This window comes from Acuticoccus kalidii (assembly GCF_021556395.1).
GTDB lineage: Bacteria > Pseudomonadota > Alphaproteobacteria > Rhizobiales > Amorphaceae > Acuticoccus > Acuticoccus kalidii.
In genome coordinates, this window is the sequence record NZ_JAKGCS010000024.1 from 285,149 (window position 1) to 342,819 (window position 57,671).

Annotated in this window: 48 protein-coding genes and 1 pseudogene (2 of these 49 running past the window's edge); 33 read left to right on the forward strand and 16 right to left on the reverse strand. The window is 67.0% G+C overall.

From position 1 onward, the window contains the following. On the forward strand, nt 1-542 hold the 3' portion of the coding sequence (locus L1787_RS14860; protein WP_235709613.1) for an NAD(P)-dependent oxidoreductase. The gene continues 328 nt to the left of window position 1, outside the view; the window shows 542 of its 870 coding nt (coding positions 329-870); its start codon lies off the left edge, out of view; it ends in the stop codon at nt 540-542. A 52-nt stretch (nt 543-594) separates the two neighbouring features. Here L1787_RS14860 and L1787_RS14865 read toward each other — a convergent pair whose 3' ends face one another. The 6 genes from L1787_RS14865 to L1787_RS14890 form a co-directional block, all read right to left on the reverse strand. Beyond that, nucleotides 595-1,338, reverse strand: a complete 744-nt coding sequence (locus L1787_RS14865) for a GntR family transcriptional regulator (protein ID WP_235709614.1) — start codon at nt 1,336-1,338, stop codon at nt 595-597. A gap of 275 nt (nt 1,339-1,613) precedes the next feature. Continuing rightward, nucleotides 1,614-2,630, reverse strand: a complete 1,017-nt coding sequence (locus L1787_RS14870; RefSeq protein ID WP_235709615.1) for a DctP family TRAP transporter solute-binding subunit — start codon at nt 2,628-2,630, stop codon at nt 1,614-1,616. A gap of 19 nt (nt 2,631-2,649) precedes the next feature. After that, nucleotides 2,650-3,936 (reverse strand): TRAP transporter large permease, encoded by a 1,287-nt coding sequence (locus L1787_RS14875; RefSeq protein ID WP_235709616.1) that lies wholly within the window; start codon nt 3,934-3,936, stop codon nt 2,650-2,652. Between the two features lie 2 nt (nt 3,937-3,938). Continuing rightward, the gene (locus tag L1787_RS14880; protein WP_235709617.1) at nt 3,939-4,475 is read right to left on the reverse strand and encodes a TRAP transporter small permease; all 537 of its coding nucleotides are present in this window, start codon (nt 4,473-4,475) and stop codon (nt 3,939-3,941) included. Further along, nucleotides 4,462-5,253 (reverse strand): SDR family NAD(P)-dependent oxidoreductase, encoded by a 792-nt coding sequence (locus L1787_RS14885; protein ID WP_235709618.1) that lies wholly within the window; start codon nt 5,251-5,253, stop codon nt 4,462-4,464. Before L1787_RS14885 ends, L1787_RS14880 begins: the two co-directional genes overlap by 14 nt. A 4-nt stretch (nt 5,254-5,257) precedes the next feature. Then, the gene (locus L1787_RS14890) at nt 5,258-5,743 is read right to left on the reverse strand and encodes a 2,4'-dihydroxyacetophenone dioxygenase family protein (protein ID WP_235710051.1); all 486 of its coding nucleotides are present in this window, start codon (nt 5,741-5,743) and stop codon (nt 5,258-5,260) included. A 399-nt stretch (nt 5,744-6,142) separates the two neighbouring features. Between L1787_RS14890 and L1787_RS14895 the strand changes: the two genes are divergently transcribed. From L1787_RS14895 to L1787_RS25770, 6 genes are all read left to right on the forward strand, one after another. After that, nucleotides 6,143-7,129 carry a tripartite tricarboxylate transporter substrate binding protein gene (locus L1787_RS14895; protein ID WP_235709619.1) on the forward strand — a complete coding sequence of 329 codons (987 nt, stop codon included), beginning with the start codon at nt 6,143-6,145 and terminating at the stop codon, nt 7,127-7,129. An 87-nt stretch (nt 7,130-7,216) separates the two neighbouring features. Then, a complete protein-coding gene (locus L1787_RS14900) occupies nt 7,217-7,690 on the forward strand; it encodes a tripartite tricarboxylate transporter TctB family protein (protein ID WP_235709620.1) in 474 nt (157 codons plus the stop codon). Between the two features lie 7 nt (nt 7,691-7,697). Next, the gene (locus tag L1787_RS14905) at nt 7,698-9,209 is read left to right on the forward strand and encodes a tripartite tricarboxylate transporter permease (RefSeq protein ID WP_235709621.1); all 1,512 of its coding nucleotides are present in this window, start codon (nt 7,698-7,700) and stop codon (nt 9,207-9,209) included. A 137-nt stretch (nt 9,210-9,346) separates the two neighbouring features. Further along, nucleotides 9,347-9,793, forward strand: a complete 447-nt coding sequence (locus L1787_RS14910) for a PaaI family thioesterase (RefSeq protein ID WP_235709622.1) — start codon at nt 9,347-9,349, stop codon at nt 9,791-9,793. A 119-nt stretch (nt 9,794-9,912) separates the two neighbouring features. Next, a complete protein-coding gene (locus L1787_RS14915; RefSeq protein WP_235709623.1) occupies nt 9,913-10,866 on the forward strand; it encodes an isoaspartyl peptidase/L-asparaginase family protein in 954 nt (317 codons plus the stop codon). A gap of 325 nt (nt 10,867-11,191) precedes the next feature. Then, a complete protein-coding gene (locus tag L1787_RS25770; RefSeq protein ID WP_304523968.1) occupies nt 11,192-11,920 on the forward strand; it encodes a calcium-binding protein in 729 nt (242 codons plus the stop codon). A gap of 60 nt (nt 11,921-11,980) precedes the next feature. Here L1787_RS25770 and L1787_RS14925 read toward each other — a convergent pair whose 3' ends face one another. Continuing rightward, on the reverse strand, nt 11,981-14,293 hold the full coding sequence (locus L1787_RS14925; RefSeq protein WP_235709624.1) for a S8 family peptidase: 2,313 nt from the start codon (nt 14,291-14,293) through the stop codon (nt 11,981-11,983). A gap of 572 nt (nt 14,294-14,865) precedes the next feature. On the opposite strand from L1787_RS14925, the gene L1787_RS14930 reads away from it, so the two are divergent. The 7 genes from L1787_RS14930 to L1787_RS14960 all read left to right on the forward strand — a co-directional run bounded on the left by L1787_RS14930 (nt 14,866) and on the right by L1787_RS14960 (nt 20,914). Then, nucleotides 14,866-15,117, forward strand: a complete 252-nt coding sequence (locus L1787_RS14930; RefSeq protein WP_235709625.1) for a hypothetical protein — start codon at nt 14,866-14,868, stop codon at nt 15,115-15,117. 100 nt (nt 15,118-15,217) lie between these two features. Next, a complete protein-coding gene (locus tag L1787_RS14935; RefSeq protein ID WP_235709626.1) occupies nt 15,218-16,534 on the forward strand; it encodes an ABC transporter substrate-binding protein in 1,317 nt (438 codons plus the stop codon). A gap of 144 nt (nt 16,535-16,678) precedes the next feature. Then, complete coding sequence (locus L1787_RS14940) at nt 16,679-17,575, forward strand: branched-chain amino acid ABC transporter permease (RefSeq protein ID WP_235709627.1); 897 nt, start codon at nt 16,679-16,681, stop codon at nt 17,573-17,575. Beyond that, nucleotides 17,572-18,567 carry a branched-chain amino acid ABC transporter permease gene (locus L1787_RS14945; RefSeq protein WP_235709628.1) on the forward strand — a complete coding sequence of 332 codons (996 nt, stop codon included), beginning with the start codon at nt 17,572-17,574 and terminating at the stop codon, nt 18,565-18,567. The genes L1787_RS14940 and L1787_RS14945 overlap by 4 nt, the downstream gene beginning before the upstream one ends. Continuing rightward, nucleotides 18,564-19,334: an ABC transporter ATP-binding protein gene (locus tag L1787_RS14950; protein WP_235709629.1), complete on the forward strand. Its 771-nt coding sequence runs from the start codon at nt 18,564-18,566 to the stop codon at nt 19,332-19,334. The genes L1787_RS14945 and L1787_RS14950 overlap by 4 nt, the downstream gene beginning before the upstream one ends. Beyond that, nucleotides 19,334-19,987, forward strand: a complete 654-nt coding sequence (locus L1787_RS14955; RefSeq protein WP_235709630.1) for an ABC transporter ATP-binding protein — start codon at nt 19,334-19,336, stop codon at nt 19,985-19,987. The genes L1787_RS14950 and L1787_RS14955 overlap by 1 nt, the downstream gene beginning before the upstream one ends. Nucleotides 19,988-20,260: 273 nt before the next feature. Next, complete coding sequence (locus L1787_RS14960; RefSeq protein WP_235709631.1) at nt 20,261-20,914, forward strand: LysE family translocator; 654 nt, start codon at nt 20,261-20,263, stop codon at nt 20,912-20,914. Nucleotides 20,915-20,930: 16 nt separating this feature from the next. On the opposite strand, the gene L1787_RS14965 is transcribed toward L1787_RS14960, so the two are convergent. Both L1787_RS14965 and L1787_RS14970 read right to left on the reverse strand, forming a co-directional pair. Further along, the gene (locus L1787_RS14965; protein ID WP_235709632.1) at nt 20,931-21,410 is read right to left on the reverse strand and encodes an NUDIX hydrolase; all 480 of its coding nucleotides are present in this window, start codon (nt 21,408-21,410) and stop codon (nt 20,931-20,933) included. Nucleotides 21,411-21,468: 58 nt separating this feature from the next. Next, complete coding sequence (locus tag L1787_RS14970) at nt 21,469-22,341, reverse strand: LysR substrate-binding domain-containing protein (protein ID WP_235709633.1); 873 nt, start codon at nt 22,339-22,341, stop codon at nt 21,469-21,471. Nucleotides 22,342-22,437: 96 nt separating this feature from the next. Between L1787_RS14970 and L1787_RS14975 the strand changes: the two genes are divergently transcribed. The 11 genes from L1787_RS14975 (at nt 22,438) to L1787_RS15025 (ending at nt 36,181) form a co-directional block, all read left to right on the forward strand. After that, nucleotides 22,438-23,703: an MFS transporter gene (locus tag L1787_RS14975; protein ID WP_235709634.1), complete on the forward strand. Its 1,266-nt coding sequence runs from the start codon at nt 22,438-22,440 to the stop codon at nt 23,701-23,703. Further along, nucleotides 23,693-24,295, forward strand: a complete 603-nt coding sequence (locus L1787_RS14980) for a LysE family translocator (RefSeq protein WP_235709635.1) — start codon at nt 23,693-23,695, stop codon at nt 24,293-24,295. The genes L1787_RS14975 and L1787_RS14980 overlap by 11 nt, the downstream gene beginning before the upstream one ends. Before the next feature lie 443 nt (nt 24,296-24,738). Then, the gene (locus L1787_RS14985; protein ID WP_235710053.1) at nt 24,739-26,691 is read left to right on the forward strand and encodes a TRAP transporter permease; all 1,953 of its coding nucleotides are present in this window, start codon (nt 24,739-24,741) and stop codon (nt 26,689-26,691) included. Further along, nucleotides 26,688-27,668, forward strand: a complete 981-nt coding sequence (locus tag L1787_RS14990) for a TAXI family TRAP transporter solute-binding subunit (protein ID WP_235709636.1) — start codon at nt 26,688-26,690, stop codon at nt 27,666-27,668. The genes L1787_RS14985 and L1787_RS14990 overlap by 4 nt, the downstream gene beginning before the upstream one ends. A gap of 69 nt (nt 27,669-27,737) precedes the next feature. Then, nucleotides 27,738-29,816 (forward strand): hydantoinase/oxoprolinase family protein, encoded by a 2,079-nt coding sequence (locus L1787_RS14995; protein WP_235709637.1) that lies wholly within the window; start codon nt 27,738-27,740, stop codon nt 29,814-29,816. After that, complete coding sequence (locus tag L1787_RS15000) at nt 29,816-31,363, forward strand: hydantoinase B/oxoprolinase family protein (RefSeq protein WP_235709638.1); 1,548 nt, start codon at nt 29,816-29,818, stop codon at nt 31,361-31,363. Before L1787_RS14995 ends, L1787_RS15000 begins: the two co-directional genes overlap by 1 nt. A 14-nt stretch (nt 31,364-31,377) precedes the next feature. Beyond that, entirely contained in the window at nt 31,378-32,616 is a 1,239-nt protein-coding gene (locus L1787_RS15005; protein ID WP_235709639.1) for a pyridoxal phosphate-dependent aminotransferase, read from the forward strand. After that, nucleotides 32,613-32,783: a hypothetical protein gene (locus L1787_RS15010; protein ID WP_235709640.1), complete on the forward strand. Its 171-nt coding sequence runs from the start codon at nt 32,613-32,615 to the stop codon at nt 32,781-32,783. The genes L1787_RS15005 and L1787_RS15010 overlap by 4 nt, the downstream gene beginning before the upstream one ends. 79 nt (nt 32,784-32,862) lie before the next feature. Then, on the forward strand, nt 32,863-33,570 hold the full coding sequence (locus L1787_RS15015; protein ID WP_235709641.1) for a GntR family transcriptional regulator: 708 nt from the start codon (nt 32,863-32,865) through the stop codon (nt 33,568-33,570). A gap of 8 nt (nt 33,571-33,578) precedes the next feature. Then, nucleotides 33,579-34,589, forward strand: a complete 1,011-nt coding sequence (locus tag L1787_RS15020) for an aminopeptidase (protein WP_235709642.1) — start codon at nt 33,579-33,581, stop codon at nt 34,587-34,589. Nucleotides 34,590-34,735: 146 nt separating this feature from the next. After that, complete coding sequence (locus tag L1787_RS15025) at nt 34,736-36,181, forward strand: hypothetical protein (protein WP_235709643.1); 1,446 nt, start codon at nt 34,736-34,738, stop codon at nt 36,179-36,181. 6 nt (nt 36,182-36,187) lie between these two features. On the opposite strand, the gene guaA is transcribed toward L1787_RS15025, so the two are convergent. The 3 genes from guaA to guaB all read right to left on the reverse strand — a co-directional run bounded on the left by guaA (nt 36,188) and on the right by guaB (nt 40,974). Then, nucleotides 36,188-37,735, reverse strand: coding sequence for a glutamine-hydrolyzing GMP synthase (guaA, locus tag L1787_RS15030; RefSeq protein ID WP_235709644.1), 1,548 nt, complete (start codon nt 37,733-37,735; stop codon nt 36,188-36,190). Between the two features lie 374 nt (nt 37,736-38,109). Next, complete coding sequence (locus L1787_RS15035) at nt 38,110-39,399, reverse strand: RsmB/NOP family class I SAM-dependent RNA methyltransferase (RefSeq protein ID WP_235709645.1); 1,290 nt, start codon at nt 39,397-39,399, stop codon at nt 38,110-38,112. 75 nt (nt 39,400-39,474) lie between these two features. Further along, a complete protein-coding gene (gene guaB, locus L1787_RS15040) occupies nt 39,475-40,974 on the reverse strand; it encodes an IMP dehydrogenase (RefSeq protein WP_235709646.1) in 1,500 nt (499 codons plus the stop codon). A gap of 285 nt (nt 40,975-41,259) precedes the next feature. Here guaB and L1787_RS15045 point away from each other — a divergent pair, with 285 nt between their 5' ends. Then, nucleotides 41,260-42,684: an MFS transporter gene (locus L1787_RS15045; protein ID WP_235709647.1), complete on the forward strand. Its 1,425-nt coding sequence runs from the start codon at nt 41,260-41,262 to the stop codon at nt 42,682-42,684. Here the strand turns inward: L1787_RS15045 and L1787_RS15050 are convergent. From L1787_RS15050 to L1787_RS15065, 4 genes and pseudogenes are all read right to left on the reverse strand, one after another. After that, nucleotides 42,639-43,403: an RlmE family RNA methyltransferase gene (locus L1787_RS15050; RefSeq protein ID WP_235709648.1), complete on the reverse strand. Its 765-nt coding sequence runs from the start codon at nt 43,401-43,403 to the stop codon at nt 42,639-42,641. The two genes, L1787_RS15045 and L1787_RS15050, sit on opposite strands and share 46 nt — an antisense overlap. A 3-nt stretch (nt 43,404-43,406) precedes the next feature. Next, a pseudogene (locus tag L1787_RS15055) lies at nt 43,407-44,480 on the reverse strand (Ppx/GppA phosphatase family protein); the annotation flags it as partial. 400 nt (nt 44,481-44,880) lie between these two features. Continuing rightward, the gene (locus L1787_RS15060) at nt 44,881-48,303 is read right to left on the reverse strand and encodes an AAA family ATPase (RefSeq protein ID WP_235709650.1); all 3,423 of its coding nucleotides are present in this window, start codon (nt 48,301-48,303) and stop codon (nt 44,881-44,883) included. Continuing rightward, a complete protein-coding gene (locus L1787_RS15065) occupies nt 48,303-49,571 on the reverse strand; it encodes a metallophosphoesterase family protein (RefSeq protein WP_235709651.1) in 1,269 nt (422 codons plus the stop codon). The genes L1787_RS15060 and L1787_RS15065 overlap by 1 nt, the downstream gene beginning before the upstream one ends. Nucleotides 49,572-49,828: 257 nt before the next feature. On the opposite strand from L1787_RS15065, the gene urtA reads away from it, so the two are divergent. The 7 genes from urtA to L1787_RS15100 all read left to right on the forward strand — a co-directional run. Then, nucleotides 49,829-51,124, forward strand: coding sequence for an urea ABC transporter substrate-binding protein (urtA, locus tag L1787_RS15070; protein WP_235709652.1), 1,296 nt, complete (start codon nt 49,829-49,831; stop codon nt 51,122-51,124). Nucleotides 51,125-51,176: 52 nt separating this feature from the next. Further along, the gene (gene urtB, locus L1787_RS15075) at nt 51,177-53,141 is read left to right on the forward strand and encodes an urea ABC transporter permease subunit UrtB (protein WP_235709653.1); all 1,965 of its coding nucleotides are present in this window, start codon (nt 51,177-51,179) and stop codon (nt 53,139-53,141) included. Then, a complete protein-coding gene (gene urtC / locus L1787_RS15080; RefSeq protein WP_235709654.1) occupies nt 53,138-54,349 on the forward strand; it encodes an urea ABC transporter permease subunit UrtC in 1,212 nt (403 codons plus the stop codon). Before urtB ends, urtC begins: the two co-directional genes overlap by 4 nt. Further along, the gene (gene urtD, locus L1787_RS15085; protein WP_235709655.1) at nt 54,346-55,086 is read left to right on the forward strand and encodes an urea ABC transporter ATP-binding protein UrtD; all 741 of its coding nucleotides are present in this window, start codon (nt 54,346-54,348) and stop codon (nt 55,084-55,086) included. The genes urtC and urtD overlap by 4 nt, the downstream gene beginning before the upstream one ends. Nucleotide 55,087: 1 nt before the next feature. Then, entirely contained in the window at nt 55,088-55,783 is a 696-nt protein-coding gene (gene urtE / locus L1787_RS15090; RefSeq protein WP_235709656.1) for an urea ABC transporter ATP-binding subunit UrtE, read from the forward strand. Nucleotides 55,784-55,880: 97 nt separating this feature from the next. Next, nucleotides 55,881-56,585 carry an SDR family oxidoreductase gene (locus L1787_RS15095; RefSeq protein ID WP_235709657.1) on the forward strand — a complete coding sequence of 235 codons (705 nt, stop codon included), beginning with the start codon at nt 55,881-55,883 and terminating at the stop codon, nt 56,583-56,585. A gap of 193 nt (nt 56,586-56,778) precedes the next feature. Next, nucleotides 56,779-57,671, forward strand: the 5' portion of a protein-coding gene (locus L1787_RS15100; protein WP_235709658.1) for an ATP-dependent DNA helicase. Its footprint extends 214 nt past the window's final position; 893 of the gene's 1,107 nt are visible here — the first part of the coding sequence; its start codon is at nt 56,779-56,781; its stop codon lies off the right edge, out of view.

Here is a 57,671-nt window from a genome sequence, read left to right on the forward strand (position 1 = left end):
TCGTCGAGGCGGGCGGAACCTTCATCGATGCGCCGGTCTCCGGCGGTCCCGGCCAGGCCGAGCTCGGCACCCTCGCGATCATGGCCGGCGGCAGCGATGCGGCCCTCTCCACCGCCCGCCCGGTGCTCGAGAATCTCGGCAAGGTGACGCACATGGGCGATGTCGGCGCCGGCCAGGCGACGAAGCTCGTCAACCAGGCGCTCTGCCTCACCAATTATTGCGTGGTCGCCGAGGGTCTGCGCATCGCCGAGGCATTCGGTGTGGACGCCTCGAAGATCCCCGAGGCGCTGGAGCCGGGGCTCGGCAATTCCGCCGTGCTTCAGGCCGTCTATCCCCGCATGGTGGCCGAGGATTTCGCCCCGCGTGGCTATGCCCGGCAGATCCTCAAGGACTTCGAAATGCTGATCGAGGCGACGCGCGAGAAGCACATTTCGCTGCCGATGGCCTTCCAGGCGGCGACGCTCTACCGGATGCTGTGCGCCGGCGGCGATGCCGAGCTCGACGGCAGCGCGGTCGTCAAGCTGATCCCGAAGCCCGAATAACGGGCCGCGAGCCGCGTCCCGGCGCCCGGTCGGCGCCGGGACGCGGGCGGCGTTAGCCTTTCGCCCCAGCCTTGCTCGCTTCGCCCTTGCGCGCCTCGCCCTTGCCCGCCTCGGCTTCACGCGCCTCGGCCTGTCGTTGCATCTGGTCGAAGGCCTTGAGGACATGGTCCTCCAAAACAGGCCGAATCGCGTCGGCCTCCCTGCGCTCCAGGAGATCGAGGATCAGCTCGTGCTCCTTGATGGCGCTCTCCCAACGCTCGGTCTTGAGGTTGGTGACGTAGCGCAGGCGATAGACCTGCGCATTCAGCCGCCGATGATGCTCGATCAGGACGCGATTCTTGGTGATCGCCACGAGGCTCGTGTGGATATCCTGATTGCGGTGGAAATAGGCCAGCCGATCGCCGCGCATATAAGCGGCGAGCATCTCGTAATGGAGGGCGCGGAGCTGGCGGATGTCCTCCGGCGTCGCCAGCGTGCAGGCGAGCGCGCCGGCAAAGCCCTCCAGCGCGCCGAGGAGCTGGAGGAGTTCGCGCTGCTCGCGGACGGAGGGCGCGGCGACCGTCGCCGCGCGCCGCGGCGCGAGTTCCACGAGGCCCTCCGTAGCGAGGATCTTCAACGCCTCGCGTAGCGGTGTGCGGGAGACGCCAAGCTCGGTCGCGAGGGTGCGCTCGCGGATCGCCGTGCCGGGGCTCAGCTCGTCTTCCAGGATGCGCTCCCGGATGAGCTGGGCGACACGCTCCGGCTTCAGCGTCGATTCGGACGGCGTTTCTTCGGTGATGTTGGCGGCAAGATCCACAGAGCGACCATTGAGCGGTGTCCGACACGGAACCGGCCGGCTCCTCGCACGCGCAGCGCCGACAAGGCGACCATCAGGCCGAGGCGGAGACGCCCGCCCCGCAAACGCGCGCGCCGTGAACCAACCGGCGACAGTATGGTATACCATATTTGCTGCGCATGCGAAGGAAAAAGCACCGCAGCCGCCGCCTCGCCGGAGCGTCGACGCCCGACATGAAAACGGGCGAGCGGAAGGCCCCGCTCGCCCGTTCATCCGCCAAAGCGGCCGATGCGCCGTTATTCGGCGTTGTTATAAGCCTCGACCGCGGCGTCGAGGCGATCCGGCCACTCCTCGCCGATCTCGCCGACGATCCATTCCCGCACCGGCCCCTGCGCCGCATCACGGAACGCGGCCGTCTCGTCCGGCGACAGCGCGGTCACGGTCAGGCCGAGATCGGACAGGATCGTCGAGGCGTTCGCGTCCTGCGCGGCGGTCATCCCGCGATGGATCGTCTTTGCGATCTGAGCGCACTCGTCGACCGCCTTCTGCTCGTCCGCCGACAGCGAGCCATAGAATTGGTCGGAGATCAGATAGACGTGCCAGGAGAAGACGTGCCCATCGAGGGTCACGTATTTCTGGTGCTGGTAGAGCGAGGCGTCGACGATGTTCGTGACACCGTTCTCCTGCCCGTCGACGACGCCCTGTTGCAGCGCCGTCGGCAGCTCCGGCCACGGCACCGGGGTCGCCGATGCGCCGAGCGCCTCGACGAGCTTGACGTAGACCGGGCTCGGCTGAACGCGGATCTTCAGGCCTTCCATATCGGCCGGGCTCTTCACCTCACGCTGGGAATTGGTGAAGTTGCGCACGCCATTGTCGGCGTAGCCGAGGACGCGGATGCCGGTCTGATCGAGCATGTCTTCGGCCATCGCGTCGCCGAACTCGCCATCCATGATCGCCCATGCCATCGCCTGATCGGTGAAGACATAGGGCAGTGCGAGCACCGAGAAGGGCTCGTAGGTGGACGAGACCGGGCCATCGTGGACGACGCCCATCTGGATCGACCCGAGCTCGAGGCCTTCGAGGACTTGGTTGCCGTCGCCGAGCTGGCTCGCGGGGAAAATCTGCACGTCGATCGACCCGGCGGTCTTGCTTTCGACGCACCCCTCGAAGGCGAGCGCGGCGGCGTGCTTGGGGGCCGAGAGGTTCGCGGCCTGGAAGTGAGCGTAGCGCAGCACCTTGGGGCTCTGCGCGAGCGCCGGGGCGGCGACCGCCATCGCGAGCGCGGACACCGCGAGGGTCTTCAATGTCTTCATGATGTTCCTCCCAATTTTCTTAATGCGTGTAGCCGAAGAGGCCCGGCACGAACGTGCTGAGCCCCGGAATGAGAATAACGAGCGCGAGGACGACGAGCTCGGCCGCCAGGAGCGGCAGCACCGCCTTCGACAGCGCCTCGAGCCGCAACCGGCCGACCGTCGAGACCACGAAGAGGACGGGGCCGACCGGCGGTGTCACCATACCGATCGCCAGATTGAGGACCAGCATCATCGCGAACTGGAGCGGGTCGATACCGAAGGAGGCGGCGATCGGCGCGAGCACCGGCGTCAGGATGATCAGCGCCGGCAGCGTGTCGATGAAGAGGCCGCAGATCAGCGCGAAGATCGACAGGAGGATGAGGACGACGAGCGGATCATCCGTCATCCCGGCGATCGTCGCCGCGAGCGTTTGCGGGATCTGCAGGTAGGTGAGAAGCCATGAGAAGATCGAGGCCATCGCCACGATCAAAAGCACCGACGAGGTCGTGAGGGCGGCGCGTGCGAAAACGCCGACGAGGACGCCCCAATTGAGCGTGCGCATCAGGAGCCCGAGAAGGAGTGCGTAGGCACAGGCGACCGCCCCCGCCTCCGTCGGGGTGAAAATCCCCCCGAGGATGCCGCCCAGAATGATGATGGGCATCACCATCGCCGGCACGGCGAAGACGGCGCTCTTGCCGAGTTCGCCCGCCGTCGCCCGGTGTTCACGCCCCCGATAGCCGCGGCGCACCGAAATGATGTGGTTCGCGGTCGCGAGCGCGACGCCGAGAAGGATCCCCGGCACGATCCCCGCGAGGAAGAGACCCGAGACGGTGACGCTCGTCTCGGAGATCGCATAGACCACCATCAGGATCGACGGCGGAATGATCGGTCCGATCGTCGCCGTTGCCGCGGAGAGCGCGCCGGCATAATTGGCGTCGTACCCCGCCCGGCGCATCATCCGCATGACGATCGCCGACGGGCCCGCCGCATCGGCGAGCGCCGAGCCCGAGATACCGGCGAACAGCATCGAGACGACGACGTTGGCGTGGCCGAGCCCGCCGCGCACATGGCCGACGAGATCGTTGGCGAGACGCAGGAGCGTCCCGGTGAGGCCCGCCGCCGTCATGAGATCGGCGGCGAGGATGAAGAAGGGCACCGCCATCAGCGGGAACGAATCGACCCCGCCGAACAAACGCTGCGTCACCATCAGCGGCGACAGCGCGCCATCCCAGAGGACGGCCGCGAGCCCCGCCATCCCCATCGTGAAGGCGACCGGCACGCCGAGAAGCAGCGTCACCACGAAGACCGTGAGAAGGATCGGCGCCATCGTCAGACGCCCTCCGCCTCGACCGGCCCGTCATCATGCGCGAAATCGCGCTCGACATAGCCGCGCAGGAAAAACAGGAGGTGGATGACGAAGAGCGCCGCCCCGATCGGGATCGCGAGATAGGGAATGCCGCGCGGAATATCGGTCGCGACGGTGCTGCGCCGCCAGCCGAAGACGACGAATTCGGACCCGAACCAGACGAGCGCGGCCATGAAGAGGAGCATCATCACCGCGATGGTGATGCGCACGACGCGCCGCCCCTGGAGCGGCAGCAGATCCTGCAGGAACTCGATCGCGACGAGCCGTCCCTCGCGCAGCGCGAGCCCCGCGCCGAAAAAGGCGCCCGCCACCATCAGATAGCGCGCGACCTCCTCCGCCCAGGTAAGCGACCAGCCGAAGAGATAGCGCAGGACGACATTCGCGAAGACGATCCCGAAGGTCGCCGCGAGCATGGCCGCGACGAGCCACCGGTTGAGCCTCGAGACCCAATCGTCCACCCGCGAGAGCATCGGCCGCGCGGGCCCGTCAGACGATTGCATAGCCGCCATCGATCGGAAGAACCGTGCCGGTCACGAAGGCGGCGGCGGGCGACGAGAGGAAGAGCACCGCCCCCGCGAGGTCTTCCGGCTGCCCCCACCGGCCGAGCGCGGTGCGCGACAGGATCGCCGCGGCGCGCGCCTCGTCCTTTTGCAGCGCCTCGGTGAGCGGGGTCGCGATCCAGCCGGGCGCGATCGCGTTCACGCGGATACCGTCGGCGGCGTAAGCGATGGCGAGCGACTTCGTCATCTGCGCGATGCCGCCTTTGCTCGCCGAATAGGCCGGCACGAGGCCACCGCCGAAGAAGGACAGCATCGAGGCGGTATTGACGATCGAGCCGATCTCGGAGCGGGCGAGGAGCGGCCGCGCCGCCGCGCACACGCGCATACTGCCATTGAGGTTGATGTCGACGACGGAGGCGAACACCTCCGGGTCGTGCTCCTCCTGGCGGCGGATGACGCCGGCGCAATTGACGACGATATCGAGCCGGTCGTGTCCCGCGACGAGGGCGGCCACGCTGTCGCCGTCCCGCACGTCGAGAACGCGCACATCGGCGCGGGCGAGGACGGGATCGGCCTTCGCCGCCTCGACCTCGCGCGGCGTCGCCCCGGTCGCCGTGACGGCGGCGCCGGCCGCGAGGAAGGCCCGCGCGATCCCCGCGCCGATGCCCGAGGTCGCGCCGGTGACGAGGACCTGCGATCCGGTATACCAGCGCTCGGCCCAGTGTTCCCCCTCCCCGGCGCCTTGGGCGGCGCCGGCGGTCTTGTCGGTCACGCTCATAGGGTCAGCGGATGAACTGATCGACGAAGTCCGCCCCGAGGCCGACTTCGATATAGTGCTTGCGGCACATGTCGATCTTCGTAAAGACGTCCTCGAATCCGATATGGTTGTTGTTCTCGTCGAGGTAGTACATGCAGCCGGTGATGTTGAAGAAGGTGATCATTTCTTCCGTGTCATCCGGCACGACGAGGGTGTGGATCTCCCCCGGCGGCTCGAACACGTAAGAGCCGGTCTCGGCGATCCAGTTGTGCTCCAGATAGTGCCACTTGCCGCGAATCACGTAGCCGTGCACGGGCGCCGGGTGCAGATGCTTCGACAGAACGCCGGATTTGCGCACCCGCAGGAGGTTGCACCACTGCCCCTGCATCGTGTTCAGCATCAGCGGACGGAACCACACGTCCTTGGCTTGCGGAACCCAGACGCGTTCATCGTCGGGCACCGCCTGGACCGCGATCTCCGCCGCGGCGAGCGGATGGGCGGAATGCGTCATATTCTCGTACACGAGGTCTCTCCTTGGATACCGCGGGGCGGCGGACCGCGCGCCTGGTCGCATCCCCCGCCTGGCATGGGGCCGCGCCGCACGAGACGCGGCGAATCCCAAGGCAAGCGGTATACCGCCCATCATTCCGCAAATACTCGTTCGCTTTGCGGCCAATGGCAACAGGTGGACCATTCGCATTTCGGCAACGCCTCGCCACCGGCCCGTCGCTCCTCCCCGGCCTCGGAGCGTCTACAACCGTGGGGCGTTTTGTCCGCATGGCCAACACGCAACCCTTCGCAGCGTTGACAATTGCACTCTACCGCTGATTAGTCTCAGCTTGAGGAAACGTCCGCGTTAAGCGGCACTCACCGCAAAAACTGCGGAAAGATACAAACGCTGGAGGAGCAGATGAAGAAGCGGACCTTTTTGACGGCTGCGAGCGCCTTGGTGGCCGCGAGCCTGGTCGCGCCAATGGCCATGGCGCAATCGGACTATCCGACCCGCCCCATTCAGATGATCGTGCCGTGGGGCGCGGGCGGCGGCACCGACGCGGTCGGCCGCATCTATGCTTCGATCCTTCAGGAAGAACTCGGCAAGCCCATCAATGTGGTGAACCGCACCGGCGGCTCCGGCGTCGTCGGCCACAGCGCCATCGCGACCGCCCCGGCGGACGGCTACACGCTCGGCGTCATGACGATCGAAATCGACATGATGCATTGGCAGGGCCTCACCGATCTCACCTACAAGGATTATGACATCCTCGCGCTCGTGAACGCCGATCCCGCCGGCGTGATGGTGTCCTCCGATTCGCCCTACAACACCGTCGAAGAGCTCCTCGAGGCGATCAAGACCGAGCCCAAGGGCACGTTCAAAGCCTCCGGCACCGGCCAGGGCGGCATCTGGCACCTCGCGCTTGCCGGCTGGATGCTCTCCGAAGGCCTGCCGCCCGATCAGGTGACGTGGGTGCCGAGCCAGGGCGCTGCGCCGGGCCTTACCGACATGGTCGCCGGCGGCGTCGACATCGTACCCTCCTCGCTCGCCGAGGGACGCTCGCTGATCGAAGCCGGCCGCGTGAAGGCCCTCGCCTCCATGTCCGACGAGCGCCAGGAGATCTTCCCCGACGTTCCGACCCTCAAGGAAGCGACGGGCTCGGATTGGACGATGGCGGCCTGGCGCGCGATCGTCGCGCCCGCCGGCCTCGACCAGGCGGTGAAGGACACGCTCGTTCCCGCCGTCGAGAAGGCCTATAACAGCGATCAATATAAGACCTTCATGACCGATCGCGGCTTCGGCATGCGCTGGGCCGGCCCCGAAGAGGCCACCAAAATGATCGGCGACGACGATCAGGCCCTCGGCGACGTCATGAAGAAAGCGGGCCTCGCCAACGCCGACTGATCGACCTGTGCGGACCGGTGGGCGCCCCGATGGAGCGCCCACCCCTTCCATCGCAGTCTGCGTCAGCGGCACAGAGCGACGACCTCTATGAAATTCAATGATCTGAGCCTCGGGCTCATTGTCCTTATCGGCGGGATCGCGGTCTTCCTATCGGCGCTCCAGTTCACGCCGATCCCCGGCCAAGCCTACGGGGCGGACACGATGCCCCGCGTGATCGGCGCCGGAACGATCATTCTCGGCCTCGTCCTCATCGTACGGGGCGTGATGACGGACGGAATGGTGCCGCGCCTCGCGCGCGCCGAATGGGCGCACTCGCCCCGCGCCATCCTCAACCTCTTGATCGCGATCGCGCTCGTCATTCTCTATATCGTCTTCTCGCCGAGCATCGGGTTCGTCATCTGCGCGCTCGCGCTTCAGCTCGCCTTGATGCTGATGCGCGGGGTCCGGCCGATCCCGGCGATCATCGTCTCGATCATCGCGACGGTGGTGATCCAGCAGGCGTTCGGCCGCCTCCTCCTCGTCCCCCTTCCGCGCAACGCCGCTTTCGGCTTCTTGTGGTGATCCGCCCATGACCGTTCTCGCGGAAGCCTTCGGCCTCGTCTTCCAGCCCTACGTTCTTCTCGTCATCCTGGGGGCGGGCTGTTTCGGCATGTTCGTCGGCGCCATTCCGGGCCTCACGGCCACGATGGCGACGGCGCTTCTCGTGCCCATCACCTTCTTCATGGACCCCGTCCCGGCGATCGCCGCCATCGTCACGGCAACCGCGATGGCGATCTTCGCGGGCGACATTCCGGGCGTTCTCCTGCGCATGCCCGGCACCCCGGCGAGCGCGGCCTATGTGGAGGACGCGTTCCGCATGACGCGCGCGGGGCGCTCGGAAGAGGCGCTCGGCGCGGTCCTCATCTTTTCGGTGATCGGCGGCCTCGTCGGGACCGTGGTCCTCGTCACCGCCTCGCCCATTCTCGCCGAGGTCGCGCTGAAATTCTCCTCCTTCGAGTATTTCTGGCTCGTCCTGCTCGGCCTCTCCTGCGCGATCTTCGTGTCGCCGGGCTCGGTCTCGCGCGGAGTCCTGTCGCTCATCATCGGCCTCTTCGCGGCGACGATCGGGATCGACAACCCGGCCGGCCAACCGCGCTACACCTTCGGCAATGTCGAGCTTCTCGCGGGCGTCCAGTTCATCCCCGCGATGATCGGCCTCTTCGCGGTGTCCGAGGTGTTCCGCTCACTGGTGCGGGGAAACGAGCGACCGACGACGATCCCGGTCGCGAAGAAGAGCATCTTCCAGGCGCAATGGTCGAACCTGAAGCGCTATCCGATCCAGGTCGTCCGCGGCAGCGCCCTCGGCACGGCGATCGGGGCGCTGCCTGGCGCGGGCGCGGACATCGCGGCGTGGATCTCCTACGCCGTCAGCAAGAAGATGTCGCGCCATCCGGAAAAGTTCGGCACCGGCCATGTCGAGGGCCTCGTCGAGGCCGGCTCGTCGAACAACGCCGCCGTCAGCGGGGCGTGGATCCCGGCGCTCGTCTTCGGCATTCCGGGTGATTCGATCACCGCGATCGTGATCGGCGTCCTATACATCAAGGGCATCAACCCCGGCCCGACGGTGTTCATCCACAATCCGCAGATGATCTACGCGGTCTTCATCGTCTTCTTCGTCGCCAACCTCTTCATGTTGCCGCTCGGGTGGCTCGCGATCAAAGCGGCGCGGCGGATCTTGTCGATCCCGGAAAAGATGTTGATGCCGATCATCCTGATGTTCTGCATCATCGGCTCGTTCGCGATCAACAACTCGCCCTTCGGCATCATCCTGATGCTGATCTTCGGCGTCCTCGGCTTCCTGATGGAGGAGAACGACATTCCGATCGCCCCGGCCATTCTCGGCCTCGTGCTGGGGCCGATGCTGGAGCAGAACTTCATCACCTCGATGATCAAGGCGAACGGCAGCTTCCTCGCCTTCTTCGAGCGGCCCATCGCGGCCGGGCTCGGCATCTTCACGATCGTCATCTGGATGATCCCGCTGATCGTTCTCCTGATGCACCGCCGGAAACGCTCCACCGCCGACGCCGCACGCAGCGCATGAGCGCAAGGCGGAGGGCTCGCGCCCTTCGCCGCCCACACCTCCGCCGCCCTCCCGCCGGAATCGACGCCGCGTCATTTGCCAGATCGCGAGCATTCGTGCGATGAGGCTCGCGCCTCATCATCCCGGACCGGAACGCTATGACGGATGCCCCCGCCGAAACGCTCGCCTTCGACCCCGCAGCGCACGGCTGGGATCCTTATTCGGACGACGGGTTCATCGGCCATGTCGGTCCGCTCTGGCAGCGTCCCGGTGAGGCCGCGCCGCATTATGCCTTCCTCGTCGAGCACAAACACCACAACCGCCGCGGCGTTCTCCAAGGCGGCATGATGATGACGTTCGCCGACCGCTCGATGGGCATGACCGCGTGGTACGCCAACGAGCAGCAACCGCAGGCGACCGTGCAGCTCGACGTTCATTTCATCGACGCCGTGCAGGTCGGCGAGTTCGTGGAGGCCGATTGCGAGGTCGTCCGCCGCACCCGCTCGCTGATCTTCGTGCGCGGCACCTTCCGCGTCGGCGCGCGCACGGTGGCGACGGCGAACGGCGTCTGGAAGACCGTCCGCCACCCGAAGCCGGCAGCGTGACGTTCGCCTAAGGCCCGCGCCGGGCCCCGGCCGGCCGCGCGAAGCACGCCCGCCCCGACACCCCGATTGCGAGCGACGGACGCGCGTGCGACACCGATCGTGTGGGGGAGCGTGACACGATGACGGCAGCGATAGCGATCCATGGCGGAGCGGGCGCGATCGAGCGCTCGAAACTCGGCGCCGACGGCTACGAGGCGACGCTGCGCAGCTTGGCGGAAGCGCTGCGCGCGGGCTGGTCGCATCTCGCGGCGGGTGCGTCGGCGGTCGACGCGGTCGAGGCCGCAGTCATCGCGCTGGAGGACGATCCGCTCTTCAATGCCGGCCGCGGGGCCTGTTTCAACGCCGACGGACTCCACGAGTTCGACGCGGCGATCATGGATGGGCGAACCTTGTCGGCGGGCGCCGTCGCGGCGTGCCGGACGGTCCGCAATCCGGTGCGCGCGGCGCGATCGGTGATGGACCACACGCGCCACGTCCTTCTCGTCGGCGAGGCGGCGGACGCCTTCGCGGCGGCGGAGGGCCTTCCGCAGGAGCCGCAATCCTATTTCCACACCGACCGTCAATGGTCGCACCTCGAACGCGCCCGCGCCCGGGCCGCGGGGCGCCAGTCGGGCACGGCGACCGACGCGGAGCGCCACGGCACGGTGGGCGCCGTCGCGCGCGATCGCGACGGGCACCTCGCCGCCGCGACCTCCACCGGCGGGATGACCAACAAACGCCCCGGCCGGGTCGGCGACACGCCGCTGATCGGCGCGGGCACCTATGCGCGCGACGGAATCTGCGCGGTCTCCTGCACCGGGTCGGGCGAGGATTTCATCCGCGCCTGTGCGAGCCACACCGTCGCCGCGCGGATCGCCTATGGCGGCGACACCCTCGCCGCGGCCGCCCACGCCACGCTCCATGACGATATCGTCGCCCATGGCGGTGGCGGCGGCCTCATCGCCGTCGGTGCGGACGGCGGCATCACGATGCCTTATTCGAGCGCCGGCATGTATCGCGGCGCCATCGACACGGCCGGCCGCATGACCGTCGCGATCTATGACGAGCGCCACGAGATCTCGCTCTCACAATGAGCGCGTGCCCGCCCGCATCACCGCGGCGGGCCGGACCATTCGGCCTCTGAGCCGCGCCAGACGGCGATAACTCGCCGACGAAAGCCCACATCCGAACGAGCGCCTCCATCGACGGCCGCGTGTTGCGGGCGACGCGCCATGGCGCGCGGCCGCTCGCCACGGCGCGTGCGGTAGAATTGCCCCGCGCGCACAATCATAACCTCTTCTTGATATAATCGATCCCTCAATTCGCACGCAACATGTATAGATTTTCATATTTCTAATGATAGATAATCATGTTAATGGTGAGAGTACGTTTAAAAAGCGACAGATAAGGTGATCAACTATGGCGTTCATGAAGCTGTTCCGCCCGCTGGATATGCTCAATTTTCGGACCTTGAATGAGGAAATTGTCCAATCCAACAGCAGTAAGATCATCACCGAATCGACGAATCCGAATTACCCGACCGACACGATCTTTCAAGGCAGCTTCACCTATGATCCGGACGGCACGCCGAACGGCACCGTTGAGTCGGTGTTCTATAAGGCGTTCGGAAATCGTCAGTACACCGTGAAAGATCTGGACGTCGACGCGACGGATCTCTTAGCGGCCACCACCAGCGCGACCACGTACCGGTTGATGTTCAACGATGCGGACAAGTTCAACGGATCGTATGGCCCCGATCACCTCCTCGGCTTCAGCGGCAACGACACGCTTCTCGGCAATGGCGGGGATGATTATCTGTCCGGCGGATTGGGCAAGGACACGCTCTTTGGCGGCAACGGCAACGACACGCTGAATGGTGGGCCTCAGGCCGACGTGCTCGTCGGCGGACGCGGTGCCGATCGGTTCTTCTTCGACGATCGGTCCGCGATCGACACGATCAACGACTTCGACCGTCGAGACAAAATCATCATCGACGCCTCCAACTTCGATAGCGGGTTTTTCGGCACGGGCCCGAGCGACGTGCGCATTGTCACCGGGAACGCATTCGACCGCGTCGTGGTGGACGGGGATGTCGTTGCCAAGGTCTTCGGTGAATCGGTCACGATCGACGATATCTCGTTCGCCTGAGTCCGGCCGCCCCGGCCCGTTCGATCGGGCCGGGATCTTCTGCAGGTCGGCGCGCGGCGGTCAGACCATCAGGTCGAACCCGCCCCCCTGGTTCGCGTTGGACATCATCCACGCCCCCGTGCCCATCGACGGCCCCTCGAAGAACCAATCGAAGCCCGGACGCGAGACGCTCGCCTCCGCGACATTACTCCTCACCACATCGTCACCGTCCGCAGCATAGGCCACGGCCTCGCTGGTGACGGTGTTGAACCAGCCGAGACGCACCTTCGGCACGGTTTGCTCGAAGAGCCACGTCTCGCCGACATCGAGCTTTCCATCCGCGTCGGTGTCGCCCGAGATGAGATCGTCCACGGTGAGCACGATATCGTCGCGGCGGAACCGCGTCCCGTTGTCGTCGACGATCGAGGTGAAATCGAGCTCCGCGTCACCGGGCAAAACGCTCTCATTGGTGAGGCTATAGGCGTAGGTGACGGCGAAATCGCGCTGTGACAGCGCCTGGAAGAGGTTGAAGACGCCGCCGAACAGACCCTTGACGGGTGTGTTCGGAACGAGCTCCGCCGACTTGTCGAGAACGATGAGTGGCCCATCCAGCGCGGCAAGGGCGCGATCGGCCTGGATGAGACCTGCACCGGACGCCGGATCGACGCCCGGATCGGCACCCGGACCGTTATAGGGATTGTTCATGTCGAGCGCGGTCGCGGACAGGACTTCGCCGATCTCCGCCGGCGACAGCGAGGGATCGCGCTCCAGCATCAGCGCGGCGATCGCCGCCGCGTTCGGCGCCGCCGCGGACGTGCCGAAGAAATTCGGAAACGCGTCGTCGTCCGACCCTTGTGCGCCGAAGAAGGTCGTGTTGCCGCCATCGGACGCGGTGAAGCTCACATTGTTGCGCATCTCGGGCGACGGAAGCGCGTTCCCGGCCGTGTCGTAGTAGATCGGAATCCCGCCGAGGGAGGAGAACGACTCCAAAATCGCCGGATCGGTGCCGTAGGCGGGTGTGTTGATCCATTCCGCGGCGCCCACGCTGAAGGCGCCCGGCGCCTGGGCATGACCGTAGGAGGTCGGCCCGCCCGAACTATACTCGGCGTTCACGAGCGGCAGACCCGGCCCGTAGATCGTCACGCTGATCGCCTCCGGCGCCACGCCTGAGACTTTCTCGATCACGAGACCCACATCGCCGGCGGTCGTGACGTCGACCTCAAACACCGCCACCGGGTCGCCGCCGATATCGGACTCCATCGCACCGAGACGCACACCGCCGGTGATGGCGGGAGCCGCGAGCGGATCAGTGCCCGCCGCCGCGAGATAGACGTCGAGATCGGTCTGCGCGCCGGGGCTGTCGGGGCCCGTGCTCGCATAGGCGTCGGACCATTGAACGACGATGGTATGACTGCCGACCGGAAGCGATAGATCGAGCACCGGGTCGATGCCGGGACCGGGATCCCAATCGTGCGTCGTCGTGACGGTGTCACTTTCGGAGCCGAAATAGCCCACGATCCCAGCGTCGACAAACGGGCCGAGATAGCCATTATTCGCCTGATTGCCGGCCGATGAGAAATACGGCACCCCGTCGGCGACGACTTCGGCGACGGCCTGGGCCACCGGACCATCGGCGAACGCCGGCTCCGTGAAATAAATGACGTCATCGACGATGACGGTCGAACCGGCGTCGCGGAGCGCGCGGATATTGTTGGCAAAGCTCGCGACGCCGTTGAAGGCCGACGCGAACTGAATGTCGGCGCCAGGCGCGATATCGTAGGCGAGCTGGGCCATGCCTCGCCCTTCGTCCGTCGCGATTGCGGTATTGACGATCTCCTCGAGCACGAGGACGTCGGCGGGAAGGTCGCCACTCGCCACGTCATCGGCATAATGGGTCGAGGCGGAGGTGTCGGCATCGAAGCTGTCGGACAGGATGCCGATGGTCTGCCCGGCGCCGGTCACGCCATAGGTGGTTTGGGCGACATCGACAGCGAGAGCCTCGACATCCTGCGACGTGACGGAACCGACGGAGGCTTGGAAGAGTGACGCGGCCGCCGATTGGAGCGAGCCGAGTGCGTTCAATTCGGCAAGCCCATCGACCGGAACATAGGCGGAAACAACGCGGCCGGCCTGCTCGACATGGAGCGCGCCGAGATCGAGGAGATCATCCGCGAGGGTGTCCGAGCCTCCGCTCGCGCTGATCATGTCGACGAGGACGTAGAACCGGCCTTCGATCTCGACGACATCCGGCGTGGTCGCCGTGATCCCCCGCGCGGCTGGCGCCATGGTGCGCGCCGCAGCCGCTCCCCCTTCGATGTTGCTTGAAAGGTTGAACAAGAGCGCGTCGAATTTCGACGATTTTTGTGCCTCCAGCGCGGCGAGATCGTCACCCATCTGCAATAGCCTCCTGATCGCTTCCAGTATTTGTTTTGAATCGTTGAGATGCTTTTTGCAGCCCCGTTTTATGATGATCAAAGCCTAAATCGCGTCGACCACACCCTATCGGCCGCGGCGCTTCGCCCGGACTTCGGGTGGACGCATCAATGTGTCTCATCGGTGATGTCTTTTTGCTCGCCAACGCCACGATGATCGCGCGCGGCGCAATCCCAGATCCAACGGCCCGTCATCGGGCGTGGCGCCGATAAAGGCAGACTGGCGAAACTGTATCCAATTGCCACCAGAGGGCGCAGGATCTGCGCACACCTTCGCCACCCAGCGTGGGGATAAGCGCCGAATTCCGGCACGTTTTCCGCGCTTGCCGCCGTGGTCGTTTCAAGCGGGTCTTTACCAAAGGATCCATTGGCGTTAAACACAGATTACGAATGCCCGCTCGGGCACTCTCGTGAGCAATTCGCTCAACCCGCCACAAATGCCGGAATAGACGTTGCGGCCCTGTCGCGACGTCGAAGCAGAGCAATGGTCCATCTGACGGCCGCACCCTCTCGCGGTGGACCGCAATGGAGCTGATGAAGGACACTGATCTCACCACCGCGAATGGACGACTTTGCGTGCTGATCGCGCGCTCTTCGTACATCGCCGATCATCGCATGCGTTCGTGTGGCGCCCTGTCGCCGCGTCGCCCGCGCCTGCGTGTGAGATGCCGTCCCGCCCGGCACACCGGCCGATCGAACGCCGCCGAACTGCACCGCGGCCATCACCGTCACGGCCACCGCAATGCGGTGCTTCGATCGCGTTTCGACGCGCAGAAGGTCGGCTGAGCGAACCCGCCCGATCATGGCCGCCGGATGCGCCGCATCCGGCAACCGCGCCGTGTTCCTTTCATCGATTCGATTTTCGCCACACGGAGACAAACGACGTATGACGACTTTTACCCGCCGCCACGCCCGGCGGCTGTGTTCCGCGACCTGCCTCGCGGCAGCGGCCCTTTTCGCGACCGCATCCGCCCAGGCGCAGGACAGCGTCAAGATTGGGTTCGTCTACTTTCTTTCCGGCGCCGGTGCCGCCTACGGCACCCCGGCCCGTGACAGCGCCGCTATGATGGTGGACGCGCTCAACGAAGGTTCGCTTCCCGCCCCCTACGACACGGTCGGGATCAACGGCGTCTCGATCGAGCCGATCTTCATCGACGAGGCCGGCGGCACGCGAAAGCAGATCGCCGAATATCGCCGCCTCGTCGAGCGCGAAGGCGTCGACATGGTGATCGGCTACAATTCGAGCGGCAACTGCAACGCCCTCGCCCCGATCATCGAAGAGCTCGAGACGCTGACGAACTTCTTCCATTGCGGCAATCCGGGCCTCTTCGAGGACGTCGACACCGACCCCTATTATGTCGTCCGCTCCGCGCCGATGGGCACGATGGACCAGGTCGCCCTCGCCCGCTATCTCGCGGCGAAATTCCCGGACGCCCTCTCCGTCTCCGGCGTCAATCAGGATTATTCCTGGGGCCAGGACAACTGGGTCGAGTTCAAGGCCGCGATGACCGCGCTGAAGCCCGACACGACCTATAAGAACGCCCTCTTCCCGGCGCTCGGCGCGGGTGATTATGGCAGCGAAATCTCCGCCCTCGCCTCCGATCCCGCCGACATCACTTTCGTCTCCTTCTGGGGCGGCGACGCCGATGCGCTGATGCTCCAGGCCGCCTCCCGCGGGCTCGGCGACGACACGACCTTCGCCTTCACCCTCGGCACCGGCGTGATCGACGGCCTCGGCGAGAACACGATCGAAGGCACCATCGTCGGCGCCCGTGGTCCGAACTCCTATCTCGCGAAATCGACCCCGCTCTCCGACTGGTTCGCCGCGAGCTACGAGGAGACCTATGGCCGCTATCCGCCGCTCGGCGCCTATGTCGCGGCACAGGGCATCCTCGCGATCAAGGCGGCGGCCGAGAAGGCCGCGTCCGAAACCGGCAACCTGCCCGAGACGGACGCGATCATCGAGGCGCTGCGCGGCCTCACCTTCGAGACCGTCGACGGCTACCCGATCACGATGGCCCTCCATAACGGCCATCAGGGCATCTCCGACACCGCCTATGGCGTCTATACGGGCTGGGATTCGGATGCCGGCATGCCGATCATCGAGGACGTCACGGTCTATCCGGCCGAATGCGTGAACCCGCCCGAGGGCGTCACCGCCGTCGAGTGGATCGAATCCGGCTTCGAGGGCGCGAACTGCTGAGCGCCTTGCGGGAGCGGCATTCGTGCCGCCTCCCCTGCCGCCCCGACCCGAGGCGACGCGCCGACGGCCGGGGTTCGCATTCGCCCGCCTTGACGGACGCGCTCCGGCGCACCGCCAAGGCAACCTGAACCCAGCAGAGTGTCCATGAACCTTGCTCTGATCGTCCTCGTCGACGGTATCTCGTATGCGGGCTGGCTGTTTCTCGTCGCGATCGGCCTGACGCTCGTCTTCGGCGTCCTGCGCCTTCTCAACATCGCCCATGGCGGGTTTTACGCGATCGGCGCCTATGTGGCCGCCTACGCGATCGGTGTCGCCGCCTCGAACGGCTTCGGGACCGCGCCCCAGCTCCTCCTCGCCTTCGCGGGCGCCGCGATCGTCGGGGGGCTTCTCGGCCTCCTCATCGAGCGCACCGTTCTCGTGCGGCTCTACGACCATCCGGAGGTCCTGACCCTTTTTGCGACCTACGCCCTCTTCCTCATTCTGGAGGACGTGACGAAGCTCGTCTTCGGCGGTGGCTCGCTCTACGCCTTCCAGCCGCGCAACGCGTTCGGCACGGTCGAGATCGGCACGCTCAATTATCCGGTCTATGACGTCCTCACCGTCGCCGTCGCCGTTCTCGTCGCGCTCGGGACCTGGTTCGTCCTCAACCGCACGCGCACCGGACGCTGTGTCACCGCGGTCGTCCACGATCGCGAGATGAGTGCCTCGATGGGCGTCAACGTCGCCGCGATCATGACCGGAACGTTCATCGTCGGCTCGATGCTCGGCGCGTTCGCCGGCGCGGTCACCGCCCCCAAGATCGCCGTCAATCCGGGGATCGGCGTCGAGGTGATCGTGCTCGCCTTCGCCGTCATCGTGATCGGCGGGCTCGGCTCGATCGGCGGCGCCGTGATCGGCGCGCTCGTCGTCGGGATCGCCCGCGCGGCCGCGACCCATCTCGCGCCGGACCTTGCCGTCTTCACCGTCTACGCCGTGATGGCCGCCGTCCTCGCAATCCGCCCGTACGGGCTCTTCGCTCGACCGATGGCCCGCAAGATATGAGACATCTTCTCGATCCCACCGTCCTCGTCGTTCTCGCGGGGGCGATCCTCCTGTCGTTCGCCCAGTCGATGATGCCGGGCTGGGTGACCTACCTCCTCCAGATCGCGATCGCCGCCTCCTTGCCGGCGCTCGGCTGCATGATCATGCTGCGTTCGGGCCTCCTCTCCTTCGGACAGGGCCTTTATTATTTCCTCGGCGCCTATGGCGTCGCGCTGGCGCACGAATATCTCGGCGTCTCGGATGCGGTCCTCGCCATCGTCATCGGGGCCGTCGCCTCGGCGATCGTCGCCGTCATCGTCGGCCCCTTCCTCGCGCGCTATCGCGGCATCTTCTTCGCGATGCTGACGCTCGCTCTGTCGATGGTCGTTTACGGGATGGCCGTGAAGATGGACCTTTTCGGCCGGAGCGACGGTCTCAATGTCGGCCGTCTCACCTATTTCGGCATCACGCCCTCGCGCGCCTGGTCGCAGACGTCCCTCTTCCTTCTGTGCGTCTGGGTGTGGGCCATCCTCGGGATCGCGACGCACATTTATCTGCGCTCGCGCTTCGGCAAGCTTCTCTCCGCGATCGAGGACAACGAGACGCGCGTCGAATATCTCGGCTGGTCGGTGAAACGGGCGGTCTATATCAACTATATCGTCGCCGCCATTCTCGGCAGCGCCGGCGGCTCCCTCGCCGCGGCCGCGGCCCGCTATGCCGACCCGAGCCTTGCCTATTGGACGACGTCGGGCGAGTTCGTCTTCATCGTGCTCATCAGCGGGCAGGCGAGCGTCCTCAGCCCCCTGTTCGGCTCGGTCTTCCTCGAAACGCTGCGCACCTACGCGTCGGCCTTCTTTCCCGACGAATGGCAACTCGTCCTCGGGGCGGTGATGCTCGTCATCATCCTCTTCCTGCCGCGCGGGCTCGGCCACCTCTTCGTCCTCGCCCGCCGCACGATCACCCGCGGGCGCACACCGCGCCCGTCACCTGAAACGGAGGGACGTCAGTCATGAGCACGCCGATCCTCGAATGCCATGAGATCGCGAAGTCCTTTGGCGGGTTCGCCGCCGCGAACGCCATCGACATGCGCGTCGACGAAGGCGAGTTCGTCGGCATCATCGGCTCGAACGGCGCGGGCAAGACGACGCTTCTCAACATCGTCTCCGGCCATCTGAAGCCGACGACCGGCCGCGTGATGTTCCGCGGCGAGGACGTGACCGGCGTGCCCGCCCGCGTTCTCGCCCGCAAGGGCATCGCCCGTTCCTTCCAGGTGCCGCAGCTCTTCGCCACCTCGACGGCGCGCGAGAACATGATGCTCGCGACGAGCCTTCTCGCCGAGCCGCGCCGCGCGATCGTCTCCCGCTTCGACGACCATCACCTCGCCGAGGCGGCGGACGAGGCGCTCGACCATTATGGCATCGCCGAGCACGGCGACAGTCTCGTCAGCGAGCTGCCCCAGGGGGTGCGCAAGCTCCTCGATATCGCGATGGCGACGTCCGCCGATCCGAGCCTCGTCCTCCTCGACGAGCCGACGAGCGGCGTCTCGAGCGACGAGAAGAACGACGTGATGCAACGCCTCGCCGACCGCTTCGGCGAGGATCGCACCACCGTCGTCTTCATCGAGCACGACATGGAGATCGTCCGCCGCTACGCGACCCGCGTCGTCGCGTTGACCGACGGGGCGGTGATCGCCGACGGCCCGCCCGATGTGGTCTTCGCCGATGCGACCGTCTCCAAGGTGATCGTCGGCGAGCCGGTGTCGGCGGCGGAGAGCGCCTAATGCTGCGCCTCGACAACATTTCCGTCTCGATCGGCGGCGCGTCGATCCTGCGCGATGTCTCGATGGATGTTGGCCCGAACGCCTTCGTCGGCCTCGTCGGCCGCAATGGCGCGGGCAAGACCACGCTGATGCGCTCGGTGATGAACCTCATCCCCATCGACAGCGGAACGATCGCGGTCGCCGGACGCGACACGACCCGTGCCGCCCCGCACACCCACGCCCGCGAAGGCGTCGGCTATATGCCGGAGGATCGCCGCCTCGTGCCGGATTGGACCGTGGAGGAGAACATCCTGCTACCGGTCTGGGCCGCCCACACCGACGATGCGGACGCCCGCCTAGCGCGGATCTACGGGCTGATCCCCGAGGTCGAGACGGTGTCCGATCGGCGGGCGATGCAGCTTTCCGGCGGACAGCAAAAGCTCGTGGCGCTCGCCCGCGCGTTCGTCGCCGGCACGCGCCTCATGATCCTCGACGAGCCGTTCGAGGGCGTCGCCCCCGCCCTCGTCCAGCGCCTCGTCGAAATCCTGTCGACGCTGCGCCAGGAGGGCGACCATAGCGTGCTGATCTCCGAATCGGACGCGCTTTATTCGACCGGCCTCGTCGACGCCGTCTATACGATCGAGCGCGGGCAAGTGGCACTCGGCGCGGCGTAATCCGCCTCGCCGGGCCGGCCACGGCGGCCGCCTGAACGCATCGCGCCCCAGCGTCTCCCCGCCGAGCGACGCCGCGCCCCGATCGGCGATCGCCGGAGGGCGAAATCCAGCCTGCGCCTTACGCCATCGGCGCACGCGCCGGTCGGCGAGACGCCTGGTCCAACGATCCCCGCGCAGCGCCCGGCGCCATCTCGACATCGCCCGGGCGGTCGGGCCATGCTCCACCAGCGGCGCCCCCGCCGCTCGGAGCGTTTCGTTCAGCGGAGATCGCACGTGCTGTCAGACATCGGCCCTGTGCTCCCCAGCCTTCTCCTGATCCTGTCCGTTTTCGTGGTCGGCGCCGCGAGCCCTGGTCCGGCAACGCTGATGATCGTGAACGTCGCGGCCGGCGAAGGCCGCAAGCCGGCGGTGATCCTCGCGCTCGGTATCGTCACCGGGTCTATTGTCTGGGCGATCGTCGCCGCGCTCGGCTTCGTGGCTGCGCTGAAAACGTCGGCGTTCGTATTCACCGCCATGAAGATCGCCGGGGGCGGCTATCTTCTCTATCTCGCCTTCAAGTCCATCCGGTCGGGCCTCAGGGGGCAGCACCGCCTGCAGCGGCCGGCGATGGCCGGCACGGCGCCGATGCGGCCCGCCAGGCAGTTCTGGCGCGGACTCCTCCTTCATCTCACCAACCCGAAGGCGCCGCTCGTCTGGATGGCGACGCTCTCCGTCGGCACCACCCCGCACGCCTCGCCGGCGCTGCTCTTCGCAGCGATCGCCCTTTGCGCGACGATGGCGGTCCTGATCTTCGTCGGCTACGCCCTCCTCTTCTCCACCCGCCGCGCGAGCGCGATCTATGCGGCGCTGCGCCGTCCGCTCGACGTTCTCGTCGGCACCCTGTTCGGCCTCGCGGGCATCAAGATCCTGACGCTGAAATCGGTGTGAGCAGAGCGGACGCCGCTCAGAACGGTTCCGTCGCCGCGCCGCGCGCGAGCCCCGCCGCCCGTCGCGCCACCTTGGCGACGTCGAGGCTGAGGGCGAGCGCCGCCTCATCGAGATCGTCGAGCTGGAACCAGCGCGCATCGAGCGCGTCGTCGCCGGCGACCGGCTCGCCGGACAGCCAGTCGCACAGCACCGCGATCAGGATGAAATGCCGGCGGATGTGGCCCGTCTCGTCCCGGTCGAACGCATCAACGGCGGTGAACACCTCCCGCGCCCGTCCCCGCACCCCGGTCTCCTCGAAGAGCTCCCGAACCGCGGCCGCCTCGATCGGCTCGCCGGGCTCGATCTTGCCGCCCGGAAAGCCCCAATGCCCCGCGTCCGGCGGATTGGCGCGGCGCACCAGGAGAACCTTGTCCTCGCGGAACACGGCCGCGATCGTTGCCGCGATCGGCGGTGTGGCAGGCCCTGCGCCGTGCCCGTCGCTGGTCGTTCCGCTCATGGCGTCTCCTTCGTGATCGCATGCGCCGACGCTGATGATGACACGCGGCGAACCCGTCTCAACCGACGGGTGCGACCCGTGCGAGCGTTTCCCGGCGCAATGCATCGGTGAGTGCCCGCCCGATCGACGATTCGTCCGTCGCCCGCAACAGCCGTACTTCGATCGACGGCAGTGCCGGCAGCGCGAGCGCATCGCTCGCCCGCACGATATCGGGCGGCATCGCGTGCTCGGTCCGAACGGCGAAGCCGAGATCGGAGCGCAGAGCGGCCCAAATGCCCGGCAGGCTCGGCGTCGTCACCGCCGGATGCCAGCGCCGCCCCGCCCGCTCGAGCGCCGCAAGCGCGGCCTGCCGAAACAGGCAAGGATGATCGAAGAGGACGAGCGGGAGCCGATCGCGCGCAGTACCATCATAACCGTCGTGGGCGAGCCAGCGCATCGCCATGGCGCAGAGCACCTCCCCCTCGCCGCCCGCCCCTTCGGGATAGAAGGCGACCGCTCCGTCGAGCCGGCCGGCCCGCACCTCTTCTGCGAGATGGTGGTTCGGACCGGCACGGACCTCGACATGGACGCCGGGATGGGAGGCGGCGAACGCGGCGAGCGTCGCGGGCATCACGTCGTCGAAAAAGTCCTGCGGCATCCCGAGACGGACCGTCGCGGCGACGGTGTTCGCCCCGAGCGCCCGCGCCGCCTCGTCATTGAGGGCGACGATACGCCGGGCATAGGCGACGAACGCCTCGCCGGCCTCGGTCGGAACGAGCCCCCGCCCTTGCCGCACGAAGAGCGGCGTGCCGGCCTGCTGTTCGAGCTTCTTGAGCTGCATGCTGATCGCCGACTGCGATCGGCCGACTTCGACGGCGGCGCGCGCGAAACTCTTGAGGTCGATCCCGATGACGACGGCGCGCAGCGCGTCGATGTCGAATGCCGGATTCACTTCACCCAATCCAAATTAGTACTTCATTCATATTCGTTATTCAAAAGTGTAGGGCGTTGTTAGCGTCGCGGTCAATTCCACCGGACCCGCCTCCGCATGACGAGACCGATATCGACCCGCCCGACAGCCGCAAACGATGAGAGCCGCCACGCGGCGATCGTCGTCGTCGCGGGCGGCACCGTCCTCGCGCTGTCCTTCGGTGTCCGCTCGGTGTTCGGCGGGGTGATCGAGCCGATCTCGACGACGCTGTTCGATGGACGGATCGAGGTGTTCTCGCTGTCGATCGCGATCCAGAATCTCGTCTGGGGCCTCGCACAGCCCGTCTTCGGCATCATCGCCGACACGTTCGGCGACCGGCGCGCTTTGTGGCTCGGCTTCGTCTCTTACCTCGCCGGCATGGCGCTCTCTATCGTCGGAACGACGGCGCTCGCGCAGCATCTCGGCGCCGGTGTCCTCGTCGGAATGGGAATTTCGGGCACGGCGTTCGGCATCGTTCTGACGGTCGTGGGACGCGCCGCACCGGAGGACAAGCGCGGCGCCTATCTCGGCATCGCCTCGGCGATCGGATCGGCCGGCCAGGTCGTCCTGCCCCTTCTCGTGTCGGTCCTCATCGCGTGGCTCGACTGGCGCCTCACGCTTCTCGTGATCACCTTCGCGCTCGCTCCGATGGCGCTCTGCATTCCGCTCTTGCGGGCCGGGCCGGCCGAGAGGGCGCCGACGAAGGCGGAGGCGATCGGCCCCACGCTGAAGGCTGCGTTTTCCTATCCGAGCTACCTTCTCCTCGCCGCGGGGTTCTTCGTCTGCGGCTTCCATCTCGCATTCATCACGGCGCATCTGCCCAATTATGTGCGCAATTTCTGCATCTCGTCGGCATCGCCGAGCGAACTCGAGGCGTTGGGATTGCGCGCGCTGGCGCTCGCAGGCCTCACCAATATCGTCGGCACGCTGGTCGCCGCACGCCTCGGGATGCGCTTTCCAAAGCCCGGCATTCTCGCCGCGATCTACGCGATCCGCGCCGCCGTCATCCTGGTGTTCATCTGGCTTCCCCTCACGCCGCTTTCGCTCATGATCTTCGCGCTCGTGATGGGCGGGCTCTGGCTCTCGACCGTCCCCCTCACCAGCGCATTGGTGCTCACGATGTTCGGCCCGCGCGCGATGGGCGTCCTCTTCGGTTTCATCTTCCTCAGCCACCAGCTCGGCGGCTTCGCCGGCGTCTGGCTCGGCGGCGTGTTCTTCGACCGATATGGCGGCTATGACGAGGTGTGGTCACTCGCGATCGCGCTCGGCATTCTCTCTTCGATCGCCCACCTCCTCGTCGACGAACGGCCCGCCCCGCGCGCCGCCCTCGCCCATGGCGGATGATCTCTTCGTCCTCTGGCTCGCGGCGGTTCCCTTGATGGGCAGTCCCGGCCCCGCAACCCTCAGCCTTGCGGGCATCGGCACCGCCTTCGGCTTTCGGCGCGGCCTTCCCTATCTTCTCGGCATCATCATCGGGACGACGATGGTGCTCGCGATGATCGCGACCGGCATCACTGCTTTGGTCCTCGCCGAGCCGGCCATCGTGCTCGCCCTTTCCGCGGTGGCGGGGCTCTACATCCTCTATCTCGCCTGGAAGATCGCGACGGCGCCGGTCGGGCCGCGCGCACCCTGGCGCATGACCGACGCGCCGACCTTCATGCCGGGTCTCGCCCTCGCGGTCGCGAACCCGAAGGCGTTCGCCGCGATCGGCGCGGTCTATGCCGGTAACGGGCTCGTCGCCGGCTCCCCCACGGCCGACGCGATCGCGAAGACGGCCGCGCTCGCCGTGGTGATCCTCGTGGTGAACACCGCTTGGCTAGGCTTCGGCGCCGCCTTCTCCCGCCTCCTCACCGACGAGGTGTTCGGCCGCGCCATCAACATCGTGTTCGCCGCGCTCCTGATCGCCTCTGTCGCGCTGGTGTTCATGACCGCCTGACGGATCCGTTTTCGCCGGATCATGGCCGACAGGCGATGCCGACGCGGACAGCAAACCGATTCAGCAACCCGCTTAATTCGCCGTCAGCTCGGATTTCACGCCGCGCTCCGGGGGTCCGCCACCAAAGCGGCCTCGCCGGGCACGCGCGCGATATCAGTTCGCCAAACCGCCGGTTCCGGCCGGGCTTTTCCAGGCGAGCAAGCATTCCGCGCCCGATCGACGAGAAAACCCGGCCGCACATCTGCCGAAATTTGCTTACGCGACAGCGAAGTACACAACAGAGGCAAATGATACGCTGCGCTGCACAAAATATATGCATCGCCCAATATGACCGACGATTGCGCAAATCGGGGTTGACACAAGAATTATAGTATACTGAAATCCGAGTATAGCAGAGACGCCAGTCTCCCTGCTGACACCGAGCCATGGATGCAGGCGCCGTGATGACACCTCAAACACGAGAAGAAACGGTCGAGCAGTCCACGGATGTCGGATCGACCCGTCTGGATACGGCCCTGAAAACCGTGATCGGCGTTCTCGCCATCATCTTTTCGTTGTTTCAGCTTTATTCAAACGTCCTGACTCTCATGCCGAGCTTCAAGCAGAATGCTTGGCATATCGCCTTCGCAATGCTGTTGGGTTTCTTGGCATTCCCGGCCGGCCGGCGCTGGTGGCGGCTTCTCGATCTGACGCTCGCCTTGGTGGGCTTCCTGGCCATCGCCTTCATCGTCTCCCGTTATGACGCGATGACGCTGCGCTTCGGGATCTTCTTTCAATCGGAGACCGCCGCAGCCGCCGTCATCGTGGCGCTTGTCCTCGAGCTGACGCGCCGCGTCCTCGGCCCGACGCTCGCATTGCTTTGCCTCGCCTTCATCGCCTACGCGTTCTTCGGCAATCTGCTCCCCGGGGCGTTCGGCCATGCCGGATATCCGACCCAGCGGATCGCCAGCTATCTCGTCATGACGACCGATGGCGTGTTCGGCACCGCCGTCGGCGTGTCCGCCACCCTCATCAGCATCTTCGTCATCTTCGGCGCCTTCCTGTCCGTGACCGGATGCGGCCAGTGGTTCATCGAGATCGCCGATCTCGTCGCCGGCCGTGCGACCGGCGGCCCGGCAAAGATCGCGGTCATCGCGAGCTCGCTGATGGGATCGGTGTCGGGGAGCGCCGCCGGAAACGTCGCGACGACGGGCACCTTCACCATTCCCTTGATGATCAAAGCCGGTTTCTCGCGGGTTCAGGCGGGCGCCGTCGAGGCGGTTGCGTCGACGGGCGGGACGATCCTGCCGCCTTTGATGGGTGCCGGCGCCTTCGTGATGGCGGAGATGCTGGGGGCCCAATATTCGACGATCGCAATCGCCGCGATCATCCCGGCGATCCTCTATTATCTGGCGGTCTTCGTTCAGGTCGACTTCCTGGCGCGGCGGCAGGATCTGGCGCGCGCCAAGACGAAGAGCGACACGACGCTCGGGCACATCATGCGGTCCGGCTGGCGCTCCATCCCGCTCCTGGTGCTCGTCTGGATGATCCTGGTCGAGCGGTATTCGCCCACCTTCGCGGCGTTCTGGTCCATCGGCGCGGCCGTGGTGCTCGGGGTGGTGATGTCGGCCGGAAAGCAGCGGCTGTTGTTCATCCTGCAGGCCTTGCGGGAGGCGGCCTTTGCGATGCTGCCCATCGCCACCGCCTGTGCTGCGGCCGGGGTCATCGTCGGCGTGCTGATGCTGACCGGGATGGGGCTTCGGATGTCGTCGCTGATGGTCGATCTCGCCGGCGGCAATCTCGCCCTGCTGCTGGTGTTGACGATGGTCTCATCCATCATCCTCGGCATGGGCGTGCCGGCGACGGCGGCCTACATCATCCTCGCCGTTCTCGCCGCGCCGGCTCTCGTCGAGTTGGGTGTTCCGCCGCTCTCGGCCCACATGTTCGTCTTCTATTTCGGCACCATCTCCAACATCACGCCGCCCGTCGCCGTCGCCGCTTTCGTGGCGGCCGGCATTTCCGGCGCCTCGCCGAGCCGTGTGGCGATCGAGGCGTTCCGCATCGGCTCGGCCGCGTTCCTGATCCCGTTCATGTTCGTCTACGGGCCCGAGCTCTTGCTGATCGACGCTTCGCCCTGGTCCGTCCTTCATACGCTTGTCACCGCAACGCTGGGCATCGTGTTCCTGGCGGCGGCGATCCAAGGCTGGCTGTTCGGCACCATGCCGCTCGTCATGCGCCTCGCCGCGGTCGCCGTCGCGATCCTCCTCGTCATCCAGACGATCTGGACGGATATCGCCGGCGTGGTTGGTGCCATCGGCCTCTTCGCCGCGTGCCGGTTTCGGCTCTGGCCCGCCATGCGGGCTCAGTCGGCCGGGGCCGAAACCTCCAACCTTTCCATTGAAGGAAGCAACAAATGACCACTTCCCGGACGATAGGCACACTCGCCCGCGCCGCGGCCATCGCGGCGGCCGTCACGATCAGCGCCGCGCCGGCCTCCGCTCAGGAGCGGATGAGCATTGCCGGTGGAAGCACCGGCGGCGTCTTCTTCCCCCTCGCCACCGGCATGGCCGAACTCCTGTCCAACACGCTCGACGGCTACGCGTTCTCCGCCAGCGCCACCGGCGGGTCGGGCGAGAATGTCCGCCTGCTCGGCACCGACGCCGCTCAATTCGGCCTCATCATGGCCGACGCCGCCTATAACGGCCATGGCGGACACGGCGCCTTCGAGGCCGAGGGCGGCTATGAGGACGTGGTCGGGGTGATGATGACCTATCAGCAGGTCATGCACGTCGTGGTGCCCGCCGATAGCGATATCGAGACCATGGCCGATCTCGCCGGTCATCGCGTATCGCCCGGGCCCGCCGGCAGCGGCACCGCGCTCATGGCGGCCGCGATCCTCGACGCCTACGGCCTGACCGGCGCGTTGACCCTCGACCCGCTCAGCCACAGTCAGCAGATGACCGCCCTCGGCGATGGTCAGCTCGATGCGGCGTTTCTGCTCCTCCCCGCCGGTGCCTCGGCCGTGACCTCGCACGCCGCCGCGCATGACATCCGCTTCCTGCCGATGGACGAAGAGGACGCGCTCGCGACGCTGAGCGAGGCGTACCCCTTCTACTTCGCCACCAACATCCCGGCGACGTCCTATGCCGGCCAGGACGCCGACGTTCCCACCGTGGGCGTTGCGGTGGTCCTCGCCGCCAGCGCTCAGGTGCCGGACGATCTCGTCTACGCGGTGACGAAGCAGTTCAACGAGCACCCCGAAGATCTGGTCCCTTATCACTCCATCGCAAAACAGATCGGCTCCCAGACTGCGATGGATGGCATGCCCATTCCGCTGCACCAGGGCGCGCAGCGTTACTACGAAGAGATCGAGCATCCCGGCTTGAGCAAGTAATCACTGGACCGGGCGGGGCGATCCTCGCCCCATCCTCTCCGCGGCTGTCCTCTCTTTCGAGCTTTTCTCATGACGGATGTACGCATTGCGGTCGATATTGGTGGAACATTCACCGATGGCGTCGCAGTCCATGTCGAAACCAATCAGATCTGGGTCGCCAAATCGCTGACCACGCCGGACGATCCTGGCGAGGCGGTCAGCACGGTGGTCGCAAGCCTTGTCGGCGAGATGCGGGCCGAGGTGGGGGACGGCGCGGTCTCGGAGGTCGTGCATGGCACGACCCTCGTCACCAACGCCCTGATCGAGCGGAAGGGGGCGCCCACCGCGGCGATTTTCACCAAGGGGATGCGCGACATCCTCGAGATCCGACGCGAGCTGCGTTACGATCTTTACGATCTCCACTTCACGCTGCCCGACCCGCTCGTCGCGCGAAATATGCGCTTCGAACTCGACGAGCGCATGGCCGCCGATGGCACGCAGATCCGCCCCGTCGATCCGGCGGAGCTCGAGGGCCTGCTCGACCATATCGACGCCAGCGGCGCCCAGGTGGTCGCCATCGGCTTTCTGAACGCCCATGCCAATGACGCCCACGAACGCGCGGTGGCGGACTTCATCACCGCCCGCCGACCGGGCCTTTCGGTGTCGAGCTCGGCCGCGGTGGCGCCGGAACTGCGCGAATATGAGCGCTGCACCACGGTGACCGCGAACGCCTACGTCAAGCCGTTGGTCTATTCCTATCTGAATGCGCTGGAGCGGCGTCTGGACGATCAGGCGATCACGGCGCCCTTGCGCATCATGCTGTCGAGCGGCGGCTTCACGACCAGCAAACTCGCGGCGGAAACGCCGATCCAGCTTCTCGAATCCGGCCCCGCCGGCGGCGTTCTTAGCGCCCTCAACGCGGCGCTGACGCACGATTTCCAGAACATCCTCGCATTCGACATGGGCGGCACCACCGCCAAGGCCTGCGTGGTCACCGACGGCGAGCCAGGCATTGCCCGCAGCTTCGAGGCCGGACGGGTCCACCGCTTCAAGCGGGGCAGCGGCCTGCCGCTCCTCATCACCTCCATCGACCTCATCGAGATCGGCGCGGGCGGCGGCAGCCTCGCCGCGATGAGCGCCCTCGGCACCCTCTCCGTGGGGCCGGCGAGCGCGGGCTCGGTGCCCGGTCCGGCCTGTTATGGGCGCGGCGGAATCCAGGCGACCGTCACCGATGCGGACTTCTGGCTCGGCTATCTGGACGGATCGAGTTTTCTCGGCGGCACCATGCCGCTCGATCGCACGGCCGCAGAGACCGCCATCGGCTCGCTGGCGGACGCGCTCGGCATGTCGGTCGACGAGGCCGCCTTCGGCATCCACGACGTGGTGAACGAGAACATGGCGAGCGCGACGCGAATCCATATCGCCGAGAAGGGCTATGACCCGCGCGACTTCACCCTCGTCGCGACCGGCGGCGCGGGGCCGGTGCACGCGGTGGCCATCGCCCGCAAGCTCGGCATGCCACGCGTCCTGTGCGCCCCGGCGGCGGGCGCGGGGTCCTGTCTCGGCTTCCTCGCCGCTCCGGCCCGCATCGACAAGGCGCTGGTGCAGACCGACGAGCTGAAGGCCGTCCCGTGGACGCAAATTCGCGCGGCCCTCGACGCGATGGGCGAGGAGGCGCGGGAGGAGCTCGTCTCCGCCGGCGCCTGCGCCGCCGATCTGATCTTCGAGGTCGATGTGGAGATGCAATATGTCGGACAGGGCAACTCGGTTTCGGTGAAAATCCCGCTCGACGACGTCCGCGCCGCGTACTCGGGCGCGCTGTTCGCCCTGTTCGAGGAACATTACGCGCGGCTTTACGGGCGAAGCGTGCCGCATGGGCGCCCGCAAGTGGTCGCCTGGCGCATGATCGGTCGCGAGCCGATCCGCCACCAACGTTTCCTGCGCGAGGCCGACGCCACGCACCATGGCCGCGCCGCCACGCGGCGGCTCTACGATTGTGAACGCGGCGCCTTCGTCGAGGCCGGGGTCTACCGACGCGACACGCTCGGCGCCGGAACGGTGCTGCAAGGGCCGCTGGTGATCGAAGAGGCCGAGTCCACCTTCGTCGTCCCGTTCGAGGCGACCGTCCGCGTTCTCGACGATCTCAGCATCCTGGCGGAGCTTTTCTGATGACCACCGAAATGAACGCTGCCACGGTCGAGATCCTCTGGACCCGCCTCGTCAGCCTCGTGGACGAGGCCGCGACCACGCTCGTGCGCACCTCGTTCTCCCACATCGTGCGCGAGGCGCATGATTATGCCGTCGTGCTCCTCGACCGCGAGGCCCGCCTCGTCGCTCAGTCGACCCAGAGCATCCCCTCCTTCATCTGCACCCTCCCCGCGACCGCCCGGCATATCCTGGCCAAATATCCGGTCGAGACGATGCAGCCGGGCGATGCCTACATCACCAACGATCCATGGATGGGCACCGGCCATTTGCCGGACATCAACATCATCATGCCGATCTTCCGCGATGGCGAGCATATCGGCTTTTCGGCCAGCGTCGCCCACGCCCCCGACATTGGCGGGCGGATCCGCTCGCCGGGCATTCGCGAACTTTATGAGGAGGGGCTGCGCCTGCCGCCTTTGCGCCTCCTCAAGGCCGGCACGCCCGAAGATGCGGTGTTCACCATCCTCGAAGCGAACGTGCGCGTTTCCGAACAGGTGATGGGCGATCTCTACGCCCAGCTCTCGGCCAACGAGATGCTCGGCCGCCGCCTGGTCGAGTTGATCGACGGCACGGGCCTCGACTTCAACGCCTTCGGGGCGGACATCCAGCGGCGCTCCGAGCAAGCCATGGCGGCGGCCATCCGCGCCATCCCGGAAGGCGTCTATTCGCACCGGGTGGAGGTGGACGGCTTCGGCGAGCCGGTGGTGGTGAACTGTACGCTCGAAGTGCGCGACGGGCGACTGTCGGTCGACTATAGCGGCAGCTCCGAGCAGGTTGACCGAGCGATCAACGTCGTCCCGACCTACACCTACGCCTATTCCTGCTACGCGCTGAAGTGCATCCTGTCGCCCTCGGTTCCCAACAACGAGGGAAGCTTCCGCGCCATCAGCGTGAGCGCGCCGGACGGCAGTATTCTCAACCCACGCTTTCCCGCCCCGGTGGGCGCGCGGGCGATGACCGGCCACCTACTGCCCCCCGCCATCATGGGCGCGCTGGCGAAAGTGATCCCCGATCGGGTGCAGGCGGCGCCGGGCTCGCCCTTGTGGTCCTGTCACATCACCGGCCGCCATGCCGGCAAGCCGTTCGCCTTCCTGTTCTTCCTCAATGGCGGGCAAGGGGCGACGGCGGCGAAAGACGGCTATCCGGCCGTCAGCTTCCCGAGCAATCTCGGCAACACCCCGATCGAGGTGCTGGAGGCCCAGGCGCCCGTGCGGGTGATCGAGCGCTCGTTGCGTGACGGCAGCGGCGGCGCCGGATCCTTTCGCGGCGGCGATGGGCAGACCACCGAGCTCAAGATCCTCGCCGATAGTCCGGTGACGGTCTCGTTCATGGCGAACCGCCTCGAAATCCCCGCCGCCGGTCTGAACGGCGGCGAGCCCGGCGCGCCCGGCGCGGTGCTCCTCAACGGCACGCCCTTCGACCCGCGGGAGATCAGCGTCATCCATCCGGGCGACGTCCTCACCTTGAAGACGCCGGGCGGCGGCGGCTTCGGGCCGGTGCCGAATTGACACGAGCGGCAGCCATGGACCTGACCGAGACCCCTGATATCGCCGACCGCTTCGCCCGGCTCGCGACCGATCATGCGCCCGGCCAAGAAAACCGCCATCCGGTGGACGACGTGGCGCGGCTGATGCGGGGCGAGACCATGGCGGGCCGGCCGGTGGATTTCTCCCACGGAGACGTCGACGCCTTTCCCCCGCCTCCCGATGCGGCTCGCCTCGTCGGCGAGGCCATCACCATCGGCGGCGCGCAGGCCTATACGGAATATCGCGGCGCAGGCGCGATCCGCGAGACGCTCGCCGGCCGGTTGGCCACCTTCACCGGCGCCCGGATCGACCCGGAGGCGATGATCTTGACGCCGGGCACCCAGGGCGCGCTGTTCCTGGCGGTGGCTTCCTGCGTCGGGCCCGGAGATGCGATCGCCATCGCCGACCCTGACTATTTCGCCAACTGGAAGATCCCGGCCTTTCTCGGCGCACGCATCATGCCCGTCACGCTCGATTATGACGCGCCGGGCAGGAGCGATGCCGGGCTCGACCTTGCCGGTCTCGAGGCAGCGTTCCGCGCAGGCGCCAAGACATTCCTGTTCTCCAACCCCAACAACCCCACGGGCGTGACGTTCTCCGGCGCAGAGATCACGGCCATCGCCGCGCTCGCGAACCGGTTCGGCGTGACGGTGATCTGCGATCAGCTCTATTCGCGGCTGCAATATCGCGGAACCGACTTTCACCATCTGTGCGCCGAGCCCGATGCGCCGGACAGTCTCGTCACCATCATGGGTCCGTCGAAGACCGAATCCCTGAGCGGCTTCCGGCTCGGCGTCGCCTTCGGCACGCGCTCCCTGATCGAGCGCATGGAAAAGCTACAGGCGATCGTCTCGCTGCGGGCGGGCGGATATGCGCAACGGGTTCTCCTCTCCTGGTTCGCCGAGCCGGAGGGCTGGATGGCCGGGCGGATTGCAGCCCACGAGGCCATCCGGGACGACCTTGTGGCGCAGTTGCGGGATATGGCCGGGGTGCGCGTACGCACGCCGCAGGCGGGCAGCTACCTGTTTCCCGAACTGCCGGCGCTCGACACCAGCTCCGGCGATTTCGTCCGCCTGCTGCGGGCGCAAGCCGGCGTCATCGTGACCCCCGGCAGCGAATTCTCGCGGCGCAAGACGGCAGGAATCCGCTTCAACTATTCGCAGGATCACGCCGCCGCCGTCGCCGCGATGACGCGCGTGTGCGCGATGATCGCGCGCTATCGGAGCGACCGATGAGCCGTCCCCCGCCGATCCCGCAAGGCAACGATGTCAGCGTCATCCGTCATGGCGACCTCGTCGCGCGCGCAGCCATCGGCGTTGCGATCCTGCCGGGCGGTGCGAGCGCCGGGATGCGCGTGGAGGCCGTCATCTCGGGCGGGCCGCGCGCTCAGGCCCGACGATGAACGCTGAATATCGCGCAACCTCCATTGCCACTTTGTGTATTCTGGTATACATGATTGGCATCGGGAGGGAGATCCGACAGTGAGCGAACTGACAACAAGTTCACCGTCTGCGACTGCTGCAGACTGGGCCTTCGACCAGCTTTTCCGGGGCATCCTCGAGGGAGAGATCTCGGAATCGGCAAGGCTCACCGAAGCTGCCTTGAGCGAGAAGATCGGCGTCAGCCGAACGCCCCTGCGCGATGCGCTGCAGCGGCTCGAGCTGGCGGGCATCGTCTCGCGCCAGCGCAATCGCACCATCAAGATCAATCCACCCTCCCTCGAGGAGATGGAGAGACTGTCGATGCTGCGCGAGGTTCTCGAGGGCCTCCTGGTGCGGCGGGTCGCGATCCGCCTCGCCCGCGGCGAAATCGACATCGCGCACCTTGAGGAGATCGTCGAGCAGATGGCGGCCGTGGCGCGCAACCGGAAGATCACGCTGCAGCTCCGTCTCGGGCGCGAGTTCCATAAGGAAATGGCGCGGCTGAGCGGCGATCCGATGGCGAGCCGGATGCTGGAGCAGGTGATGCTGAGCTTCGAGCGTTACCGCCATCTGGTGGACAATTTGGAGCGCCGGGCCTCGGAGATCGCCAACGAGCACGAGACCATCGTCGACGCGATCCGCAGCGCCACGCCCGAGGAGGCCGAAGCCTTGATGCGCCAGCACCTCACCAATGCGCGCGCCATCTACGCCGAACGGCTCTCGAGCCAAGACTTTCTCAACACCAACCGACAGCAAGCGAAAGATTGAGACATCCGATGAAAGACCTCCTTCTCATGAAAGGCGCGCGACGTCTTGTGACCGTCTGCGGCAACCTCAAGGCCGATGAGGAAGTCGTCATCGTCACCGACTTCGCGACCATGGACGTGGCCAAAGCCGTCGCCAGTGCCGCCCTCGAAATCACCGACAACGTCAATGTTCTCGTCATGCCGGTGCGCAGCATCGACGGAGAGGAACCGCCCGCCCCTATCGCGGCCGCGATGAAGCAAGCCGACTTGATCTTCACGCCGGTCAAGCATTCGATCACCCACACCTTCGCGGTGCGCGACGCCCTCGGCGCGGGCGCACGGGGCATCATGCTGACCCAATACAATATCGGCATGCTGGAGCGCGGTGGCGTGTTCGGCGACTTCGCCGCCATCGAACCGCTCTGCCGCAAGGTGGGCGACCTGTTGGGTTCGGCGGACAAGGTGCGCCTCACCACCCCCAACGGCACGGACCTCAAGCTCAGCGTCAAAGAACGCCCGGCCAACCCCCATTGCGGCATCGTCCGCAAGCCCGGCGACTTCACCACCGTGCCGAATATCGAGACCAGCTCGTCGCCGGTGCTCGGCTCGGCGGAAGGCGTCATCGTGGCCGATGCCAGCGTGCCTTATTATGGCATCGGCCTGTTGGAGGAGCCTGTCCGCTTCACCGTCTCCGGCGGCCGCGTGACGAAGATCGAAGGGGGCCGCCAGGCAATGGCGCTCGACAAGCTCCTCGCCAAGCAAGGCGCCCCGGAGGTCTACAATATCGCGCAGATCTCGTTCGGCCTGAACCCGGAATGCCCCATGGAAGGCGTCATGCTGCATGACGAAGGCGTCTATGGGACCGCCCATATCGGCATCGGGACCAGCGTGCTGTTGGGCGGCGAGGTCAAGACCCTCACCCACTTCGACGCGCTGATGTGGCTGCCGACGCTCGAACTCGACGGCAAGATCGTGCTGCGGGCGGGCGAATGGCTGCTCCCCGAAGCGAACGTGATCCACCCCGAAAAGGCCGCCGCCTGACCCGCCCTCCGGGATCGCCTCCAGCGAGCCCGGATCCGCCGACGGCCCGACCATGGGCCCATGGCCGCCGCACGCGGCGGCCATCCTTTCGTGCCCGATCCGGTCCGTTCGGGGTCGTGACGAACCATGCCCGCGGGAGATCGCCCTTGACCCGATTCGCTTCCCCCGCCAGCGGCCCGCGCCGGCTCGGCCGCGGCCCGCAGAGCCATTTCTTCGGCTACTACAACAAGTCCCCTTGGGACGCGTCGGGCCGCTCTTTGCTCGCGCACCGCACGCCGTTGCAGCGCGGCGCACTCACAGGCGATGACGTGGCCGAAATCGGCATCTTCGACCTTTCGGGCGACGGCGCCTTCACCCCGCTCGACGAAACCCGCGCATGGAACTGGCAAATGGGGGCGCAACTCCAGTGGCTGGGGCCGCGCAATCGGCGCATCGTCTTCAACACGCGCTGCGACGCGGCGCCCGATCCCGCCTTCGGCGCCCCCTACCGGGCCAAGATCCTCGATCTCGACACCGGCGAGGCGCGCCTTCTGTCGCTGCCGATCTATGTCGCCTTCCCCGATGGTCGCGGCGCGCTGGCGGTGAATTATCGCCGCCTTGCCCATACGCATCCCACCATCGGATATTTCTGCGGTCCGACGGTGGAGACGCCGCCGCTCTGCCCCGACGATGACGGCATCTACAGGATGGACCTCGACGAAGACCGGTTCGAGCCGATCATCTCCTTCCGGCAATTGGCGCACATCGAGCCACGGCCGTCGATGGCGGACTCCGTCCACTGGATCTCCCATGTGGAGGTCAACCCGTCCTCCACCCGGTTCCTGTTCCTGCACCGCTGGACCCGCCGGGTCGAAGACGAGACCTGCTTCCTCCACCGGCTGTTCACCTGCAACGTGGACGGCAGCGATCTCCGATTGCTCGAATGCTCCGACCATCCTTTGCCGCAACTCGAGGACTCCTTCGACCCTTCGGCCGTCGGCCTCTTCGATTACGAAAAATCCGAGCACCAGATCTCTCATCCGATCTGGAAGGACGACGACGAACTCATCGTCTGGTCCCCCCACGACGGCACCATCGGATATCATCTCTACAACGACCGTGATCGGACCGTGCGCCGCATCGGACCGGGCGTGCTCGACGAGAACGGGCACATGAGCTACGCGCCGGATGGGCGATGGCTTCTGTCGGACACCTACCCGGACCCGGGCACCGGCGACCGCGAGCTCTTCCTCTGGGATGACGCCGCCCGGCGCAAATTGCGTCTCGGCACCTTCCGAACCGACCCGACCCTTGCGAAGATCGACCGCTGCGATCTGCATCCGCGCTGGAACAGAAGCGGCAACCAGATCTGCATCGATTCCGTCCATGACGGCGAGCGCGCCATGTACGTCATCGACATGCCATCGCCGGCTGAAAGTCGCCGGCACGGCCTCGCAAGCGCGGACGATATCGGCGCAAACGGCGGCCCCGCAAAAGTCGCCCGCCGCGCAGCTAGCGGCCGGGTTCGGCCGGGCCTGCCGGGAGCAACTCGCAAAGCGACCGCAACGGCAAGGCGGCATACGGCGCCGCGCCGGCCCCCTTCCGGCCGTTGACGTCCCTCACTCCCACTCGATCGTCCCTGGCGGCTTCGACGTCACATCATAGACAACGCGGTTCACCCCACGGACCTCGTTGACGATGCGCGACGCGACGCGTCCGAGGAACGTGATGTCGAACGGATAGATGTCCGCCGTCATCCCGTCGGTCGAGGTGACGGCGCGCAGCGCGAGCACGCGCTCATAGGTCCGCGCATCGCCCATCACGCCGACGGTCTCGACCGGCAGCAGCACCGCAAAGGCCTGCCAGATCACGTCATAGAGGCCCGCGGCACGGATCTCTTCGATATAGATCGCATCCGCCCGGCGCAGCACCGCGAGGCCCTCACGCGTCAACGGCCCCGGATGGCGGATCGCAAGCCCCGGTCCCGGGAACGGATGACGGCCGACGAAGGTCTCGGACAGGCCGAGCTCGCGACCGAGCGCCCGCACCTCGTCCTTGAACAGAAGCCGCAGCGGCTCCACGAGCTTCAACCCCATCCGCTCCGGCAGCCCACCCACATTGTGGTGCGACTTGATCGTGACCGACGGGCCGCCGGTCGCTGAAACGCTCTCGATCACGTCGGGATAGAGCGTGCCCTGGGCGAGGAAGTCGCCGCCGATCGCCTTCGCCTCGCGCTCGAACACCTCGACGAACAGCCGCCCGATCGTCTTGCGCTTGACCTCGGGGTCGGTGACCCCGTCGAGGGCGTCGAGGAAGAGATCGCCCGCGTCGACCTTGTTGAAGATCACGTCGTTGCGGCCGGCGAACATCGCCTCGACATCGCGCGCCTCGTTTTCGCGCAAGAGCCCGTGATCGACGAAGATGCAGGTGAGCCGGTCGCCGATCGCCTCGGCGAGAAGGACCGCCGTCACGGTGGAATCGACGCCGCCGGAGAGACCGCAGATCGCCCGGCCATCGCCCACCGTCTGGCGGATCGAGGCAATCGCCTCGTCCCGGAAGGCGGCCATCGACCAGTCGCCCGTCGCCCCCGCGACGCGCCGCACGAACGCCTCGATGATGCGCGCGCCATCGGGCGTGTGCACCACTTCGGGATGGAACATCAGCCCGTAGGCGCGGCGCTCCTCGTTGGCGATGACGGCGAAGGGCGCGCCCGGCGAACGGGCGACGACGCGAAAACCCGGCGCCGGCTCGACCACCCGGTCGCCATGGCTCATCCAGACGGTGTGCGTCTCGCCTTCCGACCAGATCCCCTCGAAGAGCGGGCAATCCTCGACGACCTCGACCTCGGCCCGGCCGAACTCGCGATGATCGTCCGCCTCGGCGCGACCGCCGAGCTGGGTCGTCATCACCATCTGCCCATAGCAGATACCGAGGAGCGGAACGCCGGAATCGAAGATCGCCTGGGGGGCCCGCGGGCTCCCCTCGGCATGGGTGGAGTTCGGCCCGCCGGAGAAGATCACGCCCTTCGGGCGATGCTCGGCGAAGGCGCGCTCGGCTTCGGAGAACGGCGCCACGACGCTGAAGACGCCCGCCTCACGGACCCGCCGCGCGATGAGCTGCGTCACCTGACTGCCGAAATCGACGATGAGGATGGTGTCATGCATCATCAGAGCCTGATGCCATAGAGATCCGGTCTCGGCGAGCGCGAAATCGCCGCTGTCCACCTCATCGAAGCAAGGCAGCCCCGCACCGGCGCCGCCTTGTTCCCTTTGGAGCACGGCCTCGCCCCCTCCCGGAAACACGGGCGCCGCCCAGCCTGTTCCTCGGAGCCCGCCATCGCTGATGCCCGATCAGAGGCGGATGGCGGTCGGGGGCAAGGCCGAAGAGCGACGCGCAGCGGCGCGTGCCTTGCGCCCGGCCGCCATCCGTCTCAGGGCATCGATCAGCGATGGCGGGCTCCGAGGAACAGGCGCTCCCCCTGTTTCTTGGTGACGTCGGAGCGCTGCGGCCGTGCAACGGAGACGGCGTCTCGGCAAGCCGATCAGTCCGCCATCCGCTCCATCACCGCGAGGAAGAAGCCGTCGGTTCCGGTGGCCGCCGGGGTCATGGTGAGGCTCATGCCGTTGGCGCTCCAGGGCTTCGGTCCGCCGACGCCGAAGAGCTCTTCCCACGCCTCCCCCGCCGAGACCTCCTCGAAATTCGGCGATTGGGCGAGGACATTGTCGACCTGAGCCTCGTTTTCCTGCGGCAGCACCGAGCACGTGACATAGACGAGATAGCCGCCGGGCCGGACATAGGCGCGGGCGGCCTCGAGGACGCGTTCCTGCTCCTCCACACGGCGCGCGAGCGCCTCTTCGGAGAGGCGCCATTTCGTCTCCGGCCGGCGCCGCCAGGTGCCGCTGCCCGAACAGGGCGCGTCGACGAGGACGCGGTCCATCTTCCCCTCGAGAGCCGAAAGATCGCTCCCCGCCGGGTGGACCTGAACGTTGCGCGCGCCCGCCCGTTTCAGTCGTTCATAGATCGGCGAGAGCTGGTTCGGATCGGCGTCGGTCGCGTGGATCTGGCCGCGATTGTCCATGTGGGCGGAGATGGCGAGCGTCTTGCCGCCGGCGCCGGCGCAAAGGTCGAGAACCTGCTCGCCGGGACGGGCGAAGACGAGGAGCGCTGCGATCTGGCTCGCCTCGTCCTGCACCTCGACATGACCGCGCTGATAGATCTCCTCGCGCACGATATTGGGCGCGCGTTCCCAGCCCGCCCGCGGCGGCAGCCGCACGCCGACCGGGCTGATCGGCGTCGCGCTCGCCCCGTGACGGGAAAGGGTTGACAGGACGCGTGCACGCTCCGCCTTCAGCGTGTTGACGCGCAGATCGAGCGGGGCGCGGGCGGCAAGCGCCGTCGCCTCCTCGAACCACTCGTCGGCGAAATTCTCCTCGAAGGCACCCGCGAGCCATTCGGGAATGTCGGCCTGCACATCGAGCGGCGCGGTGCCGAGGTGATCCACCCCGAAGGCCGCCGTCTCCTCGGCGGAGAGCGCGCCGGGGCCGAACCGCTCCTCGGCGAGGCGTGCGAGATCGTCGGTGCCCACGCCCCAACGCCAGCGGAGCGTCGCGAGAATGATGCCGCGCGGCGTCTCCTCGCCCGCACGAAAGGCGGAGGAGCGGCGCCAGCGCAGCCCGTCATAGACGAGATTGCCGATCGCCGCCCGGTCGCCGGACCCGGCAAAGCGGTGCGACAGCCCCCAATCCTTCAGCGCATCGGCGACGGGACGGTGGCGCGCATCGACGTCGGCGAGGATCTCGATCGCGGCGGCGATGCGGCCGGCCGGACGCATCAGTGCCCGCCCGACAAAATGGCGAGACGGGCCCGGCGGGGGCCCGCGCGAGAAGAGCGGATCGTCGTCACGCGCTCAGCGGCCCGCGGGATAATTCGGGCTCTCGCGCACGATCGCGACGTCGTGGACGTGGCTCTCGGCAAGGCCGGCATTGGTGATGCGGACGAAGCGGGCTTTGTCGCGAAGCTCGGCGAGATCCTTCGCGCCGACATACCCCATCGCGGCGCGCAGACCGCCGACGAGTTGATGGAGGACGTTGGCGACCGGCCCGCGAAACGGCACCTGCCCCTCGATCCCTTCCGGCACGAGCTTCATCGTATCGCGCACCTCGGACTGGAAATAACGATCGGCCGAGCCGCGCGCCATCGCCCCGATCGAGCCCATCCCGCGATAGGCTTTGTAGGAGCGGCCCTGATGGAGATAGACCTCGCCCGGCGCTTCGCTGGTGCCGGCGAGAAGCGAGCCGACCATCGCGCAGGATGCGCCCGCTGCGAGCGCCTTCGCGAGGTCGCCCGAGAACTTCACCCCGCCATCGGCGACCACCGGCGTGTCGCTGCCGGAGGCGGCGGCCGCCGCTTCCATCACCGCCGTGAGCTGGGGCATACCGACGCCCGCGACGACGCGGGTCGTGCAGATCGAGCCCGGACCGATGCCGATTTTCACCGCGTCGGCGCCGGCGTCGATCAGCGCCTTGGTGCCGTCGGCGGTCGCGACATTGCCGGCGAGAACCTGGGTCCGGTTCGACAGGCGCTTCACCCGGTCGACCGTCGCGAGAACGCGCGCGGAGTGGCCGTGCGCGGTGTCGACCACCACGAGATCGACACCGGCCTCGATGAGCCGCTCGACCCGCTCGAGCCCCGCATCGTCCACCGTGGTCGCCGCCCCGACGCGCAGACGCCCTTGCGGATCCTTGACGGCGTTCGGGTAGGCCCGCGCCTTCTCCATGTCCTTGACGGTGATCAGCCCGGTGCAGTTGCCCGCCTCGTCGATCACGAGCAGCTTCTCGATGCGATTGTGGTGGAGAAGGCGCTTGGCCTCGTCCTGGTCCACCCCGTCCCGCACGGTGACGAGATCCTTCGCCGTCATCAGCTCACGGACCGGCGTCTTCGGGTCGGAGGCGAAGCGCACGTCGCGGTTCGTCAAAATGCCGACAAGACGGCCTTTGACGTGGCCGCCGACACCGCCATTCTCGACCACCGGAATGCCGGAGATGCCTTGGCGCTCCATGAGGGCGAGCGCGTCGCCGAGGGTCGCGTCCGGTCCGATCACGAGCGGGTCGACGATCATCCCGCTCTCGAACTTCTTCACCTTGCGCACCGCGTCGGCCTGCTCTTCCGGCGTCATGTTGCGGTGGATAACGCCGATGCCGCCCGCCTGAGCCATGGCGATCGCGAGATTGGCGTCGGTGACGGTATCCATCGCGGCCGACAGAATCGGGATGTTCAGTGCCAGCTCTCGCGTCACGTGCGTGTTGATCAACGTCTGCGCCGGCATGACCTCGGAGTGGCCAGGCGTCAGCAGGACGTCGTCGAAGGTAAGAGCTTCTCCCGTCGCGAGGCTCAAAAACTCAGCCATTCTTCCCCCTTGCCCGCCCCTATGGCGGGGCCGGCGGGCCCGTCCGCCGTTGGGCCTCATATCGCAGGGGTGCCAGCAACATCAACGCCTCGCGCAAAGGTGATGCACTGCTTCGCGCTCAGCGCATGGATATGATAGGACGGTTTCAACCGTTTGGCTGATATGCTGGAGCTGCAAATCCCGCCCCGGCGCCTTACTTTAAGAACGGACGACGCTTCCCCGCCGCCCCTTCCTTCGACAATGCGCCGCGTCGCGGCACCAGACCGTTTCGCTGAGCGAGGCTCCGTGACCCGTCCGCAAGTAACCGCCCTGATCATCGCCTCGGCGTTGTTCATGGAAAATCTCGATTCCACCATCATCGCGACCGCCTTGCCGACGATCGCCGCCGATATCGGAACCGATCCGATCCGGCTGAAGCTTGCCCTCACCTCCTACCTTCTCAGCCTCGCGACATTCATCCCGATCTCGGGCTGGGCGGCGGACCGGTTCGGCGCCCGCCTCGTCTTTCGCGCGGCGATCGGGGTCTTCATCATCGGGTCTATCCTGTGCTCGATGGCCGATTCGCTGCCGCAATTCGTGGTCGCGCGGATCGTCCAGGGCGCGGGAGCGGCGATGATGACGCCGGTCGGGCGCCTCGTTCTCCTGCGCTCGACGCCGAAAAAGGAGCTGCTCAGCGCGATGGCGTGGCTCACCGTGCCGGCGCTCATCGGCCCGCTGCTCGGCCCGCCGGTCGGCGGGTTCATCTCGACCTATTTCGACTGGCGCTGGATTTTCTGGATCAACGTGCCGGTCGGCATCGTCGGCATCGTCCTCGTCAGCCTCTTCATCGACGGAGTGAAGAGCGAGGTGCAGCGCCCGCTCGACGCGGTCGGCTTCGTCCTGTCGGGGGTCGGGCTGTCGGGCATCGTCTTCGGCCTCTCTGTGCTCGGCCAGAACATGCTGCCGCTGCCCGTCACGCTCGCGATGGTGGGGGTCGGCATCATCTCGATGGCGCTTTATCTGCGCCACGCCAAGCGGACGGCGCACCCGCTTCTCGATCTCGGCCTATTGCGTCTGCCGACCTTCTTCACGAGCACCGTGGGCGGTTTCTTCTTCCGGATCGGCATCGGCTCGATCCCCTTCCTTCTGCCCCTCACCCTCCAGCTCGGCCTCGGCATGAACGCGTTCGAGGCGGGGACTTACGTCTTCTTCTCGGCCATCGGCGCGCTCTTGATGAAGATGACCGCGCAGCCGATCGTCCACCGGTTCGGCTTCCGCACCACGTTGATCTGGAACGGGCTGATCTCCTCGGCGGCGATCCTCGCCATGGCCTTCTTCACCTACAACCCGCCGGCGATCCTGATGGCCTCGGTGCTCCTCGCGGGCGGCTTCTTCCGCTCGCTGCAATTCACCTGCCTCAACTCCCTTGCCTATGCCGACGTCGAACAGTCTCGCATGAGCCTTGCGACGAGCCTTTACAGCGTCTCACAACAGGTCTCGCTCGCGAGCGGGGTCGCCGTGGCGGCGGCCGTCGTCGAGGTCCAGCGCGCGATGCGGCCGGACCACGTCCTCCTCCTCAGCGACTTCATGACCGCCTTCCTCACGGTCGCCTGCTTCTCGCTGGTGGCGATCCTCTTCTATCTTCGCCTTCCGGCCGATGCCGGCGCGGAGATGGCGAACCGGGATCAGCCCTCGGAGCGTCCGGCGCGGAATCCCGTCGCGAGCACGTAGGTCTCCGGCGATTGCGGGCGTGAGGCGGGCGGCTTCACGTGCTTCACGCTCGTGAAATCCTTGCGCAGCGCGGCGAGGATCGAGCCCTCGGTGCCGCCTTGATAGACCTTGGCGAGGAAGGTGCCGCCGGGCGCCAACGTCTCGCGCGCGAACTCGTGGGCGAGCTCGACGAGATTGACGATGCGCAGATGATCGGTCGCCCGGTGCCCCGTCGTCTCCGGCGCGAGATCGGACAGGACGACATTCGGACGCCGCCCGCCGAGCGCCTCGATCAGCGCGGCCGGCGCGTCCTCGCGGGCGAAGTCGTGGTGGAGGATCTTCACGCCCTGGAGGTGATCCATCGGCAAAATGTCGATCGCGATGACGGGCGCGGCATCGCTCGCGCCGATTCGCTCGGCGGCGACCTGACTCCACCCCCCCGGCGCCGCGCCGAGATCGACGACGGTCTGCCCCCGCTTCAGGAACGGATAACGCTCGTCGATCTCGATCAGCTTATAGGCCGCGCGCGAGCGGTAGCCGGCGGCCTTCGCCTTGCGCACATAGGGGTCGTTGAGCTGCCGCTCGATCCATAGGGTCGAGGAGAGCTTGCGCCCCTTCGCCGTCTTCACGCGCTGGGTGAGGCCGCGATCACCCGATCCGGCCGGCTTCTTGCCGCCCGCACCCGGACGCGCGCCACGGCCGGAGCTTCCGGCGCGGCCACCTTGACTGCTTTTCACCATCGGTCAGGCGTGGGTCGGCGCGGGGGCGCGATGCTCGGAAAAGCGCAAGCGACGGCTGCGCTGAATCGCCAGCCGGTCGTCTTCGATGAGCTCCATCAACATTCCTTCGCGCAATCCTCGATCGGCGACCCGGAGGCGCTGGCACGGCCAGCGGCGGCGGATCGCCTCCAAAATGGCGCAACCCGCAAGCACGAGATCGGCCCGGTCGGCCCCGATGCACGGGTTCGCCACCCGCTCCTCAAAGCCCATTCCGAGGAGTTGTGCAATCAGCGTGTCGACCTCGCCCGTTTCGAGCCACGTTCCGTCCACCTGCCGGCGGTCATAACGCTTGAGGCCGAGAAAGACGCCGGCGAGCGTCGTCACCGTGCCGGAGGTGCCGAGAAGGTGGACATTACCGCGCGCGACCGCCTCGGAGAGAACGCCGCGCTGGTCGATCCGCGCGAGGAGCTGCGACACGTCGTCGACCATCGCCCCGAACACCCTCTCGTCGACCTCGGTCCCGCCATGCCGCTCGGCGAGAGTCACGACGCCGACGGGGAGCGAGGCCCAGGCCCGGATGCAGCGCACGAGCGCCGCGCCTTCGAGATGATAGCGGCTCGTGAGATCGAGCCAGACGATCTCCGACGAGCCTCCGCCGATATCGAAGAGAAGGACGCCTTCGGCCCCGTCATCGACCAGCGGCGCGCACCCCGCGACGGCGAGACGCGCTTCCGTCTCCCGATCGACGACCTCGAGATCGAGCCCGGTCTCGCCGAAGACGCGGCCGGTGAATTCGGTGCAATTGGACGCGGCCCGGCACGCCTCCGTCGCGATCAACCGCGACCGGGTGACGCCCGACGCCGCCAATTTGGAGGCACAGACGCGCAGCGCGGTGACGGCGCGGTCCATCGCCTCTCGCGACAAGACACCGTCACAGGACAGCCGCTCGCCGAGACGCACGATTCGGGAAAATCCGTCGATCACCCGGAAGCCCGAGCCGCGGGCTTCGGCGATCAATAAGCGGCAATTGTTGGTGCCGAGATCGAGCGCGGCGTACCGGCGCGGACCACTCTTCTCCGCCGATCGCGCACATTGGGGGCGCGCATGTCCGGCGCCGGCGAACGACCCGGCTTGCTCGGAGCATATGCCCTCCGCAGCGGTCTCCTTGTCGCCGTAGACGCCCATCACCCCGCACCTCTCACGCAATCGGTCGCGCTAGTGGTCTTCCCGGCTGTCGGCCTTCTCCTCCTCGGACCCGTGGCCGGTCGAACGACGAGCCCCTTCGTCGCTCTCCTTTCAAAAGACTAACAAGATCTGCGCCAATTACAAACGAGCAGTTGAATGGGACGCGTTCCCGCCGAATCACGGCAAACCGTTGGCGCATCTGGCGCAATGGGCGCTCGCGCGGCCAATCGGGGGCACCGATCCCGCCGTCCCCGTGATCTAACGTTGCCAACGCGGCGACGCGACGCGCCGCGCGCCTCGCCGCGATGGCGCGCTAAGTCAGCTCCAACACAGAAAGGCCGGAGCCGAGCGTATCGCGAGCGAGGTCGGCGACGTGAGAGTGATGGGTGAAGTAGATCACCTGCCGCCCCTCAGCGAGCGCGGCGAGGAGGCGGAAGCCCGAGGCCGTTCGCTGATTGTCGGCGTTCACGAAAAGGTCATCGGCGAGGAAGGGCAGCGGACAGTCCGCCGCCGCCGCAAAGCGCACGGACGCGACGAGCTGGTCGCGCGTCCCGGCGGACATCTGCGTCACATCGACGAGCTGATTGTCGGTCACGCGATGGGCGCGCAGGAAGCCGCCTTCCGGCCCGTCATCGACATCGAGCCGGTCGTAGACATTGTCGGTGAAGGCGGCGAAATTGGCGGCGGCACGGTCGAGGATCGGGGAGCGGTTCTCCGCCGCGAACGCGTCACGCGCGGCCCGCAGCACCGTCGCCTCGATGCGGCGCAGGATCGCCCGGTGCGCGACCTCCGCCATCTCGCCGGCGAGCGTCGCCCGCTCGAATGCCGCCTCCGCCGCGGTCCCGGCCGCGCTGTCGGCCTCCGCGCGGCGGAGCGCTTCGCGCGCCATCACGAACGCCTCGTGCGCCGACTCGATGTCGCTCTTGAGGAGCGCCAGCGTATCGTTCGCGGCCTCATGGGCGGCGATGCGGCTCGCTTGCTCGTCCTCGGCAAGCGTCGCGACGATCGCGGGAAAAGCGAACCCGGCCGCCTCCACCTCCGACCGCGCGGCGGCGAGCGCGCTCTCGTCGGCATGGCGCTTGTCGGACCGGCGGGCCGCCTCCTGAAGGACGGCGAGGGCCGCGTCCGCCGGAAGACCGGCCGTTGCAAGATCCGCGGCGATCAGCGCGCGCACCGCCTCATGCGCCGCCTTCGCCGTGCGGACCTCCTCGGCGAGACGCTCGCGCTCGGCGCCGAGTTCCTCGCGCTTGGCAAGCAGCGCTTCGGCACGGCGAAGCCGCTCGACGAGCCGGCGCGTCATGACGGCGGTTCCGCCGATCTCGGCCTCATCGAGGAGGCCGGCGAGGCGGCGCGTCTCGGCCGCGGATGCGGCGGCGGCGGCATCGGCGTCTCGGATCGCGCCGTTCGCCTCGGCGGCGCGGTCGAGTGCGGCCTCGATCGCCTCCTCTCCGTCGATCCACGCCTTGAGCTGACGCGGAGCAATGTCCGGCGCGAGGCCGGCGCGGGCGGCCATCGCCTCCCACGCCTCACGCCAGGCGGCGAGTGCCATCCCGGCCTCGTGCCGCGCCTTTTCGAGCGCCGGGCGCTCGCGCTCCGCCTTCTCGAACGTCTCGCGCGCCGCTTTCTCCTCGGCCGCCGCGGCACGGTCCGCCTCGCGGGCCGCCTCTGCGCGCGCGAGCGCCGCCTCGATTGCGGCGACGAGCGCCTTTCCGTCGAGGTCTTCGGACGGCGGGTCGCCCAAGGCGGCTTCGAGGGCGGCGAGGAGGCGGCGGGAGCGCTGCCGCACCTCGCCGATGCGCCGTTCGGCGTTCGCGAGGGCCTGGGCCGCGTCGAGCCGTGTTTTGCGCCGGGCGAACCACGCCGCATAGTCGGCCGGCGGCGGCGCGATCCCCGCCGCGCCGAGCCGCTCGCGCCACGCCGCGACGAGCCTGTCATAGTCCGCACGGCAGGCGGCGAGCGCCTTCTCGCGCTCGGCGTGGCGCGCTTTCGTCTCGGCGAGATTGGCGGCGGCGCGCCGTTCGGCCGTCAGCGCCTCCACATGGTCGAAGCGGGCATCGGCGGTCGCGTCGGCCTCGGCAACGCGGGCTTCGTAATCGTCGGCGATCTCGGCGAGTGCCCGCCCCGCCCGCGCCTCGCGCCAAAGGGCGTCGCGGGCGGCCCTCAGCGCGACGAGCCGGTCTTCGGTCGGCAGATCGGCGCGCCGCTCGGCCTTCAGCGTCTCCTCGGCGACGGCGAGCGCCTCGGCGCTTTCGTGAACTCTGTCCTCGGCGCGCTCGCGGCGACGGGCGGCCTCCTCGATCGCGGCTTCGGCGGCGGCGCCTTCGTCGGGCGGCGGCGACGCACTGGTGGCGACGGGGTCGCCGGCGGTGCTGCGGGCGGCATCCTCGTCGGCGGCGCGGGCCTCGCGATAGGCGGCGGCCTCGTCGCGCCAGAGCGCACGCACGTCGCCGAGCGCACGCGCCTCGGCGAGCGCTGCTGCGAGCGGCTCGGCGGTGGGCCGGTCCGTCACCTGCGGCGCCTCCACCCGGCGCGCCTCCAGCATTTCCTCAGCATACCGCACGGCCTGCTCGTGCCCCTCGCGTGCGGCAAGGTGCTCGGCAAGCGCCGCGCGGTCGATCGCGGGGGTGAGCGTCGCGGCGATCGCGCCGGCGTCGGCCTCTCCTTCCTCAATCCGCAGGCCGAGATCGCGTGCGGTCCGGCGGGCGAGGCGAAGCGCATCCTCGCGCCGCGTCGTCTGGGCGGCGCGCACCTCCTCCCGGTCCGCGCTGCGGGAGGCGTCCCGCTCCAGCGCCTCGATGTCAGGGCCCAGCGAAAGCACCGCCTCGTCGGGCACGAGGGCGGCGATCGCCTCGTCGCATTCAGCAAGGCGCACCTCGCTCTGACGCAGGCGCTCGCGCAAGGCGGGCTCCTCGTCCGCCGCACGCAACCGCTCCACCGCGTTCGGCGCCAGACGCGGCGCATCGTCCTCCGCGAGCGCGGCTTCGAGGCGGGTCACGGTATCGACCCGTGGCGCGACCTCGATGAGCCCCTTGAGGCGGCCCGCTTTCGCCCGCGCCTCTTCCTCCTCCCGGCGCAGCGCGTGGAGCGCCTCCTCCGCCTCGGCGAAGGCCCGCCTTAGATCGGCATGACCGGCGGCCGACAATTCGTGAGCGCGATAACGCTGCCCCGCCTCCTCCCAACGCTGTTCGAGCTGGTTATATTCGGCCTTCGCGTTCTTGCGTTTCTGGAAGAGCCCGTCGGCTTCCTTGCGTAGGACGTCGAGGGTGGCGACCGCCTGGGCGAGCCCGCCGGCATCGCGCATCAAGAGATCGCGAAGATCGCCCCGGCTCTCGTTGAGCGCATCGGCGTGCTCGCGCATCTCGTCGTGGGAAAAGGCCTGGGTGAGGAGGAACGCCTCGCGCGTCATGTCGCCGAGCGCGGCGGCGAGCGCATCCGCTGCGTCGACCGGCTGAAGATTGCCGGAGCGGCCCGTCGTGCGCTCGAGGCGGTACGCCTCGCCCGCGACCTCGATCGCCGCCTCGATCACCATCTGGCGGCGGCCATAGCGGAAGCTGTAAGGCGGGTTTTTCAAGGGAACGCCGAACAGGAAGTCGACGAGGGCGTGCTTCAGCGTCGTCTTGCCGGCCTCGTTCGCGCCGACGACGAGATGAAGATCGGACCCATCGCGCCGCGCGAAGTCGAAGGCCGCTTCCTCGAACTGACCGTAACGGGAGAGGTTGATCGCGGAAAAGCGCATCAGGCGTCCGCGATCCGGGCCGCGAGCGCACCGACGGCGTCGCTCAGAGGCCCTCCAAGCTCACCACTCGCATCGAAGGTGGCGAATTCCGGCGCGCGCTCCAATAGTCGCTCCTTCACCTCCTGGGGCAGCCGATTGAGGATTTCGCCGATTTCCGCCGCCGCCGTCTCCGCCACCTCGGGGCGCTTGGCGGCCTGGGCGATCAGCGTCTCGAAATGATGCGGCAGGCGCTCGATGACGGCGTCCGATGGCGGCCTCGTCGCGATGGTCACGTCCTCGACGAGGATCCGTCGCCCGTCGACGCCGAGGGCGGCGAAGCGCGCCTGATCGACCAGCGCGCGTCGGCTGTTGGCGAGGCGGAAATGCTGGTCCGTCTCGCCGGTGAGGACGACGCGGACGACGGCGCACTCGAGCGCCGGCGACAGATCGGCCGCGACCTCCGCGATCGCGGTGCGGATCGCCTCATCGGCGGGCTTCGCGCCGACCTCGATCTCGGCGAGGAACCAGGCGACATGCGGCAGGTCGACCGGCTCGAGGCGAACGCCCGCCTCGTCGACCTCACCGAAATAAAAGCCCTTCGGCCCGGTCTCGCGGATGTGCCGCCCCTGGAGGACGCCGCAAAAGGCGATCGCCCCGCCTTCCGCCGCGGGCTTGTCCTGGAGGATGCGGCGGGTGTGGACGTGGCCGAGCGCCCAATAATCGTATTGCCGGGCCGAAAGGTCGGCGAGTGTGCACGGGGCGTAATTCGCATGCCCCATCGAACCGTCGAGCGCGGTGTGGAGAAGGCCGATATTGATCCGCCCCGGAACGCGCGCCGGATAGCGAGCGGCAAGGTTCTCGACCGTCGCGGCGCGGGCATAACTCTGGCCGTGGATCACGGCGCCGCCACAGTCGACCGAGCTCGCGGCGCCGCTGCCGAACAGGTGGATGGCGTCGATATCGCGGATACGGTCGGTGACGCTGTTTTCCGCGTCGTGATTGCCGAGAATGGCGAAGGTGCGGATCCCCGCCCGCGCGAGCCGTCCCGTCTCGCGCTGAACGAAAAGGCCGGCCGACACGTCGCGCCAGGAGCCGTCCCACAGGTCTCCGGCGATCAGCACCGCATCGACCCTTCGCTCGATCGCCATGTCGACGAGATCGACGAAAGCCGCGCGCCCGGCGCCCGCGATGCGCTTCGCCTTGTCCGCGTCATCCCCCTCGAAGGCACCGAGGCCCGTGAGCGGGCTGTCGAGATGAAGGTCGCCGGTATGGAGGAAACGAAAAGCCATCAGTGAACGCACACCCGTAATCGTCTCCACTTTGGGTCATCGGGCGGACGGAGAAAAGGGCGGATCGCGAACGGCCAACAACTCCCTCGGACCACGTCGCCCGGCGGCCGTGCGCGGTACATTACGGCGCCGATGCGGCGACGGGATGACCCGTTCGTGACGCGACCTCGGCGTGCAGACCGGCCAGTTGGCAATCGAATTGCATCACCGACCCTGAGTTGCTCACCCGTGGAGTTGCTCTTCAGAGGAGAGGACAAATGCAACAAAAGAAGACCCTGTGCGCCCTTCTGACCGCCGCCGGACTCGGCACGTTCGGTCTCGCCGGTCCCGCCGCCGCGCAGCAAGAATGCCCGATCAAGGTCGGTATCCTCCATTCGCTGTCCGGCACGATGGCGATCTCGGAGACGACGCTCAAAGACACGATGCTGATGCTGATCGATCAGCAGAACGAGAAAGGCGGCCTTCTCGGCTGCGAGCTCGAATCCGTCGTCGTCGACCCCGCGTCCGACTGGCCGCTGTTCGCCGAAAAGGCGCGGGAGCTCCTCACCGTCCACGATGTCGACGTGATCTTCGGCAACTGGACGTCGGTGAGCCGCAAGTCCGTGCTCCCGGTGATCGAGGAGCTGAACGGTCTTCTCTTCTACCCCGTCCAATATGAGGGCGAGGAAAGCTCCAAGAACGTCTTCTACACGGGTGCCGCGCCGAACCAGCAGGCAATCCCCGCGGTCGACTATTTCCTCGAGGAGTTGGGCGTCGAAAAGTTCGCACTCCTCGGCACGGACTATGTCTATCCGCGCACCACGAACAAGATTCTCGAGCAGTACCTGAAAGACAAGGGGATCGCCGAGGCGGACATCTTCGTCAACTACACCCCGTTCGGCCACTCCGACTGGTCGAAGATCGTCTCAGACGTCGTGGCGCTCGGCGCGGACGGCAAGAAGGTCGGCGTGATCTCGACGATCAACGGCGACGCCAATGTCGGATTCTATAAGGAGCTCGCCGCCTCGGGCGTGTCCGCGGACGATATTCCGGTCGTCGCCTTCTCGGTCGGCGAGGAAGAGCTTTCCGGTCTCGACACCTCCAATCTCGTCGGCCACCTCGCCGCATGGAACTACTTCCAGTCCGCCGACACGCCGGAGAACGAAGAGTTCGTCGCCGCGTGGAAGACGCGCATGGGTGACGACCGCGTCACCAACGACCCGATGGAGGCGCACTATATCGGCTTCAACATGTGGGTGAACGCGGTCGAAGCGGCCGGCACCACCGATGTCGACGCCGTGTCCGAGGCGATGATCGGCCAGGAGTTCCCGAACCTCACCGGCGGGATCGCGAAAATGCTGCCGAACCATCACCTCGCCAAGCCCGTGCTGATCGGCGAGATCCAGGACGATGGTCAGTTCGACATCATCAGCCAGACCGAAGAGGTCGACGGCGATGCGTGGACCGACTTCCTGCCCGAGTCCGCGGTTCTGATCTCCGACTGGAAAGATCTGAAGTGCGGGATGTACAACACCGAGACGAAGACCTGCGTGCAGATCAAGTCGAACTACTAAGTCCGGCCATCCAATGCAGGGGACGGAGGGGGTGACCCCTCCGTTTATCATCATGCTCCGATCACTTTGCCTCGCCCTCCTCTGCCTATCGGTGCCGTTGCTCGGGCCCGCCTGCGCGCAGCCCGCCCCGACGCCGATCGAGGAGATCCTTCTTCAGAACTCCGACCTCATCGAGGAGAGTTCCCGCCGCACGATCGAGCCCGCCATCGCGGCGCTCAGCGAAAGTGGCCTGCCAGAGGCGGCCGACGTCATGATCATGTGGCGCGACAAAGAGCTTTGGCGGCGCAAATCCGACGGACGCTTCTTCCGCATCGAACCGACCGACGATCGCGACACCTATTTGATGAAAAGCCTCGTCACCGGCGAGGAGATCGGCCCGATCGGTCGGCGCGATGTCGACCAGATCAAACCCAATAGCGGCATTCGCGGGCTGATCGACGGCGCGCTCGTCCAGTTCCAGCTCACCGACCCGAACCCGTCCGTCCGCCGCGCGAGCCTCGATTCCCTCGCGCGTGATCCGAGCGCCGACCAGCTCCCCATTTTGCGGCGCGCGATTAAAAATGAGGCAGAGCCCGGAATAAAGGCACAGATGGCGCGGATCGAGCGCCTCCTCACTGTGCGTTTCGATGAGGATATCGAGGCTCGGATCGAGGCGATCGAGAGTTTCGCCGGCGATCTCGGCGTCGATGTGCGCGCGACGCTCAATCCGCTCCTCACCACGGTGCGCAAGGCGATCCGAGAGGATCCTGACACGGAGAATGTCGCGGCGACGCTGACGCCCGGCACCGACGCCTTTTCCTACGATGCCGCCTATGACTTTCTCGTCTCGCAGGATCTCGCCCCGAAGACCATCAACGCCGCGGCGCGCGACGCCGCCATCGTCGCGAACATCGAAAATGGCAGTGTCGCCGGCATCCCCGTCGCGACGCTCGACACCCGCCTTGCGCGCGATGCCGCCTATGACAAGCTGACCGAAAACGGCGCAGTGAGCCCCGCCCTCACCGAGGCCGAGCGCGAAGACCTCGTCGACACGTTCAACTTCTTCGACGCCTACCGCGAGGATCCGCAAATCACCGAGGCCGTCCTCGGCACCATCGGCGCGATCAACACCAAGGTGCGCCTCAACGAGATGGCGGACCTCTCGCTCGATGCGCTCAGCCTCGCCTCGATCTACTTTCTCGCGGCGATCGGCCTTGCGATCACCTTCGGCGTGATGGGCGTCATCAACATGGCGCACGGCGAGTTCATCATGATGGGCGCCTACACCGCCTACGTGGTGCAGCTCTTCATTCCCGATCGCACATTGTCGATCATCGTCGCGCTGCCGCTCGCCTTCCTCGTCACCTTCGCGGCCGGCGTGATCCTCGAACGGCTCGTCATCCGCTGGCTCTATCACCGTCCGCTCGAAACGCTGCTCGCCACCTTCGGCGTCTCGATCGCGCTCCAGCAGCTCGCGAAGAATATCTTCGGGACCCAGGCCCGCCCCCTCACCGCCCCCGACTGGCTGGGTGGCCAGCTCGTCTTCAACGACGTCGTCGCAATCTCCTATATCCGCATCGCGATCTTCGTCCTCGCGATCGTCTTCTTCGTTCTCCTCCTCTTCGTCCTCAACAGGACCCGCCTCGGCCTCGAGGTGCGCGCGGTGCGGCAGAACCCGCGCATGGCGTCCTCGATGGGCATCGACCGGGAGCGGGTGAACATGCTGACCTTCGGCCTCGGCTCCGGCATCGCCGGGATCGCGGGTGTCGCGATCGGTCTCTTCGCCAAGGTCACGTCCGAACTCGGCCAGGCCTACATCGTGCAGAGCTTCATGACCGTCGTCGTCGGCGGCGTCGGCAACGTCTGGGGCACGCTCGCCGGCGCGACGCTGATCGGCTTCCTCCAGAAGGGGATCGAGTGGTTCAACCCGTCCAACACGCTGGCGGCACAGACCTACATGATCGTCTTCATCATCATCTTCATCCAGTTCCGGCCGCGGGGCATCGTCGCCCTCAAAGGCCGTGCCGCGGAGGCATGATGCGCACTCGCTCCGTCATCTATCAGCCGCACGTCATCGTCGTCCTGTCGCTGCTCGTCGTCTTCACGGTCGCCATCGTCTCCTTCTCGGAGGCGGCCGGCGGCTTCCTGTCGACGAGCCTCGTGAAGACGCTCGGCATGACGCTCTGCCTCTGCCTCGTCGCGATCGCGATGGACCTCGTCTGGGGCTATACCGGCATCCTGTCGCTCGGCCATTTCGCCTTTTTCGGCCTCGGCGGTTACATGATCGGGATGTGGCTGATGTACGCCCGCACCGAGCAGATCGTGATCGAGGCGGCCGCCGGCGCACCCCTTCCCCCCACCCCGCAGGAGATCCAGGACGCGATCGGCACGCAGATCTTCGGCGTCGTCGGCGGTTCGGACATTCCGGCGATCTGGATGTTCGCCGGGAGCCTGCCGATCCAGCTCCTTCTCGTCGTGCTGGTGCCCGGCGTCCTGGCGCTGATCTTCGGCTGGCTCGCCTTCCGCAGCCGCGTCACCGGGGTCTATCTGTCGATCCTCACCCAGGCGCTGACCCTTGCCCTCTCGCTCTATCTCTTCCAGAACGAGAACGGCCTGCGCGGCAATAACGGCCTGTCCGGCCTCCAGATCATTCCGGGCGCGGAGGACGTGCCGCAATCGCGCATCTCGGTCTATTTCTTCGTCGCCTCGGCCGTCGCCCTCGGCCTTGGCTATGTGCTCTCGGCCTGGCTCGTCTCCGGCAAGTTCGGCTCCATCATCCGCGGCATCCGGGACGACGAGGCGCGCGTTCGCTTTCTCGGCTATTCGGTGGAGCACTATAAGCTCTTCGTCTTCACGCTGACGGCGGTGATCGCGGGGGTCGCGGGCGCGCTTTATTATCCGCAGGCCGGCATCATCAATCCGGCGGAGATGGCGCCGATCGCCTCGATCTATCTCGCCGTCTGGGTGGCGATCGGCGGGCGGGGCCGGCTCTATGGCGCGGTGATCGGTGCAGCGTTCGTCTCGCTCCTGTCGACCTGGTTCACCGGCGGCCGCGCGCCCGACATCAATCTCGGCTTCTATACGATCCATTGGGTCGACTGGTGGCAGGTCCTTCTCGGCCTCTCCTTCGTCGTGATCACGGTCTACGCCCCGAAGGGGATCGCCGGGATCTTCGACGTCCTGAGCCGCCCGGCGAAGACCTCCGCCCGCCCGGTCAAGACGGCCGAGAAGGCGCGCGCGTCATGAGCACCCTCCTCGAAGTCTCCGCCGTCTCCGTCTCGTTCGATGGCTTCAAGGCGATCAACGACCTCTCCTTCGACATCAACGAGGGCGAGCTTCGCGCGATCATCGGCCCGAACGGCGCCGGCAAGACCACCTTCATGGACATCATCACCGGCAAGACCCGGCCCGACAAAGGCAAGGTCACCTGGGGGGAGACCAACATCTCGCTCCTGCGCAAGACCGAGGCGCAGATCGCGCGCCTCGGCATCGGCCGGAAGTTTCAGCGCCCCACCGTGTTCGAGGATCAGTCGGTGTTCGACAATCTCGTCATGGCGCTGAAGAAGGACCGCGATCCCGTGAGCGCTCTCTTCTACAAGCGCTCCACCGTCGACATCGACCGGGTCAACGCGCTCGCGGCGGAAATCAACCTGTCGAGCCAGTTGCAGCGCAAATCGGGCGAGCTCTCGCACGGCCAGAAACAATGGCTCGAGATCGGGATGCTCCTTGCCCAGGATCCGCGCCTCCTCCTCGTCGACGAGCCGGCCGCCGGCATGACCGTCGCCGAACGGCGGCACACCACCGATATCCTGCGCGAGGCGGCGACCACACGCGCCGTCATCGTCGTCGAGCACGACATGGACTTCGTCCGGCAGCTCGATTGCCGCGTCACCGTGCTCCATGAGGGTTCGGTGCTCGCGGAAGGCTCGCTCGACCACGTCACCAACGATCCGCGCGTGATCGAAGTCTATCTGGGGCGCTGACATGCTGACGATGAAAGACGTGTGCCTCCATTATGGCCAATCGCAGATCCTCTACGACGTCTCGATCGATGCGGCGGTCGGCAACGTCACCTGCGTGATGGGCACCAACGGTGTCGGCAAGACGAGCCTCCTCAAGACGATCGCCGGCACGCATCACCGCTCCCACGGCCTCTACAGCCTCGACGGGGAAGAGATCGGCAAACCCGCGCCGCACATCCTCGCTCACAAGGGAGTCGCGGTCGTGCCGCAGGGGCGGGACATCTTCCCCCTCCTCACGGTGAAGGAGAACCTCGAGACCGGCTATGCCTGCCTGCCGCGCGGCGCGCGCAAGGTGCCGGGCGAGATCTTCGAGCTCTTCCCCGTCCTCAAGCAGATGCTGGGCCGGCGCGGTGGCGATCTGTCCGGCGGCCAGCAACAACAGCTCTCGATCGCCCGCGCGCTGATCACCAAGCCGAAGCTCCTTCTGATGGACGAGCCGACCGAGGGCATCCAGCCGAACATCATCAAGCAGATCGGCGAGGTCATCAAATATCTGCGCGATCAACGCACGATGGCGATCGTCCTCGTCGAGCAATATTTCCAGTTCGCCTACGACCTCGCCGACGAGTTCGTCGTCCTGGAACGCGGCGCGGTCACGCTGACGGGCGACAAGAGCGCCATCACCGAAGAGCGATTGCTCGAGGCCGTCTCGGTCTGACCGCCGCGATCTCGGGCCTCGTCGCCTTGCCGCGCGCAACGTCTTCGCCTTCGCGCGGGGCTCTGCTACCAGCCCCTTTTTAATAAGGGGGACGGACATGGCCGAAAACAAAGTCGCGTTGATCACGGCGGGGGGAAGTGGAATGGGAGCGGGCGCGGCGCGCCGGCTCGCGGCGGACGGCTTTTCCGTCGCGATCCTGTCCTCGTCCGGCAAGGGGGAGGCGTTGGCGAGCGAGCTCGGCGGTGTCGGCGTCACCGGGTCGAACCAGTCGGCCAAGGATCTGGAGCGCTTCGTCGAGACCGTGATGGACCGCTTCGGGCGGATCGACGTCCTCGTGAACTCCGCCGGCCACGGGCCGAAGGGCGCCGTCCTCGAAATCGGCGACGACGACTGGCACACGGGGCTCGACGTCTATCTCCTCAATGTCGTGCGTCCGACCCGGCTCGTCACACCCATCATGCAGGCGCAGGGCGCGGGTGCGATCATCAACATCTCGACCTTCGCGGTGTTCGAGCCCGATCCCCTCTTCCCGACCTCCGGCGTCTTCCGGGCCGGCCTCGCCGCCTTCACCAAGCTGTTCGCGGACAAGTATGCGGCGGAGAATATCCGCATGAACAACATCCTGCCGGGCTTCATCGACAGCCTGCCCGAGAAGGAGGACCGCCGCGCCCGTATCCCGATGGGACGCTACGGCACGACGGACGAAATCTCCGCCCTCGTCGCCTACCTCGCTTCCGACGCCGCGGCCTATATGACGGGCCAGAATCTGCGCATCGACGGCGGTTTGACGCGCTCGGTCTGAGGCGGCCACATTGCCCCGCCGCCGCCCTCGCCTTGTCGCGAGGCGGCCGCGGCGCGCCCCTCTCGCGCCCTCGCCGGCGTGGGCCACCAAGGCGGATCGCGGGCCGGCGCGGGGGTTATGCGCGGCGTCCACTCGATGTACACCTTTTGGACCGACCGTTTGGCCGCGCCCACCAGGAATCGATGACGCTGCGATGACCCGTTCCGAACTCACCGCCGAACAGGATGCCGCCCTCAAAGCGGTCGATCGCTGGCTGAAGGATCCGGACGCGCGGCAGTGGTTCTATCTCGCGGGCTATGCCGGCGTCGGCAAGACCTTTCTCGCCAAGCGTTTCGCCGAGAGCGTGTCGGGCCGTGTCCTCTACGGTGCCTTCACCGGCAAGGCCGCGCAGGTGATGCGCACGATGGGCTGCACCGGCGCGACGACCATCCACTCGATGATCTACAGCGCCCGCAACGATGACGGGATCACCAACTTCGTCCTCAACAAGGACAGCCCGGTCGAAGGCGCCGCCCTCGTCATCATCGACGAGGTGTCGATGGTGGGCGAGGAGCTTGCCCGTGATCTCCTCTCGTTCGGAGCGCGCATCCTTGTGCTCGGCGATCCGGCGCAGCTTCCGCCGGTCCAGGGACAAGCCTATTTCACCTCCGGCGAGCCGGACGTGATGTTGACCGAGATCCACCGGCAGGCGGCGGAGAATCCCATCATCCGCCTGTCGATGGACGTGCGCGAAGGGCGCGGCCTCAGCCACGGCGTCTATGGGGAGAGCAAAGTCGTCTCCCGTCAGGCGTTCGACGGCGAAGACGCCCGCTCCGCCGACCAGATTCTTGTCGGGCTCAACCGCACCCGCACGCGCTACAACACGCGTATGCGCGAGATTCTCGGCTTTTCCGATCCGATGCCGCAAGTCGGCGACCGGCTCGTGTGCCTTCGCAATCGTCACGCGAAGGGACTTTATAATGGGAGCCTATGGTCGGTTCACGCCGTCAAGAAGGCGCTTCGTTCCGGCATCAAGCTCCATGTCCGCTCGGCCGATGCGGAGGCGACGAATGTCCGCATCGCCGTCAACGCGCATCGCTTCCCCTT

Coding starts and splice junctions, on each gene's coding strand:
- L1787_RS14870 (WP_235709615.1), bottom strand. CDS start 2,630: ATGAAGACATTGAAGACCCTCGCGGTGTCCGCGCTCGCGATGGCGGTC.
- L1787_RS14875 (WP_235709616.1), bottom strand. CDS start 3,936: ATGGCGCCGATCCTTCTCACGGTCTTCGTGGTGACGCTGCTTCTCGGC.
- L1787_RS14880 (WP_235709617.1), bottom strand. CDS start 4,475: ATGCAATCGTCTGACGGGCCCGCGCGGCCGATGCTCTCGCGGGTGGAC.
- L1787_RS14885 (WP_235709618.1), bottom strand. CDS start 5,253: ATGAGCGTGACCGACAAGACCGCCGGCGCCGCCCAAGGCGCCGGGGAG.
- L1787_RS14890 (WP_235710051.1), bottom strand. CDS start 5,743: ATGACGCATTCCGCCCATCCGCTCGCCGCGGCGGAGATCGCGGTCCAG.
- L1787_RS14895 (WP_235709619.1), top strand. CDS start 6,143: ATGAAGAAGCGGACCTTTTTGACGGCTGCGAGCGCCTTGGTGGCCGCG.
- L1787_RS14900 (WP_235709620.1), top strand. CDS start 7,217: ATGAAATTCAATGATCTGAGCCTCGGGCTCATTGTCCTTATCGGCGGG.
- L1787_RS14905 (WP_235709621.1), top strand. CDS start 7,698: ATGACCGTTCTCGCGGAAGCCTTCGGCCTCGTCTTCCAGCCCTACGTT.
- L1787_RS14910 (WP_235709622.1), top strand. CDS start 9,347: ATGACGGATGCCCCCGCCGAAACGCTCGCCTTCGACCCCGCAGCGCAC.
- L1787_RS14915 (WP_235709623.1), top strand. CDS start 9,913: ATGACGGCAGCGATAGCGATCCATGGCGGAGCGGGCGCGATCGAGCGC.
- L1787_RS25770 (WP_304523968.1), top strand. CDS start 11,192: ATGGCGTTCATGAAGCTGTTCCGCCCGCTGGATATGCTCAATTTTCGG.
- L1787_RS14925 (WP_235709624.1), bottom strand. CDS start 14,293: ATGGGTGACGATCTCGCCGCGCTGGAGGCACAAAAATCGTCGAAATTC.
- L1787_RS14930 (WP_235709625.1), top strand. CDS start 14,866: ATGAAGGACACTGATCTCACCACCGCGAATGGACGACTTTGCGTGCTG.
- L1787_RS14935 (WP_235709626.1), top strand. CDS start 15,218: ATGACGACTTTTACCCGCCGCCACGCCCGGCGGCTGTGTTCCGCGACC.
- L1787_RS14940 (WP_235709627.1), top strand. CDS start 16,679: ATGAACCTTGCTCTGATCGTCCTCGTCGACGGTATCTCGTATGCGGGC.
- L1787_RS14945 (WP_235709628.1), top strand. CDS start 17,572: ATGAGACATCTTCTCGATCCCACCGTCCTCGTCGTTCTCGCGGGGGCG.
- L1787_RS14950 (WP_235709629.1), top strand. CDS start 18,564: ATGAGCACGCCGATCCTCGAATGCCATGAGATCGCGAAGTCCTTTGGC.
- L1787_RS14955 (WP_235709630.1), top strand. CDS start 19,334: ATGCTGCGCCTCGACAACATTTCCGTCTCGATCGGCGGCGCGTCGATC.
- L1787_RS14965 (WP_235709632.1), bottom strand. CDS start 21,410: ATGAGCGGAACGACCAGCGACGGGCACGGCGCAGGGCCTGCCACACCG.
- L1787_RS14975 (WP_235709634.1), top strand. CDS start 22,438: ATGACGAGACCGATATCGACCCGCCCGACAGCCGCAAACGATGAGAGC.
- L1787_RS14980 (WP_235709635.1), top strand. CDS start 23,693: ATGGCGGATGATCTCTTCGTCCTCTGGCTCGCGGCGGTTCCCTTGATG.
- L1787_RS14985 (WP_235710053.1), top strand. CDS start 24,739: ATGACACCTCAAACACGAGAAGAAACGGTCGAGCAGTCCACGGATGTC.
- L1787_RS14990 (WP_235709636.1), top strand. CDS start 26,688: ATGACCACTTCCCGGACGATAGGCACACTCGCCCGCGCCGCGGCCATC.
- L1787_RS14995 (WP_235709637.1), top strand. CDS start 27,738: ATGACGGATGTACGCATTGCGGTCGATATTGGTGGAACATTCACCGAT.
- L1787_RS15000 (WP_235709638.1), top strand. CDS start 29,816: ATGACCACCGAAATGAACGCTGCCACGGTCGAGATCCTCTGGACCCGC.
- L1787_RS15005 (WP_235709639.1), top strand. CDS start 31,378: ATGGACCTGACCGAGACCCCTGATATCGCCGACCGCTTCGCCCGGCTC.
- L1787_RS15010 (WP_235709640.1), top strand. CDS start 32,613: ATGAGCCGTCCCCCGCCGATCCCGCAAGGCAACGATGTCAGCGTCATC.
- L1787_RS15020 (WP_235709642.1), top strand. CDS start 33,579: ATGAAAGACCTCCTTCTCATGAAAGGCGCGCGACGTCTTGTGACCGTC.
- guaA (WP_235709644.1), bottom strand. CDS start 37,735: ATGATGCATGACACCATCCTCATCGTCGATTTCGGCAGTCAGGTGACG.
- L1787_RS15035 (WP_235709645.1), bottom strand. CDS start 39,399: ATGCGTCCGGCCGGCCGCATCGCCGCCGCGATCGAGATCCTCGCCGAC.
- guaB (WP_235709646.1), bottom strand. CDS start 40,974: ATGGCTGAGTTTTTGAGCCTCGCGACGGGAGAAGCTCTTACCTTCGAC.
- L1787_RS15050 (WP_235709648.1), bottom strand. CDS start 43,403: ATGGTGAAAAGCAGTCAAGGTGGCCGCGCCGGAAGCTCCGGCCGTGGC.
- L1787_RS15060 (WP_235709650.1), bottom strand. CDS start 48,303: ATGCGCTTTTCCGCGATCAACCTCTCCCGTTACGGTCAGTTCGAGGAA.
- L1787_RS15065 (WP_235709651.1), bottom strand. CDS start 49,571: ATGGCTTTTCGTTTCCTCCATACCGGCGACCTTCATCTCGACAGCCCG.
- urtA (WP_235709652.1), top strand. CDS start 49,829: ATGCAACAAAAGAAGACCCTGTGCGCCCTTCTGACCGCCGCCGGACTC.
- urtB (WP_235709653.1), top strand. CDS start 51,177: ATGCTCCGATCACTTTGCCTCGCCCTCCTCTGCCTATCGGTGCCGTTG.
- urtC (WP_235709654.1), top strand. CDS start 53,138: ATGATGCGCACTCGCTCCGTCATCTATCAGCCGCACGTCATCGTCGTC.
- urtD (WP_235709655.1), top strand. CDS start 54,346: ATGAGCACCCTCCTCGAAGTCTCCGCCGTCTCCGTCTCGTTCGATGGC.
- urtE (WP_235709656.1), top strand. CDS start 55,088: ATGCTGACGATGAAAGACGTGTGCCTCCATTATGGCCAATCGCAGATC.
- L1787_RS15095 (WP_235709657.1), top strand. CDS start 55,881: ATGGCCGAAAACAAAGTCGCGTTGATCACGGCGGGGGGAAGTGGAATG.